We start from the raw sequence: 43,538 nt of genomic DNA, 5'->3' as shown, positions 1-43,538 counted from the left end.
TTGCCACCCCCTCCACCCGAACCGCCCTTCGCGCCCGGCAGATCGATCACGGGCTCCTTGAGTGCCTCGGCCTGCGCGTGCGCGGCCATGGCGATGTCACCCTTCACATACTCGTTGGTCGCGTCCTGTGCGCCCTTGATCGAGTTGCCGGTGCGGGTGGCGATGTAGGCGAGGCGCTGCTCGTTGGACTGGATGAACTGGCCGAGCGCCGCCGCGACCAGGCCCTCGGCCCCGGGCGACGGCGGCCCGTACTGGCCGGGCTTGAGTACCGCGTGCCCGTCCTCGTAGTCACCCGCGGCGATCGTGCCCGCGGCCGCGGCGGCGCTGGTCAGGCCGCTCTCCAGCTTCGTGGACGCGTCGCCCAGCCCCTGGGCCGCTTTCACGACCTTGTTGAGCACGCCCTGGACCCCCGAGGGCGTGATGTCCCACCCGGTCATGGCCGTTCATCCCCCTGATGTGCGTACCGCCGTGCCTGCCGTGTCGCTGTCGCGGACGACGTGCGGCGCCGCGCGCCGCTCTGCCGCCGTACCGCCGCGTCGCCGTGCCGGCGCGCGCGTCGGATCAACCGATGTTGTCGACGGCTGACTTGGCGCGGGTCAGCGTCGACTGCGCGGTGTCGTCGTTCTGTTCGAGCGTGCCGCGGACGAGGCGGATGATGTCCCGCACCTCGTTCGCCGCGCGGTTCCAGCGCACTTCCTTGCCGTGGTACTCGTCCGAGACGCCGTCGGCGGTGAAGTCGGCCATCGCGGCCTTCACCGCGCGGTCCCGCTCGCCCAGCACCTGTTCGAGGCGGCCGATGACCCCCTGGAGTGTCCCCTGTACCTCGCTCGACACACCCGTGTCGTACGACTTGCGATCCGCCGTCGCCATCGTCAGTCCCCGTTCTGTGTTCTGCCGCGTCGTGGTGCCGGGTCAGCGGGCGCCGAAGCGCGCCGCGTCGAAGTTGGCCGCGCTCATGTTGCGGTGGGCGTTGGACTCCTGCTCCTGGTCGCCGCTGGTGAAGGAGCCGTCCATGCCGGACTGGCCGCCCAGGATCGCGCGCAGGGAGCCGTTGAGGTCGCTGGTGATCGAGTCCGCGCGGCTCTTGAAGGAGTCGAACGCGGTCTTGCCCGCGCCGTTGAACCTGCCTTCGAGCGGGTCGGCCGCCGCGATCAGCTGCTTGATCAGCGAGCCCAGGTCGTCGCTCGACCCGGAGGTGTTCTTGACCAGGTCGGACAGTGTCGTACTTCCCATGTCGAACTTCATGTGTCCCCGTTCCCCGTTGTCCGCGTCGCCGCGGGTTCCCGTCCGTGTCCCCGTGCCCGCCGTGCGCCGGTTCGCGCCACCGCGCACGCGTACGACCCTCACGGTAGGACGGAGGGTGTCCGTGCCGCAACGGACCGCGTGTCCCGGTCCTGTGACACCGCGCCGCGCGCCTGTGCCCGCGCCCCTCACGGCGTGCGCCCGGTGCGCGGCGTGCCCGCCCGCGCACGCTGGCGCGGGGGTGTTTTCGCAGGTGGGCGCCGTGTGAGCGGATGCGACCCGGGAAGCGCCCAGACGGCCGTACGAGCCGTGATCCGTCCCGGCGGGACCTTGGGGAGCAAACAGCGTCAAAGGCCGTGGAACGGCATGAACCGGGGGTCGCCGATGTCTAGCATCGATCGTCGGTGGCGCCGCGTGCGAAGGGCGGGCGGAGCCGTAAGGGCCGGTGCGGGAGGGGGAGTCGGTGAACGCAACCGTGGGGGAGGGGCCCGAAGGGCTGCTGTGGTCCCTCTTCACGCCCGAGGGCAGGGAGGACCCGCATCCGGCGCTCGCGGAGCTGCGCCGTACGGCGCCCGTCCACTTCGACGCGGGACTCGGCACGTACTTCCTGACCCGGTACGCCGACTGCCAGGCGGTACTGACCGGTTCGGCGTTCGCGGCGCCCGACCTGGAGTGGTGCGCGCGTGAGGTGCCGGAGTGGCGCGACCATCCGGCGGCGGAGTTCTTCTACACCTCGATGCTGCGCAGCGACGGCGCGGCCCACGCACGCCTGCGGCGCCTGGTCGGGGGCGCGTTCGGGCCGCGCGGGGTGGCCGCGCTGCGGTCCGCCGTACGGGAGTTCGCGGCCGACACGCTCGACGCGTTCGAGAAGGCCGCGGCGGGCGGCGCGGCCGACTTCCAGGCGCTGGTGGGGTATCCACTGCCGATCGCGGTGGTGAGCCGGCTGATCGGGGTGGATCCGGAAGACGGCCGGCTGCTCCAGCGGCTCGGCGCGGACGCGGGCCGTCTGCTCGAACCGGTACGGAGCGAGGACGACTGGCGGCGCGCCGACGCCGCCGTGACCGCTCTGCGCGAGCTGTTCGCCGACCTGCTCGCGCGGCGAGCCCGCGAGCCCGCGGACGACCTCGCCTCCGCCCTGCTCGCCGCGTGCGGCGGAGGCGGCCGTGGCGGCGGAGGCGGCGGTGCCGGTGGCGGGGGCGGTGCCGGCGGGGCGCGCGAACTCGTCGACACGCTCGTCCTGGTGCTGGTCGCCGGGTTCGAGACCACCGCGAGCCTCCTCGGCCTCGCCGTGCACGCCCTCCTTACCCACCGTGACCAGTGGGACCTGCTCCGGGCCGACCCCGGGCTCGCGGCCGGCGCGGTGGAGGAGACGCTGCGCTGGGACGCCCCGGTGCGCATGACGGAGCGCGTCGCGCAGCGGCCCTTCGCCGTGGGCGGTACGACGGTCCCGGCGGGCGCCAACGTCACCGCCGTCCTCGCCGCGGCCAACCGCGATCCGGAGCGCCACCGGGACCCGGACGCCTTCCTGATCGGGCGGGAGGGCACCCGCGTGCTCAGCTTCGGCGCGGGCCCGCACTTCTGCCTCGGCGCCGCGCTGGCCAGGGCCGAGGCCGCCGAGGTGCTCGGGCAGTTGGCCGCGCGCCTGCCCCGGCTGCGCCTCGTGGGGCCCGCGGTGCGGCGCGACTCCCTCAGCCTCCGCGCGTTCGACCGCCTGCCGCTCGCGGTCGCGGAGGCCGGCTGACCCGGCGGCGGGACCTCCCGCGTCCCGCCGTACGACCCGGGTCCCCGCCCCGGTACCCGCCCACCCCGGCCCCACCATTCCGCGTCCCGAGAGGCGTCGACCGTGACCGTGCACCTGTCCTTCCTCGAAGTCGAACGTGCCACTGCCGAGGCCCTGTTGCCGGGGCTCGACGCCGAACTCGCCGCGCACCCGCTGGACGTGCTGGAGCGCGCCCCGAGCCCGGCCATCGCGGCCTTCCGCGCCGCCGGCGGGCCCGCTCTGCTGGTGCCCGAGGCCAACGCGGGTCTCGGCGCCTCCCCGCTGGCGGCCGTGCGGGTGCAGCGCGCCGTGGGCGCACGCTGCCCCTCGCTCGCGGTGGCGACGACGATGCACCACTTCTCCGTGGCGGGCCTCACGCAGACCGCCGCGCACGGGACGGGCGGCGAGGGCCTGCTGCTCGAAGCGATCGCCGGTGAGCGGCTGCTGCTCGCCTCGGGCTTCGCGGAGGGCAACACCGGCCAGAACATCCTCCAGCCGCACATCACCGCGCAGCGCCGCGCGGACGGCCGTATCGTCCTCAACGGCAGCAAGATGCCGTGCAGCCTGTCGCGCTCCATGGACCTGCTGACCGCGTCGGTGGCACTCGCGGACGACGACGGCGTGCAGCGGCTGGCGATCGCGGTCGTCCCGGCGGACTCCCCGGGGCTCGGTGTGCGGCCGTTCTGGCACACTCCGCTGCTCGCGGGGGCCGAGAGCGACGAGGTCGTCCTCACCGACGTCGTACTCGACCCGCAGATGGTGGTCACGACGGAGGTCACCGCCGACGCGGTGCCCGACGCGCTGAACCTCGCGGGCTTCCTCTGGTTCGAACTGCTGCTGACCGCCGGATACATCGGCGTCGCGAGCGCCCTCGTCGAGCGGGTGCTGCGCAAGCCGGGCGGGTGCGGCGACCCGACGCCGTTCCTCACCGACATCGAGGCCGCGGCGCTCGCCGTCGAGTCGGTGGCGCACGCCATGGGCGCGCTCGACCCGGCGGAGTGGACGGACGCCCTGCTGGTCAAGGCGCTGTGCGCGCGGTACGCGGCGCAGGACGCGATCGCCCGCACCACGGCGGCCTGCCTGGTGGCGCTGGGCGGCATGGCGTTCATCGGCAGCCCGGACGCCTGCTACCTGGCGTCGGCAGCGGGCGGCCTGGCCTACCACCCGCCCGCGCGCTCCCGGATGGGCGGCCCGCTGCGGGAGTTCCTCGACGGCGCCCCGCTGCGGATCGGCTGAGGCGGCGGGGGAGGGGACGGGCCATGGGGAGAAGGGGGCACGGGATGGCCGCGGACGGCGGCGCGGGGCGGGCGGCACGCGTCGAGATCGTGCGGAGCGTGGACGCGCTGCCCGCGGGGGTGTGGGAGCGGCTCGCGCCGCCGGACGACCCGATGTGGGCGCGCGGCGTGTTCGCGGCGATGGAGCGCGGCCGCATCGGGCCGGACGGGTACGCGTATCTGCTGCTGCGGCGCCGCGGGCAGGTGGCCGCGCTGCTGCCGCTGTGCCTGTTCCCCGGGCTCCGGCTCGACGACGTGGTGGGGCCCCGGGAGCGGCGGGCGCTCGCGCCGGTGCGGCGGTGGGCACCTCGGCTGCTGCGGGTGCCGATGCTGTTCTGCGGCCATCTGCTGGGCCAGGGGCACCTGTTGGGCGACGGGCCCCTCACCGAACCGGAGGCGCGTCAACTGGTGGGCGCGGTGGGTGCGTTCGCCCGGCGGGAGCGGCTCGGCACGGTGGTCTTCAAGGACTTCGCGCCGGGCGCGTACGGGCCGCTGCGGCGGGCTCTCGCCGACGCGGGCTACTGCACGGTGCCGAGCCTGCCGGACACCGAACTCGCCCTCGGGTACGAGTCGTTCGACGCGTACGTCGCCGCGCTCCCGGCGCGGCCCCGGCGCAACGCCCGCAGCAACCTGCGCAGGTACGCGGCGCGGGGCCTGCGCGGCGAGACCGTCAAGGACTGGGCGCCGCTCGTCCCGGCCATGCTCGGCCTGTACGGGCAGGTGATGGCGCGCGCCGACCAGACGCTCGACGTGCTCGACGCCGGTTTCCTGACGGCGCTGGCCGAGGGCGCTGAGCGCGAGGCGCCCGCGCCCGACAGCGCGGTCGTCGCGTGCTTCGACGGCGACCGGCTCGTCGCCTTCCTGCTCTGCCTGTTCGCGGGCGACGGCGCCGTGGGCGCCCGCATCGGCCTGGACTACGCCCTCGCCCACGACGCCCGCCTGTACCACGCCGTGCACTACGCGGCGATCCGGCTGGCGCTCGAACGGGGCTGCCGCCGCATCCGGTTCGCGCAGACCGCGTACGTACCCAAGCTGGAGCTCGGGTGCGTGCCGGTGGAGCAGACGTACGCGCTCACGCATGTGCGGCCCGTGCGGCGGGCGCTGCTGCGGCTGCTGCTGCCGCCCGCGCTGGCCCGCGCCCGCGCCGACGCCCTGCGCGGCGCGCACCGTGCCCACCTCGCACCACCGCAAGTCCGACCGCCCCGGCCGGGCCGGGGAGACAGGAGAGCCGCATGCCCCGAGTAGAGGTGGACCTGCCCATCGCCGTGCCGCCCGAGGCCGCCTGGGCGGCCGTGGTGGACGTCGAGGGCTATCCGGACTGCATGGAGAACGTCGAGTCGGTGGCGGTGACCGAGCGGCCCGACGAGGCGCACCGCACCACCGCCTGGTCGGTGCGGCTCAAGGGCTCCGTCCTGCGTTGGACGGAGGACGAGGTGATCGACCACACCGCGCGCCGCTTCGACTTCCGGCAGGTCAGCGGCGACCTGGGCGCGTTCGCCGGGCACTGGGGCGTACGGCCCGCGGTGGGCGGGCACAGCACCGTGTCGCTGCACGTGGACTTCGACATCGGCATCCCGCTCCTCGCTGACCTGCTCAACCCGGTCGCGTCGGACGCGCTGCGGGAGAACGCGGCGCAGATGCTGGGCGCGCTGGAGCGCCGCCTCACCGCGGGCGGCCCTGCGACGCGCCGCCGCACCGCGGACGGACCCGCGGAGGTGTCCGCGCCATGAGCCGGACGCCCCGACCCCAGCCCGGCCGGGCCCTGGCGACGGGCCCGCAACCGCCGCCCGACCGCGCCACCGCGACCGGCCCGCAACCGCCGTCCTGCGATGACCCGTTCGACCTGATCCGGCGGCACTTCTCGCCGAAGCTCGCGCTGGCCGGCTCGTTCGCGGGCCGGGGTGCCACCGAGGCGGCCGCCTCGGGTGCCCGCGTGACCCTGTCCGACGGGCGCACCGCCCTGGACTTCGGTTCCTACGCGGTGGCGCTGCTCGGCCACCGGCACCCCGCGGTGCTGGCCGCGGTGCGCGCGCAGCTCGACGTGCTGCCCGCCTCGACCCGCAGCCTCGCCAATCCGGTCGCCGCGCGGGCCGCGGCCCGCCTCGCCGGCTACCTCGGCGCCGACTCGGCCCAACGCCCGCTGCCGAAGGTGTACTTCGGGCTGAACGGCGCCGACGCCGTCGAGGTCGCGGTCAAGCTGGCGCGCCTCGCGACCGGCCGGGGCCGGGTGCTCGCGGTGCGCGGCGGCTTCCACGGCAAGTCGCTCGGCGCGCTCGCGCTCACCCACAGCCCGCTCTACCGGGCCGGGCTGCTCGGCACGGAGGCGGACGTGGTGCACGTGGCGGCCGACGACGCGGAGGCCGTACGGCGCGAGGCGGCGCGCGGCCCCGGCCTCGCGGCGGTCGTCTTCGAGCCGGTGCAGGGCGAGAACGGCGCCGCCGTGCTGGACCCCGCTGTGCTGCGCCGCTGGTGCGAGGACGCGCACGCGCACGGCGCGTTCGCGGTCGCCGACGAGATCCAGTGCGGGCTGCGGCGGTGCGGGGAGCGGTCGGTGGCGCTCGCCGCCGGGCTGCCCGTGGACGCGGTGCTGGTTGGCAAGCCGCTGGGCGGCGGCGTCGTGCCGCTCTCGGCCGTGGTGTGCGCCGAGGAGCTGTACGCGCCGCTCGCGGCGGACCCGTTCCTGCACTCCGCGACGTTCGGCGGGCACCCGCTGAGCTGCGCCGCGCTCGGCCCCGCGCTCACCGCCATCGAGGAACTCGCCGACCACGGGCGGGTGTTGGCGAACCTGCTGGACCGGGCCCTGCGGGAGCTAGCCGCCCGGCACGCGGGCCTCGTCGGCGCGGTGCGCGGCTGCGGCCTGCTGCGCGGCCTGGACTTCACCGGCGCGCGGGCGGCCGGGTCCGTCGTCGTCGGACTCGCGGGCGCCGGACTGCTGGTGTCGCCGTGCCTCGGCAGGCCCACGACCGTACGGCTGCTGCCGCCGCTGGTCAGCACCGAGGCCGACATCGCGGAGGCGGCCGAGATCCTCGACGCGGCCCTGACCGCCGCCACCCCCGCCGCGCCTGAGCGGACCGCGCCCGCCGCGCCCCGGCGGACCGCGCCGGCCCCGCGCCCGCGGCTCTGACAGCCGTCCCCGCCCGCGGCACGTACCCGTGCCCCACACCACCAGGAGCGACCATGGAGGACTCGATGAAGTCCATGAAGGATCCCGCGCGAAACCCGCGCCGCGAGCGCCTCGCGCTGCTCGTGCGCACGGCCGTCTCGGACGTGCTCGGCATCGAGCCGGAGGACGTCGACGACACGACCAGCCTGCTGAACGACTACCACATCGACAGCCTGGAGCTGATGGAGGTCGGCGCGCGGCTCGAAAAGGCCCTCGCGACGAAGATCGCCGTGTCCGACCTGACCTCGGCACGCACGGTGGGGGAGGCCATCGACCTGCTCGGGGCCCGTCTGGCTCCGGCCGCGTGAGCGGGGACGCCGGAGCGCGCCCCGACCGGGCGCGGGTCGCCGTCACCGGCCTCGGGGTGAAGTGCCCCGCGGGTACCGGTGTCGAGGAGGTGTATGCGGCCGTGCTCGCGGCGCGCTCCACCGCGGTGCTCGTGCCGGACCTCGCGGAGGCCGGTCTCTCGGCCCGTATCGCCTGCCTCGTACCGGAGTTCGACCTCGCGCCGTATCTGCCGCGGCGGGAGCTGCGGCAGGCCGACCGGGCCACGCGGCTGCTGCTGTGCGCGGCCGTGGACGCCGTCGAGGACGCGGGCCGCGCGGCGCTCGGCGCGCTGCCCGCCGCCCGGGTCGGCGTGCAGGTCGGCACCGGTATCGGGGGGCTGCCGACGATGGAGGACAACACCGTCGGCCACCACGCGGAACCGATGGCGATGCCCGTGCACACCGTGCCGAGGACGATGTCGAACGCGGCCGCGTGCCGGGTCGCGATGCGCTACGGCTTCCGCGGCGCCTGCACCACGTACGCGACCTCCTGCGCGAGCGGCACGACCGCGATCGGCGAGGCGGCCCGCCGCATCCGGCACGGGGAGCTTGACGCGGCCGTCGCGGGCGGCGTCGACGCGGCCGTCTCCCGCGTCGTCATGGGCGGCTTCGCGAAGATGCGGGCGCTGTCCGTGCGCAACGACGCGCCGGAGCGCGCGTCGCGGCCCTTCGACGCGGAGCGCGACGGCTTCGTGATGGGCGAGGGGGCCGCGGCGCTGGTGCTCGAACGCTGGGACCTGGCGGTGGCGCGGGGCGCGCGGATCCACGGCGAGGTCGCCGGGTACGCGGCGAACTGCGACGCCTTCCACATCGTCGCGCCGCACGAGGACGGCGCGGTGGCGGCGGAGTGCATGCGCGGCGCGCTCGCCGACGCGGGCCTCGCGCCCGGCGACGTCGGGCACGTCAGCGCGCACGGTACGTCCACCGTCCTCAACGACCGCGCGGAGGCGCGCGCCGTCGCCCGCTGCTTTCCTGCCGGGCCGCCGCCGCTGACGGCGGTCAAGGGTGTCACCGGGCACCTGATCGGCGGCTCGGGCGCGCTCGAAGCGGTGCTCGGGCTGCTGTGCGCGGCGCGCGGGACGGTGCCGCGGGTCGCGAACACCCGCGCCGCGCCGGACGGGGACCAGGTGGACGTGGTGACCGGCGCGGCGCGGCGGATCGCGCCGGGGCTGCCGGTGCTGTCGAACTCGTTCGGCTTCGGCGGGCAGAACGCGTGCGTGGTGCTGGTGCCGGGCCCCGGCGCCGCGGCCGGGAGCGGGTGAAGGGGGTGCGGATCCTCGTGACGGGCGCGACGGGCGTCGTCGGCACGGAGGTCGTGGGCCTGCTGCGGGCGCAGGCGGCCGCCGGGGCCGCGGCGGTCACGGCCGTCGCGCGGCGCGCCGCGGGGACCGCGCCCGTGACGCGCTGGGCGATCGGCGGGGAGCCGCCGCCCGGGGCGCTCGCGGGCCCCTGGGACGTGATCGTGCACTGCGCGGCGTCGACCCGCTGGACGCTGGGCCGCGCGGAGGCGGAGGAGGCGAACGTGGCGCCGCTGCGCGCCGTGCTCGCGCTCGCGGACCGTGCCACGCACGTCGTGCACGTGTCGACGGCGTACGTGGGCGGGGTGCGGGCGCCGGAGGACCTGCGGGGCGCCGAGTTCGAGGGGTTCCGCAACGGCTACGAGTGGTCGAAGGCGGTGTGCGAGCGCGTGGTGCGGGAGACGCACGCGGGGCCGCTGACGATCGTGCGGCCACCGCTGGTCGTGGGGCGCAGGGGCAGCGGCGAGATCGCCCGTTTCTCCGGCCCTTACACGGTCCTCCAGGCGCTGGTGTCGGGCACGGCCGCGGTGATCGTGGGAGACCCGGAGGGGTATGCGGAGATCGGCCCGGTCGACCAGGTCGCCGAGGTGGTGGCGCGGGCCGCGCTGGGGGAGCCGCCGGGCGAGCCCGTGGTGCGGGTGATCGCGGGCGGCGCCGGCAGCCTGCGGCTGTCCTCGCTGGTGGGGATCGCGTGCGGGACCCTGAACGAGATCAGGCGCGCGCACGGCGCCGCGCCGATCGAGCAGCCGCCGTTCGTGCCGGTCGAGGCGTGGAACCGGTTCTTCCTGCCGCTGGCCGAGCAGTACCTGTCGCCGTTCCAGCGGCAGGCGGTGAGGCTGCTCGCGATGTTCCAGAGCTACACGAGCATGGCCGCGCCGTTCGAGCCCACCGACCGGGTGCGCGACCCTGGCGCGGTGTTCGAGGCGGCCGTGCGGTACTGGGCGGCCCGCAGGCCCCGGCTCGCGCTGGCCGCGCCCGACCCGTGGACGCTGCTGACGCGGTAGGGGCGGTACCGGGTGCGCGGCGGTCGCACCCGGTACGCGTCAGGCGCTGACCGGCTCCTTCGGCGGGGCGAGCGCCGCCCCGACCTGCTTGGTCCTCGGCCCGAAGACGGCCAGCACGACGGAGCCGAGCAGCCAGGTGCCGGCGATGAAGAGGAACACGCTCCGGTAGCCGGAGCCGTTGTAGAGGCCCGCGATGATCAGCGGCCCCGCCGCGTTGGAGAGCCGGCCGAGGCCGTACGAGACGCCGGTGCCGAGCGACCTGCCGTGCGTGTCGAACAGCTCAGGCGAGTACGCGTACCCGAGCGCCGTGTAGCCGCGCTCGAAGAGGTTCACCAGGAAGCCGAAGACGACGATCAGGACCGGGTTGAACGTCAGCCCGTACAGCAGGCCGCACACGGCGATGATCGCGCCGAAGGCCACCAGGCACCACTTGCGCTCGAACCGGTCCGTGACGAGGGCCGCGATGTACGAGCCGAGCGGCGCGCCGACCGTGCTGAGCGCCACGTAGAACACGGACTTCTCGACGCTGAAGCCCTCTTTCGCCAGCAGCGTCGGGGCCCAGCTGGAATAGCCGAAGAAGCCGATGGTCTGGGTGACCCAGAGCACGATCAGCAGCAGCGTCGGCAGGAGGTACTTCTTCTGGAGCAGGATGCGCAGCGGCGCCTTCTGCAGGACCGGCGGGTCCGTGGGCGGCGCGGGCTCGGGGAGCGGGCCCTTTTCCGCGGCGATCTCCGTTTCGAGTTCCGTGAGGATCGCGTCGGCCTTGGCGTGCTCGCCCCTCGCCTCGTACCAGCGGGGGGATTCCCTCAGGTGCCGGGCGAAGAAGAGGTAGACGATGCCGAGCGCGCCCCACAGGTACACCAGGCGCCACGACCAGTCGTTGACCGGGACGACGGCGCTCGCGACGAAATTGGTGACGGGGGTGCCGCAGATGCCGATGACGATCGCGTACGCCTGGAACTTGCCGCGCAGCGCGGAGGGGAAGAGTTCGCTGACGTAGATCACGGCGACGACGGTCATGGCGGAAAGGCCCGCCGAGGTCAGGACCCGGAAGACGCCGAGGGAGACGACGTCCCAGGAGAACACCGAGGCCAGCGAGAAGACGCTGAAGAACACGGTGGTGATGTTGAGCGCGGTCCTGCGGCCGAACCTGTCGGCCATCCAGCTCGCGACGACGGACCCGAGGAACATGCCGACGAACGACAGCGAGGTGACGTACGCCACCTGGTTCACGGTGACGCCCCACAGCTTGATCAGCCGGGGTGCGGTCACCGCGAAGCTGTTGATGTCCGCGAATTCGAAGAAGTAGGCGAAGGCGACCGCGACCAGGGTTGTCTTGTGGAATCTGGCGATGGGTAGCCGGTCGAGCCGGTTCTTCGCATTGGAGTGCAGCACGGGGAGCCCCTGTTTCGGTGTGGGTGCGGAAGGGGCTCAGGCGTTTTCGCCGGGCCAGTAGAGCCGCATCGGATTGTCCACGAGCAGCTTCTGTCGCAGTGCGGAGGTTACGGCCACCCCGGGCACGTAGTCGACAAGCAGCCCGTCGTCCGGCATGTGGTCCGTGAGGTTCGGGTGCGGCCAGTCCGTGCCCCAGAGTACGGAATCCGGGAATTCCTCGACGACCTTCCTCCCGAAGGGCACCACGTCCGCGTAGGGCTCGCGCTCCCCGTCGAGTGCGGGGCGGCCGGTGGCGGTGAGCCGCTCGGGGCAGGTCACCTTGACCCATACGTCGCCGCGCTCCACGAACCGCAGGAACCGCGCGAACCCGGGCCCGCCCACCGGCTTCGTCACGTCGGGGCGGCCCATGTGGTCCACGACGAGCGGGGTGGGCAGCGCGGTGAAGAACGATTCGAGGTCCGCGAGGTCCTCGCTCTCGAAGTAGATGACCACGTGCCAGCCGAGCGGCGCGATGCGCTCGGCGATCGCCGCGAGGTCCTCCCTGGGTGCCGCGTTGACCAGGCGTTTCAGGAAGTTGAACCGCACCCCGCGCACGCCGGCCGCGTCCAGCTCCGCCAACTCGGCGTCGGTGATGTCGGGCCGTACGGTCGCGATGCCGCGCGCCCGGCCGCCGGATGCCCGTACGGCGTCGACCATGGCGCTGTTGTCGGCGCCGTGGCAGGTGGCCTGCACGATGACGTTGCGGCTGACGCCGAGGTGGTCGCGGAGGGCGAACAGCTCGTCCTTGCCCGCGTCGCACGGGGTGTACTTGCGCTCCGGCGCGTACGGGAACTCGGCCCCGGGCCCGAAGACGTGGCAGTGCGCGTCGACGGTGCCCTCGGGCAGCGTGAACCGGGGCTTGGACGGGTCCTGGTACCAGTCGAGCCAGCCGGGCGTCTTCGTGAAGGGGCCGCTCATGCCTGTGCCCCCTGTCCGCCGCCGACGTAGCGCAGGCCGGCCGCGCGCAGGGGCTCGCGCATGCCGTACATGTCGAGGCCGAGCTCGCCCGCGGCGAACCGCCGCCGCTTGCCCTCTTCGTTCTCCTCCCGCTTGTGACCCGCGGCCGCGACCTCGGCGGCCCGCTCGGCCGGTACGACGACGACGCCGTCCGCGTCGGCGGCGACGACGTCTCCCGGGCGCACCAGGGCGCCCGCGCAGACGACGGGGATGTTGACGGAGCCGAGGGTCGCCTTGACGGTGCCCTTGGCGTTGACGGCGCGGCTGAAGACGGGGAAGTCCATCGTCTCCAGCGCGGCCACGTCACGGCAGCCGCCGTCGATGACCAGGCCGACCGCGCCCCTGGCGCGCGCCGAGGTGGCGAGCAGTTCGCCGAAGAAGCCGTCCTCGTTCTCGGTGGTGCAGGCTGCCACGAGCACGTCGCCCGGCCTGACCTGCTCGACGGCGACGTGCAGCATCCAGTTGTCCCCGGGCTGGAGCAGCACGGTCACGGCGGTCCCGCAGAGGGCGGCGCCGTGGTAGACGGGCCTGATGTACGGGCGCATGAGGCCGGTACGGCCCATCGCCTCGTGGACGGTGCTGACGCCGAGCGGCGCGAGCGCCTCGACGTCGGCGCGGGAGGCGCGGCTGGTGTCCTGGTGGACGACTCCCAGTTCATACATGGTTCTGTGCTCTCTCTGCGTCAACGCCCCTGCTGCCTGAGCAGGGTGTCGAGACGCGGGTAGACGGCGCGGACGTTGTGTTCCTGGACCTCGGCCAGGGCCGTGGCGCTCAGCCCTGCGGACTCGACGTAGCGGCGGGTGTCGTCGAAGTGGTGGCCCGAGCAGGGGTCGACGTCCCGGACGGCGCCGATCATCTCGGAGGCGAAGAGGATGTTGCGGCGCGGCACGACCTCAAGGAGCAGGTCGATGCCGGGCTGGTGGTACACGCAGGTGTCGAAGAAGACGTTGCCGAGGACGTGCTCCTCAAGCTCGGGCTTCTTCAGCGCCATCGCGAGGCCGCGGAAGCGCCCCCAGTGGTACGGGACGGCCCCGCCGCCGTGCGGGATCACCAGGCGCAGCGTGGGGAAGTCCTTGAACAGGTCGCCCTGGATCAGCTGCATGAAGACGGTCGTGTCGGCGTTGAGGTAGTGCGCGCCCGTGGTGTGGAAGGCCGGGTTGACGCTGGTGCTGACGTGCACCATCGCCGGGAGGTCGTACTCCACGAGCTTCTCGTACAGCGGGTACCAGGACCGGTCGGTCAGCGGCGGCGCGGTCCAGTGCCCGCCGGAGGGGTCCGGGTTGAGGTTGACGGCGACCGCGCCGTACTCCTTGACGCACCGCTCCAGCTCGGGCACCGAGGTGGCCGGGTCGACGCCGGGCGACTGGGGGAGCATCGCGGCGGGCACGAAGCGCTCCGGGTAGAGGGCGGCGACCCGGGCGCACAGCTCGTTGCAGATCGCGGCCCAGCGCGACGAGGTGGCGAAGTCGCCGATGTGGTGCGCCATGAAGGAGGCGCGCGGCGAGAACAGCGTGACGTCGATGCCCCGCTCGTCCATCATCCGCAGCTGGTTCTGCTCGATGCTCTCGCGGATGTCGTCGTCGCTGATGCGCAGGTCGGCGGTGTCCGGCACGGCCGAGGGGTCGGTGAGCCCGGCGATCTGCCGCTCCCGCCAGGCGCCCAGCGCGGGCGGTGCGGTGGTGTAGTGGCCGTGGCAGTCGATGATCATCGCTGTTCCTTTACGGGGACCATGGCGGCACCCGCCATGATCAGACGGGCGGTGCGCAGCAGCGCGGACTTGGTGACCCGCTGCGGTTCTTCGGGGTCGAGGCCGAGGGCCACGCTGAACTCGCCGGACGGGTGCTCGACGGAGACCGTGACGTCGGCGCCCGGCGCGGCCCGGACACCGGCGATGGCGTGGGCGACGCTGCCGTCGAGCACGCAGGCGGTGGCCGCGGTGACGGCGGCGAGCACGCCGATGGACTCGTGGCACACGCGCGGAATGAAGCTGCGGGTGCTCAGGGTGCCGCCGTGCGCGGGCGGCGCGACGAGCGTCATCTTGGGGTAGTTCTTCGCGGTCACGTCCCCGAGGCCCATCAGCTTCCCGCAGGTCAGCCGCAGGTCCTCGACGCGGGCCTTGAGCTCCTCGTCGGCGTTGAGCTCCGCCGCGGTCTCGTAGCCGGTGCGGCCGAGGTCGGCGGCGGCCACGATCACCAGGGGCTGGCCGTTGTCGATGCAGGTCACGTCGAGGGGGCCGACGCCCGCGACCTCCACGCGGTCCCGTACGTGCCCGGTGGGCAGCAGGGACGCGCAGACCGAGCCCGCGGTGTCGAGGAAGTTGATGGTGACGGGTGCGGCGGTGCCGGGGACGCCGTCGATCCTGGCGTCGCCCCCGTACGCGACGAAGCGGCGGCCGTCCGGGCCGAGCGGGGTCCTGATGGTGATCTCGGCGGTCAGCCCGGTGTTCAGTGTGAGCACCCGGGCCGTGGTCTCGTCGCCCGAGGGCGTGAGGAGCCCGGACTCGACGGCGAAGGGCACGACGGCGGCGAGCATGTTGCCGCAGTTGGGCGTGGTGTCCACGAGGTCGCTGTCGGGCTGGAGCTGGCAGAACAGGAACTCCAGGTCAATACCGTCGCGCGTGCTGCGGTCCACGATCCCGGCCTTGCTGGTGAGCGGGTGCGCGCCGCCGAGCCCGTCGATCTGGCGCGGGTCGGGCGAGCCCAGCACGCCCAGCAGGACCGCGTCGCGGCCCGCGGTGCCGGCGGGCAGGTCGCCGGCGCGGAAGAACGGGCCGCGCGAGGTGCCGCCGCGCAGGAACCAGCAGGGGATCGCGGTCTGCCCGCCCGGTGGCGGCGGCTCTGACGGGTCCGCGGGGCGGACCGTCGTGGGTTGCGTCATTGCTCTCCCCTTCGCTGGTGCTGCTTGTCAACATAACCATCGACGAAATTGTTGACAATAGCTTCGATGGAAGAGTCGCCAAAGGCGGTGTGCGGCTAGACTGCGAGCGGATGCGGCCCGAGGCACGGGCCCCGGAGCGGGAGGGCGACGCGTGGCGGACAACCGGGTGACCGGTCAGGAGGGGCGCCGCCTCGTGAGTACGGCGATCCGCCGGGCGCTCTCCGCGGGCGACCTGGTGCCGGGCCAGCGCCTGGTCGAGCAGGAGCTGTCCGAGAGCCTCCACGCGACCCGCAACTGCGTCCGCGAGGCGCTCCAGGACCTCGCGGCCGAGGGCCTCGTCGAGCTGGTGCCGCGCCGCGGCGCCCGCGTCCGCGTGGTCTCCGTCGAGGAGGCCATCCAGATCACCGAGTGCCGCGCCGCGCTCGAAGGGCTCTGCGCCCGCCGCGCCGCCGAGCACGCGCCGGCGCAGCAGCGCGAGGGCCTGCGCGAGATCGGCACCCGCATGCGGGAGGCCGTCGCGGGCGGCGACCTCAACACCTACTCCGCGCTCAACCGCGAACTCCACGCCCGCATCGCCGAGATGAGCGGCCAGAAGGTCGCGGGCGGGCTGCTCGACCGGCTCAAGGGGCAGATGGTCCGCTACCAGTTCCGCCTCGCCCTGCGTCCGGGCCGCCCCACCAAGTCGCTGCCGCAGCACCTCGCGATCATCGAGGCCGTCGTCACCGGCGACGGGCACGCCGCGGAGGCCGCCGCCCGCGCCCACCTCGACAGCGTCATCGAGGAGCTGCGCGCCACGCCCGCGGCGGAGCCGGCGGGGTCCGCGGCGCTGACGGTGGGGGCCTGAGACCCTCGGAGGCCTGAGCCTCAGGGATCGCGGGCCCCGGGGGCCTGAGGCCCCGGGGCCCGCCGGGTACGGGCCGTGTCCTGGTGCCCCGTACCCGGCGGCCCCCGCCTGAACCAGCCCTCGCCGTGCCGCCACGCCGCCCTGCCGTCGGACGGAGCAAGCGACTACTCCCCCGAGGGACGCGGCCCCGCCCTGACATGCCGCTGCGCCGGGGCTGCCCGACGATGACGGACGTCACGGGCCGGCCGAATCCTTCGCCTGCGCCCCCTCCCCGAGGAGACGAGGAGACGCGGAGAGCCATGCAGAAGCCCGGCACCTCACAACTGTTCAGAGAGACGGCGGCGGAGTTCGTCGGCACGATGGTTCTGCTCCTGCTCGGCGCCGGCGTCGTCGCGCAGGTCATCGCGGGCGGCGCGCTCACCGACCCGAAGGGCGGCCTCGGCGACCACGACAGCATCTCCTGGGCCTGGGGCCTCGGCGTCACCTTCGGTGTCTACATCGCCGCCCGCCTCAGCGGCGCCCACCTCAACCCGGCCGTCACCCTCGCGCTGGCCACGTTCCGCGGCTTCCCCTGGGCCAAGGTCGCGCCGTACGCGCTGGCCCAGACGGCGGGCGCGTTCGCGGCGGCGCTGCTGGTCCGCTGGAACTACACCGAAGTGCTCGCCAGGGCCGACCCCAAGCACTCCTTCGTGACGCAGATCGTCTTCTCCACGCTCCCCGGCAACGGCTCCACCACGGCGGGCGTCCACGAGTGGGGCGCCTTCCGCGACCAGGTCATCGGCACGGCGCTGCTGCTCGTACTGATCTTCGCCATCACCGACGCGCTGAACACCCCGCCCAAGGCCAACCTGGCGCCGTTCGTCATCGGCCTCGTCGTCGTCGCCATCGGCATGGCCTTCGGCACGAACGCGGGCTACGCCATCAACCCGGCCCGCGACTTCGGCCCCCGCCTCGCCAGCTTCCTCACCGGCTACCACTCCGCGTGGCGCGACCAATGGGGCAACCTCTACTTCTGGGTGCCGATCGCCGGGCCCCTCGTCGGCGGGCTCATCGGCGGCGGCTTCTACACGTACGTGATCCAGCGCTGCCTGCCCACGGCCGAGCCCGAGCCGCCGGGCCGCGTGCCGAGCCCCGAGTCCTGAGTCCTGGGGGCTGGGGCCGAGCCCGGGGCGCAGGGCGGGCTCCTGGCACGCGGGGCCGTCCCGCCGCGAGCCCGCCGGCCCGCGGTGTCAGGCCCCGGTACGGGTCATGCCGCCGTCGACATGCAGGATCTGCCCGGTGACGAACCCGGCGTCGTCGGAGACGAGGAAGGCCAGGGCACCCGCGAGGTCCGCGGGCACCGAGCGGCACCTGATCGTCTGCATCGCCGTGATCCGGGCGGGGACCTCCTCGGCCGACGGGCGGCCCGCCCGGTCGCGGCCGAGGAACCCCTCAGCCGCCACCAGCCCCGGGGCGATCGCGTTGACCGTGACACCGCTCTCGCCGAGTTCGTTGGCGAGCGCCCGGGTGAGCGCGTGCACCGTGCCCTTGCTCGTCAGGTACGCCAGGTCGCGGTTCTGGGTCGCGGTGATGCCCGAGCCCGCGTTGACGATCCGGCCCCACCCTGCGGCGCGCATGCCGGGCGCGAACGCGCGGGCGAACAGCAGGATCGCCTCCACGTTGACCGCCTGCACCGCGCGCCACAGCTCGACCGTCACATGGTGGAGGTCGGTGAAGGGGAAGACGGCGGCGTTGTTGACGAGGATGTCGCACCGCCCGTACTTGTCGATGACCGCGCCGACCGCCGCGTCGACCTGCGCGGGGTCGCCGACGTCGCACACCAGGCCGAGGCGCCGCCTACCGTGCGGCGGGCTCCTCGCACGCGGGGCCGTCCCGCCACAGCTGGTCAGCGGTGCCCGCGGCGAGGTGGCGGGCGTAGAGGGTGACCTTGCCGTGGATGGTGTCGAGGGCCTCCTGGAGGTCGGCCATCTGCTGCCGCACCCGGGTCTCGTGCCCGTGCAGCAGCTCGTACCGCTCGGCCTCGTTGCCCGGCCCCTCGCGCACCAGCTCCACGTAGCGCCGGATCTCGGGCAGCGGCATCCCCGAGGCCCGCAGTTTGGCGCAGACCCTCAGCCAGTCCACGTCCTCCCGGGTGTACACCCGCCGCCCGGCCGCGTTGCGCCGCACCTCGGCGAGCAGACCCTCGTCCTCGTAGAAGCGCAGGGTGTGCGTGGCCAGGCCGGTGCGGGCGCTGACCTCGCCGATGCCCAGGGCCGCCTCGTCGGTGTCCGTCATGCCTCCACTGTACGAGCTTGACCTCAAGTCGACTTGAACTCCTAACGTCGAAGACACCTCCGACGAAAGGAAAAGCCATGGCCACCACATGGTTCATCACCGGCACGTCCTCCGGCTTCGGGCGCCTGCTCACCGAGCGGCTGCTCGCGAGGGGCGACCGCGTCGCCGCGACCCTGCGCAGGCCCGAGGCCCTGGACGACCTGCGCGCCGAGCACGGCGACCGCCTCTGGACCGCACGGCTCGACGTCACCGACGCCGAGCGGGTGCGCCGCGTCGTGGACGAGGCCTTTGCGGCGCTCGGCACCATCGACGTGGTGGTCAACAACGCGGGCTACGGCGTCTTCGCCTCCGTCGAGGAGGCCGCGGACGAGCAGATCCGCCGGGTGATCGACACCAATCTGCTCGGCTCGATCCACGTCGTACGCGCGGCGCTGCCGCACCTGCGCGCCCAGGGGCGCGGGCGGATCATCCAGGTCTCCACGGCAGGAGGCCAGACCACCTACCCCAACTTCGGCTACTACCACGCCTCGAAGTGGGGCATCGAGGGCTTCTGCCAGACCGTGGCCCAGGAGATCGCGCCGTTCGGCATCGGCCTCACCATCGTCGAGCCCGGCGCGACCCCGACGGGCTTCGGCGCCTCCCTCGACACCGCGCCCGTCATGCCGGAGTACGAGGACACGCCCGCGGGCGAGGTGCGGCGCGCGCTCGCGAGCGGCGCTTTCCCGCTGCCCAACGACGCGGAGAAGATCGCCGCGGCGATGATCGACCTGGCCGACTCCGCGGAGACCCCGTTGCGCCTGCCCCTGGGCGTCGACACCTACGCCGACGTCCACGCGTCCCTCGCCGCCCGCCTCGCCGAACACGAATCCCACCGCGAGGTCGCCCACTCGGTCGCGTCGACCTGACGCGCCCGGCGCGCTACCGCCCCGCGCCGCGCGCGAAGGCGGCCCGCGCGTCCGGGGCGACGTTCAGCACGGGCCCTGAGGGGTCCTTATGAGGCCAGGCAGATCGGCCATCGCGCGCAGGTGCCAGATGTGCTGCTTGTGCTCCGCGTCGGTACACAGTCGGAGGTGGAGAACGGGCTCCCAGACGACGAAGCTGACAAACGAAGCCGACGGTCGGCGGTGTTTTCTGTTGCAGCAGTCTCTGACGGTCTTGCCGCTCCGCTGTATGCAGCGCCGACTCGTCATCGTTGTAGGCGGCAGACGGTTGCTGAAGACGGCTCGGGTGTACGCCTCGGTCTGGAGCAGACCGGGCACCACCTGATTCTCGTACGAGGAGACGGTGGCGGCGTCCTTGTCCAGATCGAACAGCTGCTGCGTCCACAGTGGTGTCATCGCAGCGTCGGGCATGTGATCCAGGGCTGCGGCCAGCAGTCCTTTCGTATCGAGAATTCGGTCCAGTAGCTCTGCCTGATCCTGCTTCAAGAGCCGGCGGCCCTGCTCGATCGAGGCGATGGTGTCCGTGGCCATTACCGCCCTCTCTGCCAGAGACTCCTGCGCGTATCCGCAGGCTCGGCGCGGAGTGGCCAGTTGGGCCCCGCCATCTTGGCGGCGGACCCGTCCGGTGAACGGCGTTTCCCGTTGTGCATGCGGCAAGCTCCCTCTCGGGTGTTCACGCGGGGAGGGGCCAGGAGGGCCCCTCGGGGCCGGAGGCCGGGTGGCCGGACACCTGGCCGCGCGCGGCGGCCTCGTCAACGCCCTCGCCCTGGATCGCCCACGTCCCGTCGCGGTGGGCGGATTCGCGCCACACGCCCGCCCCCCACCGCCGTGCGCCGCGCGGGCTCCCGCGCGGGCTCCCGCGCGGCACCGACCTGCCGGAAGACGGTGTCCCCCAGGAACACCTCGCGCGGCACCCCTTCGACGGCCGCACGCCACGCCGGGTCGGTCGTCATGCCAGGCCTCCTGGGCGATGAGGTCGCACGATGGGGACAACGGGCTTGCGGGGAACTCGCGGACGGCGGGGTGCCGCCGGGGCGCGGGCTCGTCCTCGTGGAGGCGATGTCGGACGCCTGGGGCGTGGGGGAGCGCGACCCGGGAAGGTCGGGTGGTGCGTCTGGCGGTGGTGAACGCGGGGGAGTGCGCGCCCCGGCTCGCCCGGCGGGGCGCCGACGGACGGGGCGTGCGCGCCGTATCGACGCGGACCGTGGTGGCGCCTAGCATGAAGTCCGGCTCTCGTCAGCCGGGTTGACCACCCGGCGCCATGGCGGGGCCGCAGGAGGACCACAACAGAAATCGGGGGTTCCACCATGATGTCCCAGCACACACGCCTGCCCGGCAGGAGGCCGCTTCTGGGCCTGTCCGTCGCCGCTCTCGCGACGGCCTTCGCCCTGCCCTTCGGCATCGGGCCGGCCTCGGCCGCACCCGCCTCGCCCGCCGCCACGCTCTCCTGTGACACCGGCCGCAGCGCGGTCGACGACTACACGGGCTTCGCCCTGTGCCAGAACACCGGCTCGGCGCCCGTCACCTTCTGGGTCCACCTCGTCTGCGGGTGGGCGCCCGACGTGGACGGCAACCACGTCACGGTGGGCCCCGGTCAGAGCAGCCAGTCCACGGCCCACTGCGGCTCCATCGGCACCGGCATCGGCGAGATCAGCGTCGTGACGGCGTGACGCGGCACGCCGCCACGCGGTGACGCCGGCGGGAGGCGGCCCCACTTCGGGGCCGCCTCCCGTCCCGTGTGCGCGGGCGCCGCGCGGGTGTCAGCGCCTGCCCGTGCTGTACGAGTGCGCGCCGGTGCCGGCGAGCGCGCCGCCGTCCACGATCAGGTACTCGTCGCGGATGGGGCGCCCGTCGAGCCAGCACTCCAGGATCTCGCGCGTGCCCGCCGCGTACCGCGCCTGGGCGGAGAGTGTGGTGCCGGAGACGTGCGGGGTCATGCCGTGGTGCGGCATGGTCCGCCACGGGTGGTCGGCGGCCGGCGGCTGCGGGTACCACACGTCGCCCGCGTAGCCCGCGAGCCGGCCGCTCTCCAGGGCGCGCACGACCGCGTCGCGGTCGACGATCCTGGCCCGCGCGGGGTTGACGATGTACGAGCCGCGCTGCATCGAGCCGATCAGCTCGTCGTCGAACAGTCCGTCCGTGGACGGGACGAGCGGCGCGTGGATGGACAGGACGTCGACGGAGCGCGCGAGGGAGCGCACGTCCTCGTGGAAGGTGAGGCCCAACTCCCGCTCCACCTCGGCCGGGAGCCGGTACCGGTCGGTGTAGTGCAGCTTCACACCGAACGGCTTGAGGCGCCTGAGGACCGCGAGGCCGATCCGCCCGGCCGCGAACGTGCCGACGTTCATCGCCTCCAGGTCGTACGCGCGCTCGACGCAGTCGGCGATGTTCCAGCCGCCCTTGACGGCCCACTCGTACGACGGCAGGTAGTTGCGCACGAGCGCCAGGATCTGCATCACGGTGTGCTCGGCGACGCTGATGCTGTTGCTGTACGTGACCTCGGCGACGGTGATACCGCGGCTCATCGCGGCCTCCAGGTCGACGTGGTCGGAGCCGATGCCCGCGGTCACCGCGAGCTTGAGCTCGGGGGCCCGCGCGATGCGCTCCGCCGTCAGGTAGGCGGGCCAGAACGGCTGCGAGATCACCACGTCGGCGTCGGCCAGCTCGCGGTCGAGCACCGAGTCCGGGCCCTCCTTGTCGCTGGTGACGACGAGGGTGTGGCCGGCCTTCTCCAGGAAGGAGCGCAGGCCCAGCTCGCCGGAGACGCTGCCGAGCAGCTCGCCGGGGGTGAAGTCGATGTCCTTGGGGGTGGGCGCCGTCTGGCCGCCCGGGTAGCCGGCCACGGCGGGGACCGTGTCCCGCGCGTACGAGGTGGGACAGCCGGTCACCGGGTCGTCGTAGAGGACGCAGACGATCTTGGCCATGGCGGTGTGTTCCTTCCGGGGGAGTGCGGTGTGTTCCGGTGTGTTGCGGGGGCGCCGGGCGGCAGCCGTCGGGCGGGCGCGGGGCGCGGGGCGCGGTGCGAGCGGCGGGGCGCCGGGCGAGGGCCGGGTCCGGGGCGCCGGGACCGGGCGGCACCCGGTCCCCGGGCGCCCGGACGGGACCTCAACGGCGGTCGGAGAAGCGGATGTCGAGCGACCTGAGGTACGTCTGGAGGCCGGCGTCCTGGATCGGGATCAGGTGCGCGTCGCGGCCGGACTCGTTGAAGTGGGCGTGCCACGTGCCGGGCGGGGTGACGAACGCGCCACCGGGCTCCCAGTCCACGCGCACCGGGTTGACGATCTCGCCGCGCTCGTCGAGCCGGTCGCCCAGCAGGGAGTAGCAGCCCTCCGGTGCGTCCAGGATCAGGTCGAGCGCCACGGACTGGTGGCGGTGGGGCCGCTGCTCCTGGCCCGCGGGCAGCACGCCGAACATCGCCCAGAGGGTGTGGGTGATGGTGAGCGTCTGCTCCTCGTCCGCGTTGGCGAGCAGCACGCTCACCCGGCTCTTTTCGTTGGCGCCGGGCCGCGCGGCGATCCGCTCCAGCTCGGCCACGGCATCCCGCCGGGCGAACTTCGTGGCGCGGAAGCGGGGTTCGGCCGCCTGCGCGCCGAGGTAGCGCAGCAGCGGCTCGTCGTGGACGTAGTAGAAGACCGTGTCCGACTCGGCGTAGTGCACCGAGCGGCTGCCCGCGGGCAGGGTGAGGAAGTCGCCCTTCTCCCACGGGACGAGACGGCCGTTCACCGCCGAGTACCCGGCGCCGTAGAGCACGTAGAACAGCTCGGAGGTGGCGTTGGGGTCGGTCGGGACGCGCTCGCCCGCGCGGATGCGGACGAAGTTGGCGACGAGGCCGGGGCTGGTGGCCGGGCCCTGCTCGATGCCCAGCTCCTTGGAGAGGTCGAGCGGGATGATCCGGCTCGGGCCCTCCGCGTACAGCTCGGGGCTGAACCTGCGGATCGGGACCCGGCTGGTGCGGCCGCTGCCGATCGGGTTCGCCGCCTTGGAGTACTCGAAGTAGCGGGCGTCGCCCGCCCAGTCCTCGAAGCGGCCCTCGAAGCCGTACTCGGCGACGTTGACGGCGGCGGGGACGGTGGGGTCGAGCCGGGCCAGACCGGTGGCGACGGCCTGGGTGTTCTCGCCGTCCACCTGCTCGCTGACGACTGTCATCTCAGCTGCTCCTTTCTGGAGTGCAACTTGTATCTCAGTTGCGTCTAAGACAGTACGCCGGTGTTCGCGCCGCCGCAACACCGGGCGGTCGGTGGGTCGACGGGGTCTTCGCGCGGCGCCCCGAACCCGCGGTCACCGCGCGGAGGCAGACCGCCGCGCACGCCGCGAGCAGGGCGAGCAGGGCGGTGTGCGGCAGGGCGGAGGGCGCGGGTGCGAGCACGGTCGACAGCAGGAGCTCCGTGGGGGACGGGGCGTGGTACGCCCCGGTGGGCCCCGTGAGGTCGGACGGTGTCGTGGTCCGGCGGATCTCCAGCAGGCCCCAGGGCAGGGCGATCCCGTACCCCGCGCCGAGCGCCGCGGCCGGCCGTGGCGACCTGGCGCGGGCGCGGGCGTGGGTCGCGCCGAAGGCCCGGGGGCGCGAGCGGCGGCACCACCATCCGCGGGAAGCGCCGGTGGCCGGGCGAAGGCGCCCGCAGGTCGGCTCTGGACGGTGGTGTAGAGGGGCAGTGCTGGGGGGCGCGCTGTCTCGCTCGTCGCTCAGGCGGCCGTCGCCCGCGGTGCGCCGAGGCACGCCGTGCAGGTCAGCAGGCGGCGGCTGTACATCGTCGCGGTCAGCCCCGCGTTGCGCCGCGCCTGGGCGCGCCCCTCGTGGACGTGGCCGACGCACACGGCGGCACCGCAGTCCGCGCAGACGGCGGCGGCGGGTGTCGTGCGGCCCTGCCGCAGGCAGTCGTAGCAGTTCATGGTCCGTGCTCCGTTCTCTCCGGGTTCTTCGAAGCCCTGGGGTCTGTGGAGGTCCTCAGGGTGTGGAGGCCCCCGGATCCGGAGACCTCTGACCACTGGAATCTCTATGGTATCTAACTTGTATCTCAGGCGGAATGGGAGGGATTCGCGCAGCTCAGGAGCGGTTGACGGGATTCGGGAGGGGGCGCGCCGGCGGGGAGGTCCGGGTGCGCGCGACGTCCGCGCCCCCACCCGCGCCCCTAGGATGGATGCGACCGGTATGCCACACAGGAGGTGCGATGCCCGCGGAGCCCAGGCAGTCGGCGAAGGGCCGTGCCTACGACTTCATCAAGCGCGAAGTGCTGCGCGGCGCCTACGAGGGCGGCGACCTCATCAGTGAGGGCGATGTCGCCAAGCGCCTCGACATGTCCCGCACCCCCGTGCGGGAGGCGTTCCTGCGCCTTGAGGTCGAGGGGCTGCTCAAGCTCTACCCGCAGCGCGGCGCGCTGGTCGTGCCCGTCTCCCCGGCCGAGGTCCGCTCGGTCCTTGAGGCGCGCAGGCTGCTTGAGCGCTTCGCGGTCGAGAAGCTGCTCGCCGGCCCCGCGCCGGCCCGCGACGCGGCGGTCGAGGCGCTCGCGGCGCATGTGCGCAGGCAGCGCACGGCGGGCAGCACGGGCGACGCCGAGGCGTTCCTGGAGGAGGACCGCCTCTTCCACACCGGGCTGCTCGACGCCTCGGGCAACCCGCTGGTCGTCCAGTTCTACGGCACGCTCAGGGACCGCCAGACCCGCATGATCGCGGAGTCCATGGTCAGCGAGCCGCACCGCCGTGAGTCGATCATGGAGGAGCACGCGGAGATCCTCGACGCCCTCCGCGCGGGCGACGGCGAGCGCACCCTGGCCGCCCTCGACGCCCACCTCGCGAGCACCCGCAAGGCCCTCGGGGTGACCTGACCCCCAGGTCTTCGCCCTGCCCCCGCTGTGACCGGGCTCTTTGCTGTTGTCCTCCACGCGTCGCATACTGAGATACAAGTTAGATACTACTGGTAGGCATCCCGGGGCTCCCTGATGGGTGCCTGATGAGTGGCTGGAGGTCAACACCATGTCCCTCGCCCCGCACGCCCGCCCGCCGCGCCCGGCCCCCGTGCCGCGCCAGCCGACCGCACCCCCGCTCCCCCGCCGCGCTCAGGCCTCCGCGATGGGCGCCCCTGACGCTCCGTACGCGGTCTGCGCGCTCGGCGTCCCCGACGACCCCCGCGGGCCGAGCCCCCTCGGTACCGCCGACGTCGCGGGCGTCCCCTCGGCGACGGGCCGCGGCGACGGGCCCGTACCCTCCCCCCCTGGGCCGCGCCGACGCCCCCGGCGCTCCCTCCCCGATGGGCCCGCCCGACCCGGCCTGACCGGACGTCCCCGACCGGCGGGCTCCGGTGGGTCCGGGCGGCGAGGCCGCCTGGTGCTCCCCATGCCGCCCGGCGTGATCCGAACGGAGGACCCTAGGCCGCGTCCGTGTCGGTGCCCGTCAGGACGGCGTCCGCGACGACGTCGAAGAGGCGGTCGGCGCGCGGCGCGAGCGAAGGCTGGTCGCCGAGCCAGGCGAGCATGGCGATCAGCGCGAACAGGTCGTCGCCGTCGAGGTCGCCGCGCGCCACGCCCGCGGCCTGGGCCCGGGTGAGGAGCCGCGCGCCGGCGGCGCGCAGTGTGACGCAGGAGGCGTGGAGTGCGGATCCGGGGTCCTCGATGGCGGCTGCCATCAGCACGGTCACGCCCCGGTACTCGGTCGTCCATGCGACGCAGTCGCGCACCCAGGTGACGAGGGCGTCCGCAGCCGAGTTCGATGCCTCGAACTCGGCTGCCGTGGCTGTCAGTTCACCGAAGCTCGTGTGGAGAAGCGCCTCCAGCAGTGCCTCGCGCGTCGGAAAGTGCCGCAGGAGTGTGGCCAGCCCGACACCCGCCCTGCGTGCGATGTCGCGCATCGACGCGTCGACGCCCTGCTCGGCGACGGCGGCGCCCGCCACGGCGAGCAGGTGGTCGCGGTTCTTCCTGGCGTCGGCCCGCATCGGTCCCTCGCTTGACTGAACGGATCAGTGGTCCATATATTCGGATCACCGATCCATTTATGTGGATCGCTGATCCGAATAAGCATATCCCGCTCCGCGGGCAGGAGGAAAACGATGCCCACCCACACGATGAAGGCGATCCGGCTGCACGAGTTCGGCGGTCCCGAAGTGCTGCGTCACGAGGAAGTCCCCGTTCCCGAACCGGCGCCGGGCGAGGTGCTCGTCCGCGTGCACGCGGTCGGCCTCAACCCGCCGGACTGGTACGTGCGCGAGGGCATGCCCGGGGTGCCCCCTGAGTTCAGGCCTCCGTTCGGTCTGCCGCTGATCCCGGGCACCGACATCTCGGGGGTCGTGCACTCCGTCGCCGCCGACGTCCACGGCTTCGCGCCCGGCGACGAGGTGATCGGCCTGCTGCGCTTCCCGGTCTCCCCCCAGGCCGGCGCGTACGCCGAGTACGTCACCGCGCCCGCCGCCGACCTCGCCCGCAAGCCGGCCGCCGTCGACCATGTGCACGCTGCGGGCCTGCCCATGTCGGGTCTCACGGCATGGCAGTACCTGATCGAGGTCGGGCACGGCCACCCTTCCCCGTTCCAGGAGGCCCCGCACCGCCCGGTGCCCCTCGACGGCCGTACCACGGTCCTCGTCAACGGCGCCGGCGGCGGGGTGGGCCACCTCGCGCTCCAGCTGGCGAAGTGGCGGGGCGCCCGCGTGATCGCCGTGGCCTCGGGCGCCCATGAGGCGTTCCTGCGCGAGCTCGGCGCCGACGAGTTCATCGACTACACGAAGCAGCGCCCCGAGGAGGTCGTCCGTGGCGTCGACCTCGTCCTGGACGCGGTCGGAGGGCCCACGAGCCGGCGCTTCCTGCCCACCGTCAGGCGCGGCGGTGCCCTCTACCCGGTGTACTTCGGCGAGTTCGACGACGAGGAGAACGCGAGGCTTGGCGTCACCGTCACCGGGACCCAGGTCCGCTCGAACGGCGCGCAACTCGCCGAACTGGCACGCCTGCTCGACGCCGGCACGATCCGCGTCGCCGTCGACAGCACGTTCCCGCTCGCCGAAGCCCGGGCGGCCCACGCGCGCGCCGCCCGGGGCCACATCCAGGGCAAGATCGTCCTCACCGTCGCCTGAGGCGCATCGCGTCAGGGGGTGAGTACGATCTTTCCCCTGGCGTGGCCCGTATCGCTCAACTGGTGTGTGCGGCAGCGGCGTTGCCAAGGGTGAGGACGGCCGCGACCGGCACGGTGAGGCGGCCCTGCCCGGCGAGAGCGGCGGCCACGGCGAATCCCCCGACCGCCTGCTGGTCCGCGCCGGCGCCCGCCGAGTGCGGCAGGTGGACTCCGTACTCCGCGGCGTTCAGGTCGGCGACCGTCGTCCCCCGGTCCCGGCTGCCCGCGAGTGCCACCAGGTCGGGCGGCGAGCCTGACCCGGCGCGGTCCAGGACGACGCCGACACCGTCCGGTGCCGGCGCGGCGGCCCGCTCGTCCGGCCCGGGGCCGTAGGTGGTCGTGGTCGCCCCCAGCCCCGCGGCGAACGCGTGGTCGCGCGCGCTCGCCGTGCCGAGGACGCGCCCGCCGCGGCCCGCCGCGGGCTGGACGGCGACCGTGCCGACCCCGCCCGCCGCGCCCTCGATCAGCAGGGCCGTGGCGGTGGTGACCTTCAGCCGGTCGAGGGCGCGGGTGGCGGTCTCGGTGCTCGCGGCGGCGGCCTGCTCCCGGCTCGAGCTGGGCCTTGCCCCTCGCCGCCCTCACCTGGCACCCGACCAGGGTTGACACTCTTGGCTAATGAGGCTAGCTTCTGGCTATTCGCATTAGCTTATAGCTTTTCCGCTCGCCGAGCAGGGAGATGTCATGGCTGAGTTTGTCTCCGTCCCGGGCGGCACCATCGCCTACGAGGTCGCTGGAGAGGGCCCGCTGGTTGTCCTGGCCCACGGCATGGGGGACAGCCGCGCGGCGTACAGATTCGTCCTGCCGCGTCTGGTGGCGGCGGGGTACCGAGTGGCCGCGGTCGACCTGCGGGGCTGCGGCGAGTCGAGTGCGCGATGGCCTTCCTACTCGCGCACCGACATCGCGGGTGATCTGCTCGCGGTGATCCGCCACCTCGACAGCGGCCCGGCCGTCCTGGTCGGTCACTCGGTCTCCGGCGGCGCCGCCACCGTCGCGGCCGCCCAGGATCCCGGCCTGGTCAGGGCCGTCATCGAGCTGGGCCCCTTCACGCGCGCGCAGTCGTTCAAGCTCGGCGACCTTGGCTCCAAGAGCTATCGCAAGGGTGCCTTCCGGCTGCTCGGCGCTACCCTGTTCGGCAGCGTGGGACTGTGGTCCCGCTATCTCGACCACGCCTACCCGGGCCGCAAACCGGCCGACTGGACCGACCGGCTGGCCCGTGTCGAGGCGATGCTGGGCGAGCCCGGCCGGATGCGGGCAATGCGGAAGATGGGGCAGTCGGCGCCGACCGACGCCGGTGCCCAGTTGGGTAACGTCCGGTGCCCTGCCCTGATCGTGCAGGGCTCACTCGACCCCGACTGGGTCGATCCGCGCGCCGAAGGCGAGGCGATCGTGGCTGCGATGCCGGCCGGTGTCGGAGAGCTCGCGGTGGTCGAGGGAGCCGGCCACTACCCGCACGACCAGTACCCCGATGAGACGGTGTCCCCCCTGCTGGCCTTCCTGGAAGCGCACGTCCGTGCCTAGGGCGGGCCTCGATACGAGCGCCGTCATCGCGGCGGGAGCGGCGCTCGCCGACGAGGTCGGTTTGGCGGGCCTGACCATGGGTCTGCTGGCCGACAGGCTCGGCGTACGGCCGCCGTCCCTGTACAAGCACGTCGGCTCCCTGCACGAACTGCGGCACGGCATCTCCGTCCAGGCCAAGCGCGAATTCGCCCATCGGCTGGCCCGGGAGTCCGTCGGCCGTTCCGGCCCGGACGCGGTGCGGGCGTTCGCCGACAGCTACCGCCAGTGGGCCCGGGAGCATCCGGGCCGCTACGCCGCCACCGCCCCCGCCCCGGCGGACGGTGACGAGGAGGACCGCCGGGCCAGCGAAGAAGCGTTGCAGGTTCTGCTCGACGTCCTGGCCGGTTTCGGCCTGACAGACGCCCGCGTGGTCGACTCCGCACGGGCGCTGCGATCAGCACTTCACGGGTTCGTCACCCTTGAGGGCGCCGGCGGCTTCGGGATGCCCCGCGACGTCACGCGGAGCTTCCACTTCCTCATCGACACCCTGATCGCCGGCTTCCAGGCCGACCCTCCTGACCACGCCTCCGAAGGATGACATGGCCGTCACCGATCGCCCCCGGTCCGGCCCGCGTCCCGCCCCGCGCGGCTGCCTTCGCGGCCTTCACCCGGCCGGCGGACCCGGCGTCGGCCTCGGCCCGCAGGGCCCTCGCAGCAGGCACGGTGCAGGCACACGTGCCGCGCGGCTGCACACGCGCCTGGGCCGTGCTCCGTACCTGTGGATCGCTCGTGGCGGACGTCCTGGCCGTCAGTCCATCCCCTTCTTGCCCGGCGTCCAGAACGGCTTGGTCAGGACCGTGCGCCGGTCCCAGCCCGCTTCCTGGACGAGCACCCGCCGCACTGCTTGCACGTCCCGTGCCTCCCCGGCGACGTAGGCGATCCCGCCGGGTTCGGGAGCGAGGCGTCGTACGGCGTCCGGCAGGGACGTCTCGCCCCGCAGGACCCAGTCGAGCCGGTCGCCGCCCGCCAGGGGCAGCCGGTCCGCGGCTGCCGCCGTCTCGATGCACCCGGAGACGACGGCTTCCCGGGGCAGTGCCGCGAGCATCGCCCCGAACGCGACCGAGGCCGTCTCGTCGCCGACGAAGAGGTGGCGGGCGGCATCGGGACGCAGCGTGAAGGTGCCCTCGGGCCGCCGCAGCCGCACCTGTTCGCCCGGTACGACGGTGCGGCCCCATCGGGCGCCCGGTCCGCCGGTCGCGTGGTCCAGTACGCACAACTCGATGCCGCCGGACGGGTCGTAGCGCCAGATCGAGTACGTACGGAGGGCGAGTCCACCGACCAGGACCCGCACCTGCTGGCCCGGCTGGACCTCCAGACCGGCCAGTTGTGCGTCGTCGATGCGCAGCCGACGCATCCGGGCGGTGACCTGTTCGGCCTCGGTGACGGTGCCGCGTACGGTCAGAAGATCGAGGACGGGGTTCAGGAGATCGGGCATGAAGGGCTCCTCGACGGGGGCGGGTTGGCGTACTCAGCGGGCGGTCGAACGCGATAGTACGCGTCTGCGAGAGTTCGCGATAGTGCGCGTTGGGGCGGGTGTTGCCGTAGCCGGCGGCCACGGGCGTCGTCGCCGGCGCCGGCAGGGCGCCCGTGCGCAGGACCGGGCTCGGGCCGGAGGCCAGATCGGTGTGGGCCGGACGGGACGCGGACAGGATGATGCCGGCGGCCGGGACGCCCAGGGCCGCGCCGGTCTCCCGGGCCGTGGCGCCGGGGCCGGAGCTGAGGCCCGCCCGGTGCGGCGGGAGCGAGGCCGCCGCGCCGAGGGTGAGGACAGGCGCGGCCGGGCCGGTGCCGGCCGAGATGGCCAGGAGCCGGCGGGCGTACGCCCCGTGCGGAGCCTTTTTCATCCTGCGTAGCGGTTCGCTTCGACATGGCGCGGAACGAGGATGGCCTGCACGACCGCGGTTGCGCGGCGCGGGCGGCAGCGCGGTCTGACCAGGATCTTCCAGGTCTTGGGCGTGGCGATCGCGCGTCGCCGCGGACGCGGATCTCCGTGTGCGCCCGGTTGGCCGTCTTCTGCCGGCGTGACGGCTCCGGCCGGAACCGGCGTTGCTCCAACGAGGTGCGCACGCCGTCGCGGGCGCCTTGACGGCCCGTGTCGGCGAAGGTCATCACGTTGGCGCTGCTGAGCGTGTCGATGGTGCGGTGAGCGCGGGCGGCGGCCACGTCGTGGGTCGACGCCATGGCGAGGCCCCCGGTCGGGGTATCGGGTTTCGTTCGATTTGCTGTCCTGCCGGGAGCCTCGCCCTCATCGATCCGCACTCCCTGCCACCCCGGGCCGACCTGCAGGACCGAGTGGGAGAGACTCACCACTCGCGAGGGCGCCCTTGTGCCGCCACGGAGGCTGAGCGGCCGGTGCCGCATCGCGGTTCGCCTGAAGGTCGCCTACCACGCCGCGGCGGTAGGCGACCACCGGGCGGTGCTCAGGCGTGGCTGGACGCCAGGATGCCGGTGTCGTAGTGCTTGGCGTACCCGTTCTCGACGCCCACGAGGATTTCGACGATCTCGAAGTAGTGGTCCCAGAACGGCGTCTCGCGCAACGCCTCGATGACCAACTGGAAAGCCTCGTGATCGCGTGCCTCCCAGACCCAGATGTCGGTAACGCGGGCCGTGTAGAACTCGGTGTCGAAGTAGCGCCAACGGACGTCATCGGCCTTGTCCTTGATGGCGGGCAGAACGTTTTCCTGGAAGGCGGCGACACGCTCCGGAACGGACAGGTCCAACCAGGCGCGGTTGGTCTTGAGGAGGATGAACGCCGTTACGGCGGGCTCGAAGTCGGACATGGAAGATCTCCTCGCAGGGCGTTGGATGGCGGTCACGATGCGGTGCCGCAGGCACCGCTCAGGATGTCCTCGACCAGGTCGGGGCGGGGTCGGAGTCCAGTCGGGAAGCTCGCGCGTGCGGGTGCCCGTGGCCCCTGCGCCGAAGACGTGCATGGATGTCCCCGACCGTTTTCGGTTCAACGTGTATCGAAACCATAGGGGGTATCGACACACGGTGTCTAGTTATTCGGCGGGGCAGTAACAGGTCAGGCTGTCTCGCTACCGTGGCGGGATGATCGGGACGAAGGGCCGCGGTGGTCGGCCCCGCGGCGAGCAGGCGCGCGAGGCCGTCCCGCACGCCGTCGACGACCTGCTGTTCGAGGTCGGCTACGCGGCCCTGACCATGAAGGACATCGCCATGCGGGCGGGCGTCGGGCGGCAGAGGGTCTGCCGCTGGTGGTCGACGAAGGCGGAGGTCCTCTTCGAGGCGTGTGTGGACGACGCCGAGGAGGAACTCGCCGTCGCGTATCCCGCTCGCCGAGATCACGTCCCACCTCGACGCGCTGGTGCGCTTCCTCGCCCACTCGCCGGCCGGAGCCGGCTGCCGCGCCCTGCTCGCCGCCGCGCAGCGGGATCCGGCGGTGAGACGGTTGCTCGCGACCAAGGACGTTCTCGGCGCCGGCGCGAGTGCCGGCCTGCGTCGCATCGACCCGACCCGACCCGGTCGGGTCGGCGATCACGCGATCAACCCGCTGATCGGCCCGGCCTTCTTCTGGATCGTGAGCGGGCGCGACCCGGCCCAGCTCGCCACGCACGAGCCGGCACGAGGCTTCCTCCGTGACCTCGGATCCGAGGAACCCTGAAGGCGCGCTGGCCATGCCGCTCCCGATCACGCATCGGCGGCTGTCATCGGAGTTGCTGAATCGATGTCGATGCGCCGCTGTGGAGCACACCGAGTCCGATCAGCGTCACGGGCGCGAGCGACGGGATCGGCGCCGCCGCGGCACGTGCGCTGCGCGCGAAGGGGCACACGGTGGTCGTGGTGGGCCGGTCGCCGGACAAGACCAGGGCCGTCGCGGAGAGGCTCGACGCCCCTTCCACATCGCCGACTTCGCCCGGCTGGACGACGTCGGGCGGCTGGCGGGGGAACTCGCCTCCGCCCACGCCCGCATCGACGTGCTGGCCAACAACGCCGGGGGCGGCGAAGTCGGAGGACATCCTCTTCACCACCGAACTGGACCGGCGCCACCGCGCGGCCGGCATCGCCGCCGCCTGTTTCCACCCGGGCGACGTCGCGAGCGGCTTCGGTTCGCAGACCACCAGCCGCGTCATGGGGTTCGTCGCCGGGAACAGAATCGCCCGGTCCTTCCTCGCCACCCCCGAGAAGGGGGCGGAACAGCTCGTGCGGCTCGCCGAGGGCGTGCCGGGCGCGGACTGGCGGCAGGGCGCGTACTCCTGCAGGCGCGAAGCCACCCGGCCGCGCAACCGCCGAGCCGTCGACGCCGACTTCGCCCGGCGGTTCTGGGACCGCTTTGAAGAACTCCTCGCCGGCCGCCTGCCCGGGGCCGCCCGCTGACGCAGGCGGCCGGACCCGGCGCGTTCGCACGGGACGCGCACGCCGGTCAGCCCGTGGGCAGGCCGGTCCTGTCCCGTTCGAGTACGGCGCGCAGCTCCGAGAGGACCTGTACGGCGGCCGGCCCCGAGGGGCCGCCGAGTACGTCCGCGGTCAGCTCGGCCAGGGCCGTGGTGAACGTCGCCTCCGCCGCCCCGACGAGCCGCCGGCCGCCGGCGGTCAGGTCCAGCAGCGAGGAGCGGCGATCCGAGGGGTTGGTCCGCCGCCGCACCCACCCCTGCTTCTCCAGGCGGTCCACGCCCTTGCTGGTCGCGCCGATCCCGATGGCGAACTCGGCTGCGAGGTCCGCCACCCGGGACCCGGGGTGGTCGCGCAGGAAGCGGAGGAACTCGAACTGCGAGGTGACGATGGTGTGCCGTTCGCGGAGCCGGTCGTTCAGCGCGTTGTAGAGGCGGGTCTCGCAGCGGACGAGATCGGCGAAGAAGGCCGGGAGGTCGATCGGGCCGCGGTGTGGCGTGGATGCCATGGCATATATCCTAACCTAGATGCCTGGGCATACAGTTCTTCGGCATGCACTGGTGCGACGGAGGTGGCGACGAGCAGGCGGCAGCGCGCGGAGATCGACGCGATGGCCCGACGACCCGAGTCGGCGGGGCCCCGGCCGGCGGGCCCTCGGTCCGTGGAGGAGATGCGCGCCGGGTTCAGGGCGATGATGGGGAGGATGATCGTCCCGGCCGGGATCCGCACGAGGACCGTGACGCTCGGCGGCCGGCCCGCGGTGTCCGTCGAGCCGGCCGGCCCTTTGAAGGCCGGGACCGTCCTCTGCTTCCACGGCGGCTCCTACGTGCTCGGTTCACCGGAGACGGCGATGTCGCTGACGGGGAACCTGGTGGCCAGGACCGGGTTCAGGGCGCTCTCGGTGGATTACCGGCTCGGCCCCCGAGCACCCGTTCCCCGCCGCGATCGAGGACGGACTGAGCGCCTGCCGCGCACTTCTCGACGGCGGCGAGGACCCCGCGGCGATCGCGTTCGCCGGCGACTCCGCCGGTGGCGGCCTCGCCGTCACCACCTGCCTCGCCGCCCGCGACGCGGGTCTGCCCCTGCCCGCCGCTGTCGTCGCGTTCTCTCCCGGGCTCGACGCGACCAGGACAGGCGAGAGCATGCACACCAAGGCGGGCGCCGACCCTTTCTTCACGCGTGAGGGCCTGGAGCGCACCGGAGCCATGTACCGCGCGGGACAGGACCCCCGCGGCCCCTGCTCAGCCCCGCCGTCGTCGCCGACCTGACGGGCTTCCCGCCGATGCTCCTGCAAGTGGGCACCAACGAGATGCTCCTGGACGACTCCACCCGCATGGCCACGCGCGCGAGGGACGCGGGAGTGGGCGTCGTCCTGGACATCACCGCCGACGTCCCGCATGTCTTCCAGGCCTTCGCCGGCGGGACGAAGCGGACGAGGCACTGGACCGTGCCGCTCTCTTCCTCAGCCAGCACATCAGCACCGGGGCCACGGCAACCACGCCGACAGACTGAAACCCGCGGACGGGCCGCCGCGGGCCGCAGCGCGGAGCCGGTCGGGACGTGCCCGCCGTTCGGCGCGTACGGTCCGTGCCACGAGCGGGCGCGGCGGCGCCGGCGTGGCCCGGCGGGGCGCTACTGCGCGCGGGCCGCCGCCGACGCCTGGGACTGGCCGCGGGCGACGATCTGGCGGAAGGCGAAGTCGGAGATGTCGTCGCCCGCGGTGAAGACGGGCTTGTCCCCGGCGGTGACCGCGCGGCGGGTCTCGAAGCCGCCGACTGTGAAGTAGGCGTAGCGACCGTAGGAGTTGGTCGTCGTGCGGCAGACCGTGACGCGGCAGAAGACCGGGACGCCCGCCCCGGAGAGCGACGCCACGCCGCCCCCCGGGCCCTGGTCCTTCACGGCCTGCGCCTGCGACTCGCGGTCGAAGACGGCCACGCCGACCGTGACCGCGACGCCGTCCCTGGTGTAGGTGGCGCGCAGCAGCCGGGTGCAGCCGTGCGCGGTGAGCGACGTGCCGAGGGCGCCCTGGGTGGCGGCCGCGCAGCTCGTGGTGGACGCCGTGGCGCCCTTGACGTAGGTGCGACCGCCGATCGTCAGTCGCTTGCCGGGGAACAGGGTGCCCGTGCCGAGCGGCGCCTTGTCCTTCGCCGCGCTGTCCACGAAGTCCTTCGGGTCCGGCGGCGGTTCGGGCGCGACCGACGAGAACGACGGCTCGGGCGAGGCCGATTCGCCGGGCAGCGGGGGCAGCGCCTGCGAGCCGCCGGGGCTCGGGCTGCCGTCCGCGTCGGCGGTGCCGCCGCCCGCCGAGACCACGGCCGTCGCGACGATCGCTCCCACCGCACACGTCGCGAGCGCGATCCCGCCGATCAGGAACCACCGCCTGCGGCGGCCGCGCGCCTCGGACGCCTCCGCGAGCGCCGACCAGTCGGGGGTGGTGGAGGCGCCGGGCCTGCCCTGCTCCGGCGGCCAGGGCTGCTGCGGTGGCAACGGCCCTGCCCCCGGCGGGGGTTGCTGCGGCTCGTGGCCGTAAGCGGGGCCGTACGGATTCTGCTCGCGCGGCTCGGAGCCGCCACCCCACGGGGGTCCCCCCTGCCCAAAGCTCATGCCCGGAGTTTACGGCCGGGAGCGGGTGCCGCGGCCCCCGGGGAGCCGGTAAACGGCTGGGGCGCCGGGCCGCGCGTACCGCACAATGCGCACCATGGGACATCTCGAAGCCGCGCACCTTGAGTACTACCTGCCGGACGGGCGCCCGCTGCTCGGCGACGCCTCGTTCCGGGTGGGCGAGGGTGCCGTCGTCGCGCTCGTCGGCGCCAACGGCGCGGGCAAGACGACCCTGCTGCGGCTGCTCTCCGGGGAGCTCGCGCCGCACGGCGGCACGGTCACCGTCGGCGGCGGGCTCGGGGTGATGCCGCAGTTCGTCGGCTCCGCGGTCGCCGGCGCCGGAGGCGAGGACGAGCGGACCGTGCGCGACCTGCTGGTCTCCGTCGCGCAGCCGCGCGTACGGGAGGCGGCAAGCGCCGTGGACGCGGCCGAGCACGCGATCATGACCGTCGACGACGAGCGCGCCCAGATGCGGTACGCGCAGGCGCTCAGCGACTGGGCGGAGGCGCGCGGCTACGAGGCGGAGACCCTGTGGGACATCTGTACCGTCGCCGCGCTCGGCGTCCCGTACGAGAAGGCGCAGTGGCGGCTCGTACGCACCCTCAGCGGCGGCGAGCAGAAGCGGCTCGTGCTGGAGGCGCTGCTGCGCGGGCCCGACGAGGTGCTGCTCCTCGACGAGCCGGACAACTACCTCGACGTGCCGGGCAAGCGCTGGCTGGAGGAGCGGCTGCGCGAGACCCGCAAGACGGTGCTGTTCGTCTCGCACGACCGGGAGCTGCTGGCCCGCGCCGCCGAGCGGATCGTGAGCGTGGAGCCGGGCCCCGCGGGCTCCGACGTGTGGGTGCACGGCGGCGGTTTCGCCACGTACCACGAGGCGCGCCGCGAGCGCTTCGCGCGCTTCGAGGAGCTGCGGCGCCGCTGGGACGAGGAGCACGCGCGCCTGCGGGCCCTCGTGCTGCGGCTGCGGCAGCAGGCGGAGAACAGCCCCGACATGGCCTCCCGCTACCGCGCCATGCAGACCCGCTTCAGGAAGTTCGAGGAGGCGGGCCCGCCGCCGGAGCCGCCGCGCGAGCAGGACATCCGCATGCGGCTCGGCGGGGGGCGCACCGGCGTGCGCGCCGTGGTCTGCGCCGACCTGGAGCTGACCGGGCTCATGAAGCCGTTCTCGCTGGAGGTCTACTACGGCGAGCGGGTCGCCGTCCTCGGCTCGAACGGCTCGGGAAAGTCCCACTTCCTGCGGCTGCTCGCCGGCGAGGACGTCGCCCACACCGGCACGTGGCGGCTCGGCGCCCGCGTCGTGCCGGGCCACTTCGCGCAGACGCACGCCCACCCGGAGCTGGCGGGACGCACCCTGGTGGAGATCCTCTGGACCGAGCACGCGCGCGACCGGGGCCGTGCGATGTCCGCGCTGCGCCGCTACGAGCTGGCCGCCTCCGGCGAGGTGCCCTTCGACCGGCTCTCCGGCGGGCAGCAGGCGCGCTTCCAGATCCTGCTGCTCGAACTGAGCGGGGCGACGGCCCTGCTGCTCGACGAGCCGACGGACAACCTGGACCTGGAGTCGGCCTCCGCACTCCAGGAGGGCCTTGAGGCCTTCGACGGGACCGTGATGGCCGTCACGCACGACCGGTGGTTCGCCCGCTCCTTCGACCGCTTCCTCGTCTTCGGCGCGGACGGCGCGGTACGGGAGGCCCCGGAGCCGGTGTGGGAGGAGCAGCGGGTGGCCAGGGCCCGCTGAGAGCCGCTCCGGGCCTGGGTGTCCGGGGCACGGGGCCGCGAAGGGGCGCGGGGGCCGCTGAGCCGGTTCCGCCGGGGCGCCAGGGGCCGCGTCCGGCAGGGGCCGGGGCGCGGGCAGGAGCACCCCAGGAGGGCCGTAAAATCGGGGGTGCCGACCGGATGCGAGGCCGTCAGCGCGTTTTGACCCGTGCGGGTGGGCCCGAGTATCCTGCTGGTTCGTTGTGCGTATTGGCTGTTTCATTCTCACGTGAGGGGCCCTTACGCCGGTCCACCGGGCCGATGACCAGCGGAGCATGAGCGGGTTGCGTCACCTGCTGTCTCCAGGCTGTCGTGATCGTCCGGGTGGCCAGTCAGGACCCATTCACGAAGAAGCGAAGGCTACGACCGTGCGTACGTACAGCCCCAAGCCCGGCGATGTCACGCGCCAGTGGCACATCATCGACGCGCAGGACATCGTCCTGGGCCGTCTGGCGACCACCGCCGCCACCCTTCTCCGGGGGAAGCACAAGCCGATCTACGCGCCCCACATCGACACCGGTGACTTCGTCGTCATCATCAACGCCGACAAGGTGCACCTCTCCGGCAACAAGGCCACGCAGAAGATGGCCTACCGCCACTCCGGCTACCCGGGTGGCCTGCGCTCCGTCCGCTACGACGAGCTGCTCGCCAAGAGCCCGGAGAAGGCCGTGGAGAAGGCCGTCAAGGGCATGCTCCCGAAGAACACCCTGGGCCGTCAGATGCTCAGCAAGCTGAAGGTCTACGCGGGTGACCACCACCCGCACGGGGCGCAGCAGCCCGTCCCGTACGAGATCAGCCAGGTCGCGCAGTAGTTCCGGCCACCCCCTAAGACGAAAAGAAATCTGAGGAGAATCGTGGCCGAGACCACTGCCGAGCAGACCCCTGTCGAGGGCGAAGAGACCTTCGCCGAGGTGACGACCTTCGAGTCGGAGGTGCCCGTCGAGGGCGAGTACACCTCCGAGTCGCTGGCCTCCCGTTTCGGTGACCCGCAGCCCGCCGCGGGCCTGGGCCGCCGCAAGAACGCCATCGCCCGAGTCCGGATCATCCCGGGCTCCGGCAAGTGGAAGATCAACGGTCGCACCCTTGAGGACTACTTCCCCAACAAGGTGCACCAGCAGGAAGTCAACGAGCCCTTCAAGGTGCTCGAACTCGACAACCGCTACGACGTCGTCGCCCGCATCGCGGGTGGCGGTGTCTCCGGCCAGGCCGGCGCGCTGCGCCTCGGCGTGGCCCGCGCGCTGAACGAGGCGGACGTGGACAACAACCGCGGCCCGCTCAAGAAGGCCGGCTTCCTGAGCCGCGACGACCGCGCCGTCGAGCGCAAGAAGGCCGGTCTGAAGAAGGCCCGCAAGGCGCCGCAGTACAGCAAGCGCTAATCCGTCCCGGAGGGTCGCGGGGCGGTGCGGACCCGGTCAGGGGCCGCGCCGGGACCGGCCACCCCCCGTACGACGTACATCGTTCGCCCCGGTGGCAGTCAGTGCCGCCGGGGCGTTCGTTTTTATCCAGAGCGCCGGGCGTATAACAGCATCAAGCGCTCAAAAGACATTGCGGAGGGAGAGCTGTGGGACGACTCTTCGGTACGGACGGCGTGCGCGGCGTCGCCAACGCGGACCTGACGGCCGAGCTGGCGCTCGGCCTCTCGGTCGCCGCGGCGCATGTACTGGCCGAGGTGGGGACGTTCGAGGGGCACAGGCCCACAGCGGTGGTGGGGCGCGACCCGCGGGCCTCGGGGGAGTTCCTGGAGGCCGCCGTCGTCGCGGGGCTCGCCAGCGCGGGCGTGGACGTGCTGCGTGTCGGCGTGCTGCCCACCCCGGCGGTCGCCTACCTCACGGGCGCGCTCGGCGCGGACCTCGGCGTGATGCTCTCCGCCAGCCACAACGCGATGCCGGACAACGGCGTGAAGTTCTTCGCGCGCGGCGGCCACAAGCTCCCCGACGAGCTTGAGGACCGTATCGAGGCGCTGTACGACAAGCACCGCACGGGCGAGCCCTGGGACCGGCCGACCGGCGCGGGCGTCGGCCGCGTCCGCGCGTACGACGAGGGGTTCGACCGGTACGTCGCGCACCTCATCGGGGTGCTGCCCAACCGGCTCGACGGCCTGAAGGTCGTGCTGGACGAGGCGCACGGCGCCGCGGCCCGCGTCTCGCCCGAGGCGTTCGCGCGCGCGGGCGCCGAGGTCGTCACCATCGGCGCCGAGCCCGACGGGCTCAACATCAACGACGGCTGCGGCTCCACCCACCTCGGTCAGCTGAAGGCCGCCGTGGTCGAGCACGGCGCCCACCTCGGGATCGCGCACGACGGCGACGCCGACCGCTGCCTCGCCGTCGACGCGGCGGGCGAGGAGGTCGACGGCGACCAGATCCTCGCTGTCCTCGCGCTCGCGCTGCGCGAGCAGGGCGGGCTGCGGCACAACACGGTCGTCGGGACCGTGATGTCGAACCTCGGCTTCAAACTGGCGATGGAGCGTGAGGGGGTGACGGTGGTGCAGACGGCGGTCGGCGACCGGTACGTGCTGGAGTCCATGAAGGAGCACGGCTACGCGCTCGGCGGCGAGCAGTCCGGCCATGTGATCATCCTCGACCACGCGACGACCGGCGACGGCACGCTCACCGGCCTGATGCTCGCGGCCCGCGTCGCCGCGACCGGCAGGACCCTGGCCGACCTCGCGGGCGTGATGCGGCGGCTGCCGCAGGTCCTGGTGAACGTCCCCGACGTCGACAAGTCCCGCGTCGCCACCTCGGCCGACCTGGCGGCGGCCGTCACCGAGGCGGAGACCGAACTCGGCACCACGGGCCGGGTCCTGCTGCGCCCCTCGGGCACCGAGCCCCTGGTGCGCGTGATGGTCGAGGCCGCCGACATCGACCAGGCGCGCTCGGTCGCGGGCCGCCTCGCGGACGCGGTGAAGTCGGCGCTGGGCTGAGGCACCGCTCCACGGCATACGGCGAGGGGGCGCGGACCGTACAGGTCCGCGCCCCCTCGCGTTCGCGGCGGTCCGGCAGCGGGGACCGGCCCCTTCGGCCCGCCGGACTCAGTGCGCGACCGGGCTCAGTGCGCGACCGGGCTCCGCTGCGCGGACGGCCCCGTCCCGTTCAGCTCCGCGTCGACCTGCTCCAGCGTACGGCCGCGCGTCTCCGGCAGGCGGCGGTGCAGGAACAGCAGGCCCAGTCCGCCGAAGACGGCGTAGAGCCAGAAGAGTCCGCTGGGGGTGATGGCGTTGATGGTGGTCAGCACGGTCACCGAGATGAGCAGGTTCAGGACCCAGTGCGTCGCCAGGCCCGCGCTGCCTGCCTTGCCGCGGATCTCCGTCGGGAACACCTCGCTGTTGACCAGCCACATCGCAAGGCCCAGGCTGGCGGCGAACGAGGCCTGGTAGATCATCAGGAAGGACAGCAGCACCACGGCCCACACACCGTGCAGGTCGGTGAAGGCGTAGACGGCGCCGATCACCACGAGGGACAGCACGACGAGACCCGTGCCGCCGAGTACGAGCGGGCGGCGGCCGATGCGGTCGACCAGCATGAGGCCGGCGAGGGTGAACACGACGTTGGCGATGCCGAGCCCGACCGACGACAGAATGGCCGCGGACGAGCCGAAACCGGAGCCGGTGAGCAGCGTCGGGGTGTAGTAGGTGACGGCGTTCACGCCCACGAGCTGGTTGGTGGCCGCCACGCCGACGCCCAGCACGATGCCCGGTCGGAAGCGGGAGCCGAGCAGGTCGCGGAAGCTGTAGCGGTTCTCCGCGTGCATGGCGGCGGTGATCTCGGCGACCTCGGCCTCGACCTCGGCCGAGGCGCGGCCTCGGGCGAGCAGCGCGCGGGCCTCCGTCTCACGGCCCTTCGACAGGAGCCACCGCGGGCTCTCCGGCAGCATCGGCAGCGTCACCAGCATGGCCAGCGCGGGCAGCGCGGCCGCGGCCAGCATCCACCGCCACGCCCGCGCGTCGGAGAGCGCGTATCCGGTGATGTACGACGCCAGGATCCCGGACGAGATCATCAGCTGGTTCACCGAGACCAGCCGGCCGCGGCGCTCGGCTGGGGCTATCTCGGCGATGTAGGCGGGCACGGCGACCGAGGCGGCGCCGATCGCGATGCCGAGCACCACACGGGCCGCGAGCAGCACGGTCAGCGTGGCCGCCGTCCCCGAGACGACCGCCCCCGCGAGGAACAGTGCCGCGACCGCGAGCAGCGTACGGCGCCGGCCGACCCTGTCCATGATCGATCCGCCGCTCGCGACCCCGATGATCGCGCCGACGAGCAGGGACGCGACCACGACCTCTTTGGCCTGGTCACTCAGGCCGAACTCGGGCCCGAGGTAGAGCAGTGCCGTCGAGATGATGCCGGTGTCGTAGCCGAACAGCAGGCCCCCGAATGCCGCGATCACCGTGGCCCCGGCGGCTCGGCCCGTGCGTCGGTCCCCGACGACAGCGCTGTCGTTCATTCCTCGACTCCCATGTCTAGGCCCGGTGCCGCACGCCCTGCGGCACCGCGTCGGCGCGTTCCTCCCGGCGGAGGCGCCTTCCGAGCACAGTAGACGGTTCCATGTCACCGATGTCAATGGTCATGAAGACACCGGTGTCATGGCCGGTGTCGCCCCCCTGTGACCCGGCCCCGGGGCCGGGTCCGGCACCGGCGCGGATAGACTCGCGCCGAACCAGTCCGCGCACACCGCCCAGCGGTCCGTCGAAAGGCCCGGCACCGTTCAATGACCACGATGCGAGACGTCGCGGTGCTCGCCGGTGTGAGCGCGAAGACGGTGTCGCGCGTGTTCAACGGCGACGAGCACGTCCTGCCCGAGACCCGGAAACGCGTCGAAGAGGCGCTGCGCGAGCTGAAGTACGTGCCCAATTCCGTGGCGACCACGTTCCGCACGGGGCGGGCCCCTGTCATCGGTGTCGTGGTGCCTGATCTGCTGGACCCGTTCTTCGCCGCCGTCGCGGAGTCGGTCAACCGGGTCGCGGTGGACCAGGGCATGTCCACGGTGGTCGCGAGCACGGGCGAGGGCGCGGAGCGTGAGAGCGATCTCGTGCGGCAACTGCTCGCCCAGTCGCTGAGCGGCCTGGTGATCGCACCGGTCGGGACGGACAACTCCTACCTCGCCCGGTGGCGCGACCGGCTGCCGATCGTGTTCGTCGACCGGGCCCCGTCCGGCGTCGCGGCCGACGCGTTCCTGGAGGACGACGAGGGCGGCGCGCGAGCCGCGGTCGGGCACCTGGTGGGGCACGGACACGAGCGCATCGCCTTCGTCGCCGACATCGCCGAGGTGCAGACCAGCCGGAACCGACTCCTCGGTTACCGCCGGGCACTGGAGTCGCGCGGTATCGAGCACAGGGAGGAGTACGAGGTGTTCGGCGCCCTGGACCGGGCCAGTGCGGCGGACATCGCCGAGCGGCTGGCCGGACTGCCGACGCCGCCGACCGCGATCTTCTCCTCCAACGCCCGCAGCAGCATGGCTCTCGCCCCGGTGCTGCGGGACCGGCGCTTCGCCTTCGTGGGCTACGGGGATTTCCCGATGGCCGATCTGCTCACCCCCGCGCTCACGGTCGTGAACCAGGACCCCGAACTGCTCGGCGACTACGCCGCGCGGCGCGTGTTCGAACGGCTGGCCCACCCGAAGCGCCGCTTCCGCCGCAGGACGGTGCTGCCGGTCACCATCATCGAGCGCGCGTCCTGCCGTCCGGCCCCGTCCTGAGTGCCGTCCGGCGGAGCCGAGCCCGAACGGAGCCCGAGCCCGGACCCGGAGCCGAACCCGAGCGCGAGCCGAGCCCGAACCCGAGCGCGAGCCCGGATTTGAACCC

The 43,538-nt window shown here is 73.3% G+C and carries 43 protein-coding genes and 6 pseudogenes; 27 read left to right on the top strand and 22 right to left on the bottom strand.

The features are described 5' to 3' along the window. The 3 genes from ABEA77_RS17755 to ABEA77_RS17745 all read right to left on the bottom strand — a co-directional run. Positions 1-437: DUF6507 family protein (locus ABEA77_RS17755; protein ID WP_345648076.1), on the bottom strand; the 437-nt coding region annotated here is incomplete at its 3' end. A gap of 124 nt (positions 438-561) precedes the next feature. Next, on the bottom strand, positions 562-870 hold the full coding sequence (locus tag ABEA77_RS17750; protein ID WP_345648073.1) for a pore-forming ESAT-6 family protein: 309 nt from the start codon (positions 868-870) through the stop codon (positions 562-564). Between the two features lie 42 nt (positions 871-912). Continuing rightward, the gene (locus ABEA77_RS17745; RefSeq protein ID WP_345648070.1) at positions 913-1,245 is read right to left on the bottom strand and encodes a hypothetical protein; all 333 of its coding nucleotides are present in this window, start codon (positions 1,243-1,245) and stop codon (positions 913-915) included. A gap of 460 nt (positions 1,246-1,705) precedes the next feature. On the opposite strand from ABEA77_RS17745, the gene ABEA77_RS17740 reads away from it, so the two are divergent. From ABEA77_RS17740 to ABEA77_RS17705, 8 genes are all read left to right on the top strand, one after another. Further along, the gene (locus ABEA77_RS17740) at positions 1,706-2,983 is read left to right on the top strand and encodes a cytochrome P450 (protein WP_345648067.1); all 1,278 of its coding nucleotides are present in this window, start codon (positions 1,706-1,708) and stop codon (positions 2,981-2,983) included. A 102-nt stretch (positions 2,984-3,085) separates the two neighbouring features. After that, on the top strand, positions 3,086-4,237 hold the full coding sequence (locus tag ABEA77_RS17735) for an acyl-CoA dehydrogenase family protein (RefSeq protein ID WP_425588305.1): 1,152 nt from the start codon (positions 3,086-3,088) through the stop codon (positions 4,235-4,237). Between the two features lie 44 nt (positions 4,238-4,281). Beyond that, a complete protein-coding gene (locus ABEA77_RS17730) occupies positions 4,282-5,520 on the top strand; it encodes a GNAT family N-acetyltransferase (protein ID WP_345648065.1) in 1,239 nt (412 codons plus the stop codon). Further along, positions 5,508-6,005: a type II toxin-antitoxin system RatA family toxin gene (locus tag ABEA77_RS17725; protein WP_345648063.1), complete on the top strand. Its 498-nt coding sequence runs from the start codon at positions 5,508-5,510 to the stop codon at positions 6,003-6,005. The genes ABEA77_RS17730 and ABEA77_RS17725 overlap by 13 nt, the downstream gene beginning before the upstream one ends. Next, on the top strand, positions 6,002-7,399 hold the full coding sequence (locus ABEA77_RS17720) for an aspartate aminotransferase family protein (RefSeq protein WP_345648060.1): 1,398 nt from the start codon (positions 6,002-6,004) through the stop codon (positions 7,397-7,399). The genes ABEA77_RS17725 and ABEA77_RS17720 overlap by 4 nt, the downstream gene beginning before the upstream one ends. A gap of 53 nt (positions 7,400-7,452) precedes the next feature. Continuing rightward, positions 7,453-7,746: an acyl carrier protein gene (locus ABEA77_RS17715; protein WP_345648057.1), complete on the top strand. Its 294-nt coding sequence runs from the start codon at positions 7,453-7,455 to the stop codon at positions 7,744-7,746. Then, positions 7,743-9,026: a beta-ketoacyl-[acyl-carrier-protein] synthase family protein gene (locus ABEA77_RS17710; protein ID WP_345648054.1), complete on the top strand. Its 1,284-nt coding sequence runs from the start codon at positions 7,743-7,745 to the stop codon at positions 9,024-9,026. The genes ABEA77_RS17715 and ABEA77_RS17710 overlap by 4 nt, the downstream gene beginning before the upstream one ends. A gap of 17 nt (positions 9,027-9,043) precedes the next feature. After that, positions 9,044-10,066, top strand: a complete 1,023-nt coding sequence (locus tag ABEA77_RS17705) for an SDR family oxidoreductase (RefSeq protein WP_345648051.1) — start codon at positions 9,044-9,046, stop codon at positions 10,064-10,066. A gap of 39 nt (positions 10,067-10,105) precedes the next feature. Here the strand turns inward: ABEA77_RS17705 and ABEA77_RS17700 are convergent, their stop codons facing one another. Genes ABEA77_RS17700 through ABEA77_RS17680 form a run of 5 tightly spaced genes read right to left on the bottom strand, consistent with a single transcriptional unit; the run spans position 10,106 to position 15,334 of the window. Beyond that, a complete protein-coding gene (locus tag ABEA77_RS17700) occupies positions 10,106-11,461 on the bottom strand; it encodes an MFS transporter (protein WP_345648048.1) in 1,356 nt (451 codons plus the stop codon). 36 nt (positions 11,462-11,497) lie between these two features. Beyond that, positions 11,498-12,418 carry an amidohydrolase family protein gene (locus ABEA77_RS17695; RefSeq protein ID WP_345648045.1) on the bottom strand — a complete coding sequence of 307 codons (921 nt, stop codon included), beginning with the start codon at positions 12,416-12,418 and terminating at the stop codon, positions 11,498-11,500. Continuing rightward, positions 12,415-13,119, bottom strand: a complete 705-nt coding sequence (gene ligK / locus ABEA77_RS17690) for a 4-carboxy-4-hydroxy-2-oxoadipate aldolase/oxaloacetate decarboxylase (RefSeq protein WP_345648043.1) — start codon at positions 13,117-13,119, stop codon at positions 12,415-12,417. The genes ABEA77_RS17695 and ligK overlap by 4 nt, the downstream gene beginning before the upstream one ends. A 20-nt stretch (positions 13,120-13,139) precedes the next feature. Further along, positions 13,140-14,165 (bottom strand): amidohydrolase family protein, encoded by a 1,026-nt coding sequence (locus ABEA77_RS17685; RefSeq protein WP_345648040.1) that lies wholly within the window; start codon positions 14,163-14,165, stop codon positions 13,140-13,142. Then, complete coding sequence (locus ABEA77_RS17680) at positions 14,162-15,334, bottom strand: 4-oxalomesaconate tautomerase (RefSeq protein ID WP_345648037.1); 1,173 nt, start codon at positions 15,332-15,334, stop codon at positions 14,162-14,164. Before ABEA77_RS17680 ends, ABEA77_RS17685 begins: the two co-directional genes overlap by 4 nt. A 193-nt stretch (positions 15,335-15,527) precedes the next feature. Between ABEA77_RS17680 and ABEA77_RS17675 the strand changes: the two genes are divergently transcribed. Both ABEA77_RS17675 and ABEA77_RS17670 read left to right on the top strand, forming a co-directional pair. Further along, positions 15,528-16,178, top strand: coding sequence for a GntR family transcriptional regulator (locus tag ABEA77_RS17675; protein WP_425588304.1), 651 nt, complete (start codon positions 15,528-15,530; stop codon positions 16,176-16,178). 299 nt (positions 16,179-16,477) lie between these two features. Next, positions 16,478-17,320: an MIP/aquaporin family protein gene (locus ABEA77_RS17670; RefSeq protein WP_345648031.1), complete on the top strand. Its 843-nt coding sequence runs from the start codon at positions 16,478-16,480 to the stop codon at positions 17,318-17,320. Between the two features lie 87 nt (positions 17,321-17,407). On the opposite strand, the gene ABEA77_RS17665 is transcribed toward ABEA77_RS17670, so the two are convergent. Beyond that, positions 17,408-17,998: an SDR family NAD(P)-dependent oxidoreductase gene (locus ABEA77_RS17665; RefSeq protein WP_345648028.1), complete on the bottom strand. Its 591-nt coding sequence runs from the start codon at positions 17,996-17,998 to the stop codon at positions 17,408-17,410. Positions 17,999-18,014: 16 nt separating this feature from the next. After that, positions 18,015-18,452 (bottom strand): MerR family transcriptional regulator, encoded by a 438-nt coding sequence (locus tag ABEA77_RS17660; RefSeq protein ID WP_345648025.1) that lies wholly within the window; start codon positions 18,450-18,452, stop codon positions 18,015-18,017. A gap of 77 nt (positions 18,453-18,529) precedes the next feature. On the opposite strand from ABEA77_RS17660, the gene ABEA77_RS17655 reads away from it, so the two are divergent. Next, the gene (locus tag ABEA77_RS17655) at positions 18,530-19,357 is read left to right on the top strand and encodes an SDR family oxidoreductase (RefSeq protein ID WP_345648022.1); all 828 of its coding nucleotides are present in this window, start codon (positions 18,530-18,532) and stop codon (positions 19,355-19,357) included. Positions 19,358-19,420: 63 nt separating this feature from the next. On the opposite strand, the gene ABEA77_RS17650 is transcribed toward ABEA77_RS17655, so the two are convergent. Continuing rightward, positions 19,421-20,614: a helix-turn-helix domain-containing protein gene (locus ABEA77_RS17650; protein ID WP_345648019.1), complete on the bottom strand. Its 1,194-nt coding sequence runs from the start codon at positions 20,612-20,614 to the stop codon at positions 19,421-19,423. Between the two features lie 86 nt (positions 20,615-20,700). Between ABEA77_RS17650 and ABEA77_RS17645 the strand changes: the two genes are divergently transcribed. Then, positions 20,701-21,063: a hypothetical protein gene (locus ABEA77_RS17645; RefSeq protein WP_425588303.1), complete on the top strand. Its 363-nt coding sequence runs from the start codon at positions 20,701-20,703 to the stop codon at positions 21,061-21,063. A 90-nt stretch (positions 21,064-21,153) separates the two neighbouring features. Here ABEA77_RS17645 and ABEA77_RS17640 read toward each other — a convergent pair whose 3' ends face one another. From ABEA77_RS17640 to ABEA77_RS17630, 3 genes are all read right to left on the bottom strand, one after another. Further along, positions 21,154-22,317, bottom strand: coding sequence for an NAD-dependent formate dehydrogenase (locus ABEA77_RS17640; RefSeq protein WP_345648016.1), 1,164 nt, complete (start codon positions 22,315-22,317; stop codon positions 21,154-21,156). Between the two features lie 181 nt (positions 22,318-22,498). Further along, complete coding sequence (locus ABEA77_RS17635; protein ID WP_345648013.1) at positions 22,499-23,539, bottom strand: cupin; 1,041 nt, start codon at positions 23,537-23,539, stop codon at positions 22,499-22,501. Between the two features lie 537 nt (positions 23,540-24,076). Continuing rightward, complete coding sequence (locus ABEA77_RS17630) at positions 24,077-24,283, bottom strand: DUF2180 family protein (RefSeq protein ID WP_345648010.1); 207 nt, start codon at positions 24,281-24,283, stop codon at positions 24,077-24,079. 278 nt (positions 24,284-24,561) lie between these two features. On the opposite strand from ABEA77_RS17630, the gene ABEA77_RS17625 reads away from it, so the two are divergent. Continuing rightward, on the top strand, positions 24,562-25,215 hold the full coding sequence (locus ABEA77_RS17625) for a GntR family transcriptional regulator (protein WP_345648007.1): 654 nt from the start codon (positions 24,562-24,564) through the stop codon (positions 25,213-25,215). A 539-nt stretch (positions 25,216-25,754) separates the two neighbouring features. Here the strand turns inward: ABEA77_RS17625 and ABEA77_RS17620 are convergent. Next, positions 25,755-26,318, bottom strand: coding sequence for a TetR/AcrR family transcriptional regulator (locus ABEA77_RS17620; protein WP_345648005.1), 564 nt, complete (start codon positions 26,316-26,318; stop codon positions 25,755-25,757). A gap of 114 nt (positions 26,319-26,432) precedes the next feature. Between ABEA77_RS17620 and ABEA77_RS17615 the strand changes: the two genes are divergently transcribed. Beyond that, a complete protein-coding gene (locus ABEA77_RS17615) occupies positions 26,433-27,446 on the top strand; it encodes an NADP-dependent oxidoreductase (protein ID WP_345648003.1) in 1,014 nt (337 codons plus the stop codon). Positions 27,447-27,457: 11 nt separating this feature from the next. Here ABEA77_RS17615 and ABEA77_RS17610 read toward each other — a convergent pair. Beyond that, positions 27,458-28,035 (bottom strand): annotated as a pseudogene (locus tag ABEA77_RS17610) (zinc-binding dehydrogenase); the annotation flags it as partial. A gap of 130 nt (positions 28,036-28,165) precedes the next feature. Here ABEA77_RS17610 and ABEA77_RS17605 point away from each other — a divergent pair. Next, positions 28,166-29,002 (top strand): alpha/beta fold hydrolase, encoded by an 837-nt coding sequence (locus ABEA77_RS17605; protein WP_345648000.1) that lies wholly within the window; start codon positions 28,166-28,168, stop codon positions 29,000-29,002. After that, entirely contained in the window at positions 28,995-29,579 is a 585-nt protein-coding gene (locus ABEA77_RS17600) for a TetR/AcrR family transcriptional regulator (protein ID WP_345647998.1), read from the top strand. The genes ABEA77_RS17605 and ABEA77_RS17600 overlap by 8 nt, the downstream gene beginning before the upstream one ends. Positions 29,580-29,789: 210 nt before the next feature. Here ABEA77_RS17600 and ABEA77_RS17595 read toward each other — a convergent pair whose 3' ends face one another. The 3 genes and pseudogenes from ABEA77_RS17595 to ABEA77_RS17585 all read right to left on the bottom strand — a co-directional run bounded on the left by ABEA77_RS17595 (position 29,790) and on the right by ABEA77_RS17585 (position 31,821). Beyond that, a complete protein-coding gene (locus tag ABEA77_RS17595; RefSeq protein ID WP_345647995.1) occupies positions 29,790-30,476 on the bottom strand; it encodes a siderophore-interacting protein in 687 nt (228 codons plus the stop codon). A gap of 405 nt (positions 30,477-30,881) precedes the next feature. After that, a pseudogene (locus ABEA77_RS17590) lies at positions 30,882-31,216 on the bottom strand (transposase family protein); the annotation flags it as partial. Positions 31,217-31,461: 245 nt separating this feature from the next. Then, positions 31,462-31,821 (bottom strand): darcynin family protein, encoded by a 360-nt coding sequence (locus tag ABEA77_RS17585; RefSeq protein ID WP_345647992.1) that lies wholly within the window; start codon positions 31,819-31,821, stop codon positions 31,462-31,464. Between the two features lie 271 nt (positions 31,822-32,092). On the opposite strand from ABEA77_RS17585, the pseudogene ABEA77_RS34000 reads away from it, so the two are divergent. From ABEA77_RS34000 to ABEA77_RS17570, 4 genes and pseudogenes are all read left to right on the top strand, one after another. Next, positions 32,093-32,233: pseudogene (locus ABEA77_RS34000) on the top strand (TetR/AcrR family transcriptional regulator); the annotation flags it as partial. 58 nt (positions 32,234-32,291) lie between these two features. Beyond that, on the top strand, positions 32,292-32,663 hold the full coding sequence (locus ABEA77_RS17580) for a hypothetical protein (protein ID WP_345647989.1): 372 nt from the start codon (positions 32,292-32,294) through the stop codon (positions 32,661-32,663). Between the two features lie 59 nt (positions 32,664-32,722). Beyond that, positions 32,723-32,833: pseudogene (locus ABEA77_RS17575) on the top strand (hypothetical protein); the annotation flags it as partial. A gap of 297 nt (positions 32,834-33,130) precedes the next feature. Next, complete coding sequence (locus ABEA77_RS17570; RefSeq protein WP_345647987.1) at positions 33,131-33,376, top strand: hypothetical protein; 246 nt, start codon at positions 33,131-33,133, stop codon at positions 33,374-33,376. Positions 33,377-33,422: 46 nt separating this feature from the next. Here the strand turns inward: ABEA77_RS17570 and ABEA77_RS17565 are convergent, their stop codons facing one another. Continuing rightward, positions 33,423-33,899, bottom strand: a complete 477-nt coding sequence (locus tag ABEA77_RS17565; RefSeq protein ID WP_345647984.1) for a MarR family winged helix-turn-helix transcriptional regulator — start codon at positions 33,897-33,899, stop codon at positions 33,423-33,425. A 102-nt stretch (positions 33,900-34,001) separates the two neighbouring features. On the opposite strand from ABEA77_RS17565, the pseudogene ABEA77_RS17560 reads away from it, so the two are divergent. Both ABEA77_RS17560 and ABEA77_RS17555 read left to right on the top strand, forming a co-directional pair. After that, a pseudogene (locus ABEA77_RS17560) lies at positions 34,002-34,268 on the top strand (hypothetical protein); the annotation flags it as partial. A gap of 28 nt (positions 34,269-34,296) precedes the next feature. Continuing rightward, positions 34,297-34,739: pseudogene (locus tag ABEA77_RS17555) on the top strand (alpha/beta hydrolase fold domain-containing protein); the annotation flags it as partial. A 284-nt stretch (positions 34,740-35,023) separates the two neighbouring features. Here ABEA77_RS17555 and ABEA77_RS17545 read toward each other — a convergent pair. After that, positions 35,024-35,995 (bottom strand): hypothetical protein, encoded by a 972-nt coding sequence (locus ABEA77_RS17545; RefSeq protein WP_345647981.1) that lies wholly within the window; start codon positions 35,993-35,995, stop codon positions 35,024-35,026. A 94-nt stretch (positions 35,996-36,089) separates the two neighbouring features. Here ABEA77_RS17545 and ABEA77_RS17540 point away from each other — a divergent pair, with 94 nt between their 5' ends. The 4 genes from ABEA77_RS17540 (at position 36,090) to glmM (ending at position 40,664) form a co-directional block, all read left to right on the top strand. Beyond that, the gene (locus ABEA77_RS17540; protein WP_345647978.1) at positions 36,090-37,727 is read left to right on the top strand and encodes an ATP-binding cassette domain-containing protein; all 1,638 of its coding nucleotides are present in this window, start codon (positions 36,090-36,092) and stop codon (positions 37,725-37,727) included. A gap of 385 nt (positions 37,728-38,112) precedes the next feature. Further along, positions 38,113-38,556, top strand: coding sequence for a 50S ribosomal protein L13 (gene rplM, locus ABEA77_RS17535; RefSeq protein ID WP_345647975.1), 444 nt, complete (start codon positions 38,113-38,115; stop codon positions 38,554-38,556). Positions 38,557-38,598: 42 nt separating this feature from the next. Further along, positions 38,599-39,120, top strand: coding sequence for a 30S ribosomal protein S9 (gene rpsI, locus ABEA77_RS17530; RefSeq protein WP_425588302.1), 522 nt, complete (start codon positions 38,599-38,601; stop codon positions 39,118-39,120). A gap of 185 nt (positions 39,121-39,305) precedes the next feature. Continuing rightward, the gene (gene glmM / locus ABEA77_RS17525) at positions 39,306-40,664 is read left to right on the top strand and encodes a phosphoglucosamine mutase (protein ID WP_345647973.1); all 1,359 of its coding nucleotides are present in this window, start codon (positions 39,306-39,308) and stop codon (positions 40,662-40,664) included. 125 nt (positions 40,665-40,789) lie between these two features. On the opposite strand, the gene ABEA77_RS17520 is transcribed toward glmM, so the two are convergent. Beyond that, entirely contained in the window at positions 40,790-42,181 is a 1,392-nt protein-coding gene (locus tag ABEA77_RS17520; RefSeq protein WP_345647970.1) for a sugar porter family MFS transporter, read from the bottom strand. 273 nt (positions 42,182-42,454) lie between these two features. Here ABEA77_RS17520 and ABEA77_RS17515 point away from each other — a divergent pair, with 273 nt between their 5' ends. Further along, the gene (locus ABEA77_RS17515; protein WP_345647968.1) at positions 42,455-43,432 is read left to right on the top strand and encodes a LacI family DNA-binding transcriptional regulator; all 978 of its coding nucleotides are present in this window, start codon (positions 42,455-42,457) and stop codon (positions 43,430-43,432) included. Positions 43,433-43,538 lie beyond the last annotated feature (106 nt).

Source organism: Streptomyces tremellae (genome assembly GCF_039540215.1).
GTDB classification, from domain to species: Bacteria; Actinomycetota; Actinomycetes; order Streptomycetales; family Streptomycetaceae; genus Streptomyces; species Streptomyces tremellae.
The sequence above is the reverse complement of the archived record's forward strand: the minus strand, read 5'-3'. Positions and strand labels throughout refer to the sequence as shown.

Excerpts from the sequence above, each read along its gene's own strand:
- ABEA77_RS17605 (WP_345648000.1), top strand. The coding sequence starts at position 28,166 with ATGGCTGAGTTTGTCTCCGTCCCGGGCGGCACCATCGCCTACGAGGTC.
- ABEA77_RS17655 (WP_345648022.1), top strand. The coding sequence starts at position 18,530 with ATGGCCACCACATGGTTCATCACCGGCACGTCCTCCGGCTTCGGGCGC.
- ABEA77_RS17650 (WP_345648019.1), bottom strand. The coding sequence starts at position 20,614 with ATGCTAGGCGCCACCACGGTCCGCGTCGATACGGCGCGCACGCCCCGT.
- ABEA77_RS17615 (WP_345648003.1), top strand. The coding sequence starts at position 26,433 with ATGCCCACCCACACGATGAAGGCGATCCGGCTGCACGAGTTCGGCGGT.
- ABEA77_RS17695 (WP_345648045.1), bottom strand. The coding sequence starts at position 12,418 with ATGAGCGGCCCCTTCACGAAGACGCCCGGCTGGCTCGACTGGTACCAG.
- ligK (WP_345648043.1), bottom strand. The coding sequence starts at position 13,119 with ATGTATGAACTGGGAGTCGTCCACCAGGACACCAGCCGCGCCTCCCGC.
- ABEA77_RS17750 (WP_345648073.1), bottom strand. The coding sequence starts at position 870 with ATGGCGACGGCGGATCGCAAGTCGTACGACACGGGTGTGTCGAGCGAG.
- ABEA77_RS17670 (WP_345648031.1), top strand. The coding sequence starts at position 16,478 with ATGCAGAAGCCCGGCACCTCACAACTGTTCAGAGAGACGGCGGCGGAG.
- ABEA77_RS17515 (WP_345647968.1), top strand. The coding sequence starts at position 42,455 with ATGCGAGACGTCGCGGTGCTCGCCGGTGTGAGCGCGAAGACGGTGTCG.
- ABEA77_RS17570 (WP_345647987.1), top strand. The coding sequence starts at position 33,131 with ATGGGGTTCGTCGCCGGGAACAGAATCGCCCGGTCCTTCCTCGCCACC.
- ABEA77_RS17595 (WP_345647995.1), bottom strand. The coding sequence starts at position 30,476 with ATGCCCGATCTCCTGAACCCCGTCCTCGATCTTCTGACCGTACGCGGC.
- ABEA77_RS17545 (WP_345647981.1), bottom strand. The coding sequence starts at position 35,995 with ATGAGCTTTGGGCAGGGGGGACCCCCGTGGGGTGGCGGCTCCGAGCCG.
- ABEA77_RS17645 (WP_425588303.1), top strand. The coding sequence starts at position 20,701 with ATGATGTCCCAGCACACACGCCTGCCCGGCAGGAGGCCGCTTCTGGGC.
- ABEA77_RS17625 (WP_345648007.1), top strand. The coding sequence starts at position 24,562 with ATGCCCGCGGAGCCCAGGCAGTCGGCGAAGGGCCGTGCCTACGACTTC.
- ABEA77_RS17680 (WP_345648037.1), bottom strand. The coding sequence starts at position 15,334 with ATGACGCAACCCACGACGGTCCGCCCCGCGGACCCGTCAGAGCCGCCG.
- ABEA77_RS17630 (WP_345648010.1), bottom strand. The coding sequence starts at position 24,283 with ATGAACTGCTACGACTGCCTGCGGCAGGGCCGCACGACACCCGCCGCC.
- ABEA77_RS17585 (WP_345647992.1), bottom strand. The coding sequence starts at position 31,821 with ATGTCCGACTTCGAGCCCGCCGTAACGGCGTTCATCCTCCTCAAGACC.
- ABEA77_RS17730 (WP_345648065.1), top strand. The coding sequence starts at position 4,282 with ATGGCCGCGGACGGCGGCGCGGGGCGGGCGGCACGCGTCGAGATCGTG.
- ABEA77_RS17745 (WP_345648070.1), bottom strand. The coding sequence starts at position 1,245 with ATGAAGTTCGACATGGGAAGTACGACACTGTCCGACCTGGTCAAGAAC.
- ABEA77_RS17725 (WP_345648063.1), top strand. The coding sequence starts at position 5,508 with ATGCCCCGAGTAGAGGTGGACCTGCCCATCGCCGTGCCGCCCGAGGCC.
- ABEA77_RS17715 (WP_345648057.1), top strand. The coding sequence starts at position 7,453 with ATGGAGGACTCGATGAAGTCCATGAAGGATCCCGCGCGAAACCCGCGC.
- ABEA77_RS17520 (WP_345647970.1), bottom strand. The coding sequence starts at position 42,181 with ATGAACGACAGCGCTGTCGTCGGGGACCGACGCACGGGCCGAGCCGCC.
- ABEA77_RS17720 (WP_345648060.1), top strand. The coding sequence starts at position 6,002 with ATGAGCCGGACGCCCCGACCCCAGCCCGGCCGGGCCCTGGCGACGGGC.
- ABEA77_RS17620 (WP_345648005.1), bottom strand. The coding sequence starts at position 26,318 with ATGCGGGCCGACGCCAGGAAGAACCGCGACCACCTGCTCGCCGTGGCG.
- ABEA77_RS17685 (WP_345648040.1), bottom strand. The coding sequence starts at position 14,165 with ATGATCATCGACTGCCACGGCCACTACACCACCGCACCGCCCGCGCTG.
- ABEA77_RS17635 (WP_345648013.1), bottom strand. The coding sequence starts at position 23,539 with ATGACAGTCGTCAGCGAGCAGGTGGACGGCGAGAACACCCAGGCCGTC.
- ABEA77_RS17640 (WP_345648016.1), bottom strand. The coding sequence starts at position 22,317 with ATGGCCAAGATCGTCTGCGTCCTCTACGACGACCCGGTGACCGGCTGT.
- ABEA77_RS17565 (WP_345647984.1), bottom strand. The coding sequence starts at position 33,899 with ATGGCATCCACGCCACACCGCGGCCCGATCGACCTCCCGGCCTTCTTC.
- ABEA77_RS17540 (WP_345647978.1), top strand. The coding sequence starts at position 36,090 with ATGGGACATCTCGAAGCCGCGCACCTTGAGTACTACCTGCCGGACGGG.
- ABEA77_RS17660 (WP_345648025.1), bottom strand. The coding sequence starts at position 18,452 with ATGACGGACACCGACGAGGCGGCCCTGGGCATCGGCGAGGTCAGCGCC.